Genomic DNA, 57,671 nt, shown 5'->3' on the forward strand with positions numbered 1-57,671 from the left:
GCTGATCATTGCCGATGCCGTGGATTTCAAGCATGATCCCGGAACGCTGGTGGAATTGCGCGATAGCGAGGTGCCGGCTTATTTGGGAGCGAAGAAGATGAGCCTGCACCAGGTTTCCTTTCAGGAAGTGCTGGCCTTGAGCGAACTGCTCGGCTACTCACCACGGCATTTGTATCTCGTCGGCGTTCAGCCTTGCGTGCTGGAGGATTACGGCGGCAGTCTCAGCGAGCCGGTCAAGGCCATGCTGGAACCAGCAGTCGCCCGCATCCTCCAGTATTTGGCTGAACTCGGGATCGTGGCTGAGAAACGGACTCAGGCGGAGCCGGATTCCGATCCCTTAAGTCTAGCGGCCTACGAGGCTCTGCGTCCGTCGGCAAGGGAGGCCTGTCGAGTCGGAGACGAACGGTTTCTTGCATTGCGGAGCGAGTGAAGTGTGCATAGGCATTCCCATGCAAGTCGTTCGAGCGGAATCGTTTCAGGCCTGGTGCAAGGGTGCCGAGGGCGAGGCGATGGTCGACATGCGTTTGGTGGGATCGCAGCCGGAGGGTACCTGGGTGTTGGTGTTTCTTGGGACGGCTCGTGAGGTTCTCGAACCCGAGCGCGCCGCGCAGATTGAGGCCGCATTGAAGGGGCTGCGGGATGCTATGAGCGGCAGTTACGATCCGGCCGCGGCGTTCGCCGACTTGGTGGACCGCGAGCCTCAGTTACCCGAGTTCCTGCGGGAGCCGACATGACCCTGGCGGAGATGTTCGATCGGCTTTCAGGCAATCCGGGCATTAGCCTGGTGGATAAAGAGGGTCTGGTCGAATTCGCTGCGGCGCATTCGAAATGTCTGGTCGGCTTTTTCAGCGATCCCAAGGCCCATCCGGAGAATGCCGATCTCGCTGTGGTGCTTCCTGAATTGCTGCGGGCGTTTCCGTCGCTACGGGCAGCGGTTTTGAAACCCGAGGCTGTTGTTTCCGCGGCCCGGGACTACGGCGTTGTGGTCTATCCCGCGCTGGTATTTTTGAACGACGGCCAAGCATCCAAGATCATGGCGCGGATACAAGCCTGGGCCGATTATCACAGTCAGATCCAGCAATGGTTGGACGGGGAGGGATGATGACCATGCTTGAACAGCACAGCCCAGTTGCGACCGAGAACGCCAGGCCGGTCAGTCCTTTCGACGATCCTGAATGCGGCTATCTCCAGATGCCTCGGGGCATGCAGACCTTCTCGATGCCAATTACAGGCGGGATTCCCGCCAGTCGTGCCGGTATCGCGGTCTTGCGTCAATTGGCCGAGTGCTTGACGGCCGAGCTGAACGGTATCGATTCGGACCGTATCGATCTCGATTCGTACGACGAAGAAACCGGCCGTTTTCTCGATCAGGTGCTAGGGGACGGCGAGGTCAGCGCCTTGGTCGACATACCGGACGTGCGTTGGGCGATTCGCGAGTCGGTGTTCATCGGCGTGTGGCGGCTGCGCGAATTCCGTCCGGGAGAACCCGCCCGAGACTATCTCGAAGTCGGCTCGGTTCCGGCGGTGTTGCGACAAGCCGGAAGGTATACGTCCGGGGTCGAACGGCCGCAGTCTTTCCCGGAAGGACTCATGAACGCGCCTTCGCTATTAGTGGAAGTGTTCGCGAAATCGGCCGCCTTCGAAGAAGGGCAGAGCGAGGTCATTAATCTCTCGCTGCTGCCGATGACCGAAAACGACCTCGCATATCTAGTCGACGTGCTGGGACTAGCCGGCGTCTCCATATTATCCAAGGGTTACGGCGACTGCCGCATCCGCCTGACCGGCTTGCCCAATGTGTGGTGGGTTCAGTATTTCAACGCCAGCGACCAAATGATCCTGAATACCCTGGAAATCACCCCGATTCCGCAAGCGGCGCAGGCTACCCGGGAGGATCTCGAGGATTCGCTGCAGCGGATCAGGGAACTGCTGGCTCTGCTGAAGGCAAGCTGATCATGACCGAGGCAACGCGCTTCGAATGCCGCGTCTGTTGGCACGTGTACGACCCGGACGAAGGCGATGTTCAGGCACAGATTCCGCCGGGTACTGCTTTTTCGGAACTCCCTGAGAACTGGTGCTGTCCCCGCTGCGACGGCGCGAAATCCGGTTTCCTTCCTTGCCCGGAGGGTTAGTGGATTTTCCAAAAGAATACCTGATTAGCGATGAACTTCAGCCAAGCGAAGTCGCCACTCGGCTCGAGGATGAGTCAACACCGCAGCACGCGCCAGCCGTTGAAGCAGAATTTTGAGATCGAAACGCCGATTGAAGCGGTATTGGAATTCGGCTAGATACCGCCTGGCATATTTCTCAAATTTGATCGCATGATAGGTGCCGGAAAGGGCGGTTTTCAGGTTGCTCAACAGCGTGTTAACCCAACGAAACGCCGGATGTTGGGCCGATGACCGCCCAGAGCCCAGAATCAGGCGTTGATGCCCCGCGATGACCCGGTGCAAGCTCCGAAACCCGCTCAGGCCATCGGTGAGGGCGTAGGTCGACGGGGCTAAGGCGCGTTGGGCCCAGTTCGCGATCGCCTGCTGGGTGAACGGCAGGGGATCAAGGCGCACAAACCACGGGTGCCCGTCGTCCGTGGTTTGTACCGCCATCACAAAGCTGACTTTGTTTTCGGAGCCCCGTCCGCGTTTCCCGGACCGTTCCCCGCCCAGGTAAGCATCGTCAATCTCGACCCGCCCGGTCAGTTGCCGATCCGCTTCCTGCTCCGCCATCACCTGGATCAGCTTATGCTTCACCAGCCAGGCGGTGCGATAACACACCCCGAGATGACGCATCAGTTCCAAGGCCGAGACATTGTTCTTGGCTTGGGTTAAGAGGTACATCGCCAGAAACCAGGAGGTGAGCGGCAGTTTGGTCGATTCGAAGATCGTCCCGGCCGTCAGCGTCGTTTGCTTTCGGCAGTGTCCGCATTGCCAGTATTTTCGCCCGCTCCGTTCGAACACCGTGTGGTGCGCGCCGCCGCAGGCCGGACAGCGGAAACCCTCTGGCCAGCGCAGGGCTTCCAGTGCTGCTTCGCATTGCTCTTCACGGCCGTATTGGCCCAGAAACTCGGCCAACGACAACCCCTTTTGAAATTGCACTCGGTTCATCGGCATGGGACACCTCATATTGTGATCGATGTCCCTAGTCTAAGTCCCATAGTGGCTCACTACGTGAGCCTATACTGAATTTCATCGCTAATCAGGAAAGAATAAAGTAAAGCCGCAAAGACTTTCTCCCCTACGGGGATACATCGGCAGGATTGCCGATTTGCACGCGTGAGCGCAGCTTGCGGCTCCGCATAGGGACCGTGCGGAGTGATTGGGTTTGGGGTGAGGGCGACTCGAATAATTCCAAATCGTATTCAATAAAGGATTAATTTTTGTAGGGTGGGTTAGGCCGCGAGGCCGTAACCCACCGAGCGACCTCGAATCGGTGGGTTACGCTGCGCTAACCCACCCTACGATTAATGTTCACGCGAATGCCGAATGGAATAACACGTACTCTTTTCTCACTGCGCCGTAACAATGTCAAAGCACAGCATACCCGCCGACTAAAAAGCGCTTTCCCGTTTTGGACGCTTGACCGAAGCATCTCAGTGGCCGTCTTAACCGGAATTAACTACCCTTGAGTACGACTGTTGGAACCGCGGAACTGCTGATTCGCTGCGGCATTTCCTCCGACACGATCGTGTCCGTAAACATCACGCCAAGGCCGCTTCTTCCGGTTGAGCGCCTGGCACTGGGCAAACCGCCTGAAGTGGTTCCCACCTTGTTCGGGAGGCTGTTTTCCCTCTGCCCCAAAGCACATGCCAATGCTGCGGCAACGGCACTGGAACGGGCGCTTGGCATTTCCGTATCGCCGAATCTGACCAAGCTGCGGGACTTGCAGGCGAATGTGGAGCGGATCCGCGAATTGAGCCTGAACCTGCTGCTGTCATCCGAAGCGCCGCCATCCCCTTGGCCACCCCGTTTGATCGCCCTGTGTCGACGCTTGATCGCAGCGCTCGGGGGCGATGCTGTGTACTGGCCGACTGCGCCTTTCGAACCGGATGCCGCCACATTACGTGCTGGTGTGACCGAGCTCGAGGCTCTAGTGAGTCATTTGCTGGGCACCCTGTGGCATATACCGCAGCCTGACCTGGACGCGGTCCGGCATTGGCTGGAGGACGATACCTGTGCGGCAGCGGCATGGATGCGACGCGCATTACAGCCCGGTTGGCGCGATTTCGGTCGCTGTTCCATGAAAGCGCTTCCGTTGTTCACCGATGCCATGCTGGAAGCCGCGTTGGGGCCGGGACCGGCGCGCGTGAATTCCAACTCCCCCGAATGGGCCGGTGAACCTCGCGAGACCGGCTGCTTGGCCCGCCAAAGATCCGATCCGCTAGTGCGGGAGGCTTCCGGGAGTTACGGGAACGGCTTGTTTACCCGCATGCTGGCGAGAGTCGTCGAACTGAAACATCTGGCGAAGACGCTGATCCGGGAAATCGAACACCTCGGTCCGATGGGCTCCCACTCGTCTCCACTAACTAGCCACGGCACCGGCGTGGCCCAGACGGAAGCGGCGCGCGGCCGTCTGATGCACCGCGTGGAGGTCGCCGGCGGTTTGGTCCGCGACTATCGCATCCTGGCACCCACGGAGTGGAATTTTCATCCCCGCGGCCTGGTGTATCGGGCGCTATTGGGCGCGACGGTCGGCGATGGGGAATCGGCTAGGACTCGGATCGATGCTTTTCTGCAGGTCGTCGATCCTTGCGTCGATTATCGATTGATTCTGGAACGAGCTGACAACCTCTCAGTTGAAGGATTCGCGAGGGAATGGGACGGCTGATGCGGCGCAACTCACCTTTCGGCGGTTCACATACGTTTTGGATCGAAACGGTTAAGCCCAGGCTGGCGTGTATCTTGCTGTCACTGTGTCGATCCACCCTGTTACGGATCTGTCGCGGGTGGTGGGAAAGCTCGGTGACGGTTTCGGGATTAGGGCGGGGTGTGCTCGTCCACGCCGCCGGGAAACAGGACCCCGGGTTGTTCGGTGTCCTTCCGCCGCTCTCGCGGCATCTTAGCAATAACGAGTATTCACAATCATGCAAACACAACATGCATTCGAAACTATCCGTTCCCGGTCTGCAAAACCGGCACTCCAAGGATTGATTCTTTTCGCTGCGCTGGGCCTCGCTTCCAATACTCAAGCGGCTGTTCGCTACTCGATAACCGATCTCGGCACGCTTGGCGGGAGGCTTAGCGAAGCCTACGGTATCAACAATTACGGACAGGCGGTGGGAACTTCCCTTACTGCTAGCGGTGATTTCCATGCCTTCATCTGGGAGAATGGCGTGATGACCGATCTTGGCACGCTCGGCGGGGGCTACAGCCATGCCTACGCTATCAACGATACGGGCCAAGTGGTGGGAGCGTCCCAAATCGCCGCTGCCGGCTACGACTGGCACGCATTCGTCTGGGAGAACGGCGTGCTGACCGATTTAGGAACGCTTGGCGGCCGCGACAGCGTAGCCTACGGCATCAACAATGCCGGGCAGGTGGCGGGATGGTCCGAGACGGCGAACGGTGGGATCCATGCTTTCGTCACGGCGAACGGCGCGATGAACGATCTCGGCGGGAGTTATAGCGAAGCCTACGGCATCAACGATGCCGGACAAGTGGTGGGAGGAGCCGTTCTTGCCGGCGGTGACTTCCGTGCATTCCTCTGGGAAAACGGCGAAGTAACCGATCTTGGCACGCTCGGCGGAGCTTATAGCTATGCCAACGGCATCAACAATGCTGGACAAGTGGTAGGAGGAGCCAGTATTGCCAGCGGCGACTTCCATGCATTCCTCTGGGAAAACGGCGAAATGACCGATCTCGGCACACTCGGCGGTAGTTTTAGCGAAGCCTACGGCGTCAACGATACCGCACAGGTGGTGGGATGGTCTGATACCGCCAGCGGGGAGCTACGCGCTTTTCTGTGGGAGAACGGCGTGATAGCTGATCTCAACTCACTGCTTGATCCGGCTGACGCCGCCGTCTGGACGCTGACCATTGCATACGCGATCAACGATGCCGGCCAAATCGTCGGCACCGGCTTGTTCGGGGATCAGGACCGTGCCTTTTTGCTCACACCGGTCGTAGTCCCACTCCCCGCCGCTTTCTGGCTGATGGGTAGCGCCCTGCTGGGGTTGCTTGGATTGAGCCGCGGGAAGGATGCGGCTTTGGCGTGCGGTTGACGCACGAGGCAATCCTGCGTCAACGTACCGCCCCGGTAGATCGGAATGAGTGCCGGAAACGCGGAGCCTGTCCTGAGCGAAGTCGAAGGGCTTATTCTGGCCTACATGTGTTCGATTGATTTGGAAATGGAATAAGTCCCTCGTCAACGGCACCGCCCAGGAAAGGGCGAGGTCGATTGGGACCGATGTTTCTGTCCAGTATGCCCATACGTTCCCCCTGCCAAGACATCGCCGGTCTCCCGGAGACCGAGGCAGTCCAGCGCTGACGGAACGGGATGTTCATCCGCCCGACATGGCGTATCGAGCCCTGCCGGGCGCGACGGGCGGCGGCGCGTTCGGCCCGGGCTCAGTCGTTCGGCCCTTCGAGATCGGCGTTCGGCCTGCCTAGCCCCGAGCAACTCGGATCAATGGCCGTTCGGCCCGTGTCGGCCGAAGCAATAGGGAATGGGGCGGCCGACGTGGCATTGCAGGCATTTCGGGGATTCCATTGCGTTTTTGGGTTGAACGGCACATATCTTGCTGTTACAGTTCCGAGCAGCCATGTCATGGTGCTGCCTCGGGCGTTCCTCGACCTCAGCGATGGTTTCGGGATTACGGCGGGGCGCACTACTCCACGCCGATGGGACGCATGACTTCGACTTCCTCGGCGTTCCTCCGCCGCTCTCGCGGCAGCTCTGCAATAAGGAGTATTCGCAGCCATGGACGCACAAAATCACTCGATCAGAAATGGCCGGTTCTGGTCCGGAAAGCGGTTCCTCCAGGCGTTGACCGTTTTTGTCGTTCTGGGGTTTATTTCAAACGCTCACGCGGCAATTCGTTACTCGGTTACCGATCTTGGCAGCCTTGACGTCGTCACGGGCATCAACAATCGCGGACAAATTGTGGGGTACTCCTATACGCCCAGCGGTAACGCCCGCGCTTCCGTAACGGTAGATGGCGTCATAAGCGATCTCGGCACGCTTGGCGGGGACAATAGCTATGCCTTTGGCATCAACGATGCCGGACAGGTAGTGGGATCATCCCAGACTGCCAGCGGCGAGTATCATGCCTTTGTAACGGTGAACGGTGTGATGACCGATCTCGGTACGCTTGGCGGGCGCGACAGCCGCGCTAACGCCATCAACGATGCCGGACAAGTGGTGGGATACTCCGAGACCGCCAGCGGCGAGACCCATGCTTTCGTCGTGGAGAAAGGCGTGATGATCGATCTGGGTACGCTCGGCGGGTACATCGGCGGTGCCGCCGACATCAACGATGCCGGACAGGTGGTGGGAGCCTCCTATACTGCCGACAACGTCTTCGAACATGCGTTCGTAACGGTGGATGGCGTGATGACCGATCTCGGCACGCTCGGTGGGTCCGCGAGTTGGGCCTTGGGTATCAACAATGCCGGACGAGTGGTGGGAGCATCCTATACGCGCACCGGAGGGTGGCATGCTTTCGTCACAGTGAAGGGCGTGATGAAGGATCTAGGAACGCTCGGTGGGGACTATAGCGAAGCGTTTGGCATCAACGACGCCGGACAGGTGGTGGGAGAGTCCTCTACTGTCCCCGGCGGCGAGTGGCATGCTTTCGTGACGGTGAACGGCGTGATGAAAGATCTCAACACGCTGCTCGACCCGGCAGACGCCGCGGTCTGGACGCTGATCTCTGCAATCGCGATCAACGATGCTGGCCAAATCGTGGCCCGGGCAACGATTAACGGTCAACACCGCATCGTGCTACTCACCCGACAGCCTCGCCATTTTTAAGGAAACCGTTTGCAACTCCGGGGTAATGAAAAGGAGTCAATTGTGGCGAGGTGTAATGCATTCGGCGGCTCGCGGTCGATCCAATCACACACGTCGCTTTAGCCGCCACCGTTCTGCGGTGGCCACGCCTCCGGACGCGCCGCTTCGCTCTGCGCTGCGGCACTTCGTAGGATATGGTGAACGGAGTGAACCGCCCTTCGATCAGGCTCAGGACAGGTCCTTCGGCGGAGCTCAGGACAGGCATCATTCGCGGTGCATCTGATCCTGCGCACCGCTGGTTGGAGCCGGGGCGACAGAAGGCACGTCCGTATGTCTATGCCGCCGCACGCGATCTCTCTCATGCCCCTTCGGGCAATTCCGCCCCCAGGCGGCGGCGCTCGAGCGCGCCATACGGGGGATTCAGCAACGCCGTATGTCGGATAAAAATGCTCTACTCGCGACTCGCGTGCGGTTTCCACGCCTACGTACGCTACGTAGTTCTGCACCCCGACAGGGCTCCCGCAAATGACTTTACGCCGTGTCGGTTACGTCTCCCGGTGCGATTCCCAGCCGCGGTCTGGCTGATGGGCAGCGTCTTGCTAGGTTTTGTCGGCCTGAGCCGGGGGAACGGTCATCAACGGACCGGCCGAGGGTGAGCGGCGTCGATCTGAAGGAACGTTCCCCGCTCGGCAAGACGGGAGAACTCCGAAAAAAAGACGAGCAACCTCCGTCTAAAGCGATAGCCGCTGTCAAAGCGGTCCAGTGCGAGTAGAATCTTTTCCCCACAGGCCGAAGGTTTTTTCTGGGCTTCGTTTTTGCTTCGTCGGGTTATCTTTTCCAATTCGCTGTGCACGAACTCTCCCTCTGCCAAAGCATCATCGATATCCTGGAAACCGAAGCGGGCAAGCAGCACTTTGCGCGGGTGCGGAAGGTCAGATTGTTGGTTGGTCCTCTTGCGGGAGTGGATCGTGCAGCCTTGAGCTTCGGCTTCGACGCGGTGAGCCGGGATACGATCGCCGAAGGAGCGGAACTGGAATTCGTCGATACGCCGGGTTTGGCCTGGTGTTTTGCTTGCGAGCGTACGGTGGAAATCGCGCACTATTACGATCCCTGCCCGGGTTGCAGCGGACATCGCCTGAAGGTGACCGGGGGCGAGGAATTCAGAGTTCTCGATTTGGAGGTGGAATAAGCATGTGTACCGTTTGCGGTTGCGGCGAACCCAATCAGCACCATCACCCTCACGTCCACGATTCCGGGCATGTGCACACCCACGATCACGACCATGACCATGGTCATCATCATTACGGCCGCGGTCCTGCCGGACTGAGTATCGACGGCCTCAGCCAGGAGCGCATCGTTCGCATCGAACAGGACGTCCTCGGCCGCAACGACGCCCATGCCCGAGGCAACCGGCAATTTTTCGAAAGCCACGGCATTCTGGCCGTTAACCTGCTTTCGAGCCCCGGTTCCGGCAAGACCACGCTGCTGGAGCGCAGCATCGCGGAACTCAAGGAGCGGTTCGACGTCAGCGTGATCGAAGGCGACCAGCAGACCGAGAACGATGCGGAGCGCATACGCGCCACCGGCGTTCCGGTGTTGCAGATCAATACCGGCAAGGGCTGCCACCTGGACGCGCACATGGTCGGCCATGGTGTGCAGGATCTGAAACCCGGCGATTACAGCATTTTGTTCATCGAGAACGTCGGCAATCTGGTCTGTCCGGCCATGTTCGATCTGGGCGAAGCGGTCCGCGTGGTCATGCTCTCGGTCACCGAGGGCGAGGACAAACCGTTGAAATACCCGGACATGTTCCATCGCGCCGATCTGGTCCTGATCAACAAGATCGATCTGTTGCCGTATCTGCGTTTCGACCTCGAGCGCTGCATCGGCTATTTGCATCAGGTCAATCCGGAGGTGGAGACGATCCGGGTGTCGGCTACCACGGGCGATGGGATGGACCAGTGGTACGGATGGCTGGAACGACGCCGCAAGGCGCTGTTGGCCGAACGGCTGTCAGGACTGGAGCGTCAGGCGGCGGCCATTCGGGCGCAGCTTTGAATAATGCCGTCGAGGCCGGGCGGCAACGCCGGCGGTTGATAGTGAGCGGCCTAGTGCAGGGTGTGGGCATGCGGCCTTTCGTGTATCGCCTGGCGCGGGAGCTGGACTTGGCCGGCCGGGTATCCAACGGTCCGGAAGGGGTGATCATCGAGGCGGAAGGCGACGCGCAGGCTTTGGCCGCGTTCGAAATTCGCTTGAAACGGGACTGTCCGCCGCCAGCCGATATCGTCGATTGCATCGTGCAACCTATTCCCGCTATCGGCGATCAGGGGTTCCGGGTCGAAGCGAGCCGCGCCGATGGCACCATAGCCCCGTTCGCTCTGCCGGATCTGGCCCCATGCCCGACCTGCCTTCGAGAACTGTTCGATCCCGGCAACCGCCGCTTCCGCTATCCCTTCATCAGCTGTACTCACTGCGGCCCACGCTACAGCATCCTCGATGCCTTGCCGTTCGACCGCGAACGTACGGCCATGGCGGGTTTTCCGCTCTGTGCCGAGTGCCTTGAGGAATACAGTGATCCTTCCGACCGGCGTTTTCATGCCCAGACCACCTGCTGCTCGAGCTGTGGCCCGACCTTGGCTCTATGGGACGCTGCCGGGCGCACGCTGGCGCATGGCGACGAGGCGTTGTTGCAAGCCGTTGAGCGTTTGCGGCGGGGACAGGTGTTGGCGCTGCAAGGGCTAGGCGGATTCCAGTTGCTGGTCGATGCGGCGGATGAAGAAGCGGTGCAGCGTCTGCGCGAGCGCAAACACCGGCCTCACAAGCCGCTGGCTTTGTTGGTACCTGATCTTGCGGCGGCGTGCGAGCTTTGCGATGTGACCGAAGCCGAAACGCAGCTGCTGACCTCATCGGCAGCGCCTATCGTGCTACTGGGCCGCCGAGCTGAAGCCGGCTCGATCGCCTCCGGTATTGCGCCGGGACAGAATCGCTTAGGGCTAATGCTGCCGGCCTCGCCTTTGCACCATCTATTGGCGAGGGATTTCGGCGCGCCGCTGGTCTGTACCAGCGGCAACCGGAGCGACGAACCGATTTGTATCGCGCCTGACGAGGCCCTGGGGCGTCTGGCCGGTATCGCCGACGCTTTCCTGGTGCACGATAGACCGATACGCCAGCCTTTGGACGACTCCGTGATTCGGATCGCTGATGGGAAACCCTTGATGCTGCGGCGCGCCCGCGGCTATGTGCCGCGCCCGGTAGCCCTGGATACTGACATGCCGCCGATCCTGGCCGCGGGCGGACATCTCAAGAATACGGTTGCCTATGCGGACGGTAGACGCGTGATCCTGAGCCAGCATCTCGGCGATCTCGATACGGCGGAATCTCTGGACCGCCATCGCACCACCGCCGAGTTGCTTCCGCGCCTGTTCGGCCGTCCGCCTCGGTCGGTCGTGTGCGACCGACATCCCGATTATGCCTCTACCCGCTGGGCCGAAAGCACGGGCTTGCCGCTGCGGCGCGTACCTCACCATCTTGCTCACGCCCTGGCCTGCATGGCCGAGCATGGCCTGAAGTCACCGGTTCTGGCCGTAACCTGGGACGGGCTAGGGCTAGGCGAAGACGGCACGCTGTGGGGCGGGGAATTCCTGCACATCGCCCCGGATGGCCATCGCCGCATCGCCAGCCTGATGCCGCTGCGCCTTCCCGGAGGCGAACGCGCGATCAAGGACCCGCGGCGATCGGCCTTGAGCGTGCTGCACGCGCTGTACGGCGAGGAGACGCCGGAGCGTCTGCCCACGACCTTGAAATCGCGACTAGAACCGGGCACCCTAAGCGTATTGTTGCGCTTGCTGCAAACCGGCACGCAATCCCCGGAATGTAGCAGTGCCGGGCGCTTGTTTGACGCGGCGGCGAGTCTTTTGGGACTGTGCCGAGACATCAGTTTCGAAGGGCAAGCGGCGATGGCGCTGGAGGCTGCTGCGGAGCGAGGCGGGGAGGGCGACGGGACGATTTACCCGATGCCCCTGATCGATGGCGAGCCGAAACGGCTGGATTGGTGCCCCTTATTCCACGCACTGTTGGACGACCGCGCGGCCGGCGTGCCGACGAGCGTGCTCGCCTTTCGGTTCCATTCCAGCCTCGCGGCCGCCGTAGCGGCCATTGCGGTTGCTGAGTCGATTCCCACCGTAGTTCTGGCCGGTGGCTGTTTTCAGAACCGTCTGTTGCTGGAACTGTGCGCAGAACAGCTACGCCATGCCGGCTTACGGGTCTACTGGCCGCAGCAGATTCCCCCCAACGACGGCGGCTTGGCGCTGGGCCAGATCGCCGCCGCGACATTTTCCGAGGAGTTTCTCACATGTGTTTAGCCGTACCCGGTCAGATCCTGTCCATCGAACAGGCCGACGATCCCTTGCTGCGATCCGGTCGCGTCGATTTCGGCGGCGTGGTCAAGGTGGTCAACCTGGCCTACGTTCCGGAAGCGGAAATCGGCGACTATGTCATCGTTCACGCCGGTTTCGCGATTTCGCGCCTGGACGAGGCCGAGGCGCAGGCGGTGTTAAAGGAGATTGCCGCGTTGGAGGACGTAAGCCATGAAATATCGTGACGAATACCGTGACGCCGCGTCGGTGAAAGCCCTGGCCGACGCCATCGCACGCCGGCAGACCCGGCCTTGGACGTTGATGGAAGTCTGCGGCGGGCAGACCCATTCCATCGTCAAGCACGGCCTGGACCGCTTGCTGCCGCCTTCGCTGAGCCTGATCCACGGCCCCGGCTGCCCGGTTTGCGTAACACCGGAGACGATCATCGATCACGCGCTGGAACTGGCGGCCCGTCCCGATGTCATCTTTTGTTCCTTTGGCGACATGCTGCGGGTGCCGGGTTCGAAGCACGACCTGTTGACGGTCAAGGCGCAGGGCGGTGACGTGCGCATGGTTTATTCGCCCCTCGACGCGCTGAACCTGGCCCGGGAAAATCCGGAGCGCCAGGTTGTGTTCTTCGCGGTCGGATTCGAAACCACCGCGCCGACGACCGCAATGGCCGTGTTGCAGGCGCAGCGCTTCGGCGTACGGAATTTTTCATTGCTGGTCGCCCATGTCCGGGTGCCGCCCGCCGTGGAGACCCTGCTGTCGGCGCCCGACAACCGGGTCGACGGTCTGCTGGCGGCGGGGCATGTTTGCGCGGTCATGGGCTATACCGAATACGAGCCGATAGCCGCCAGCTTTCACGCGCCCATTGTCGTGACCGGGTTCGAGCCCTTGGATATCCTGCGGGGCGTCTTGAGCTGTGTGGAACAACTGGAAGAAGGCCGCTCCGAGGTGGAAAACCGCTACGGACGCGCGGTGACTCGGGAGGGCAATCGCCCGGCGCAGGCGCTGATGAAACAGGTGTTCGAACCCATCACGCTGAGCTGGCGCGGTCTGGACGCCATCGCCGACAGCGGCCTCGGATTGCGTCCCGAGTTTGCCGATTTCGATGCGGTGAGACGCTTCAGGTTGTCCGTTCCGAAGACCGCCACGACCCGACCCTGCCGCAGCGGAGAAGTGTTGACCGGAAGGCTAAGGCCCTGTGAGTGTCCCGCTTTCGGCACGACCTGCACCCCGGAGCATCCCTTGGGCGCGACCATGGTGTCGTCGGAAGGCGCCTGCGCTGCTTATTACCGCTATCGCCGCAATGCCGCCTAATTCCAGATCGATTTCAATGAAGCATTTGTAGGGTGGGTTAGGCCGCAAGGCCGTAACCCACCGCACGACCGCGGACCTGTCCTTAGCGGAGCCGAGGGACTATCCACCATCGATGGGTTTCGCTTCGCTCTACTACGATTCATGTTCATCCGAATGCCGAATGGAATAAAACCATGAGCGACGACATCCGATTGATCTGCCCCACGCCTATAGGCCAGTACGCACAGATCGTCATGGGTCACGGCGGTGGCGGGCGGATGATGCAGCAATTGCTGGAGCGCCTGGTGCGCCCGGCCTTCGCCAATCCGCACCTCGACCAGCGCCACGACAGTGCGGTCTTGGACGTGGGCGGTAAGCGCCTGGCCTTCACCACCGACGGCTATGTGGTGAAGCCGCTGTTCTTTCCCGGAGGCGACATCGGCAAACTCGCGGTGTGCGGCACCTTGAACGATCTCGCCATGAGCGGCGCCAAACCCTTGTTCCTGAGCGCGGCGCTGGTGATCGAGGAAGGTTTCCCGGTCGACGATCTGGCGCGCGTGCTGGCCAGCATGAACGCCGCGGCGCAGGCGGCGGGAACGGCGATCGTTACCGGCGACACCAAGGTCGTCGAGAACGGCAAGGGCGATGGACTTTACATCGCCACCAGCGGCATCGGCCTGATCGAGCATGATTTACAGATCGGTCCCGCCGGTATTCGCGAAGGGGATGCGATCCTTCTGAGCGGGGACATCGGCCGCCATGGCGTCGCCATCATCGCCGAAAGGGAAGGGTTGGGCTTCGAAACCACCGTCGAAAGCGATTGCGCCGACCTGTCCGGGCTGGTAGGGGAGCTACTGAAGGCCGGCGTGGAACTACACTGCCTGCGCGATTTGACCCGCGGCGGATTGGCTGCGGCGGTGTTGGAGCTAGCCACGGACTCCGGGTTCGATATGGAGCTGAATGAGGACGCGATACCGGTAACGCCGGCGGTGCGCGGTGCCTGTGAAATCCTCGGCTTCGACCCCCTCTATGTGGCCAACGAAGGCCGCATGGTGCTGTTCATGTCGGCGAGCGTCGTCGATCTGGCGCTGGACGTGCTGCACGCCCATCCTTTAGGGCGCGATGCGGCTGTCATCGGGCAGGTCGGCGCAGCGGGCGAAGGGCGAGTCGGCCTGCGTAACGCGTACGGCATCGTGCGCGTGCTCGACCTTCCGAGTGGTGAGCAACTGCCGAGGATTTGTTGAGTGTTCGCCGGCACTCGGTAAGACGATAATATTCCCGTATTCCGCTTCGCTTCATACGGGCTACGTTTGCACCGACCTTCCTGGTGGTGACATCTCTAACCTAATGCCGCAGAGCTAGCGTTGACTGCTCCACGGCATGGTAGAAGACGTCCGTGTCCTCGATGAAATAGTTGAAAAAACCCCGTTGCACCGGGATCTCGATGGGGACGATTTCGATCTCATGAAAGCCCTGCTCCTCAAGCGGGCCTTTCAGATTCGGATTACGCAGCAGGCGGTTGACTAACTCGATGCGCGCGAGCTGTTGGGCATAGGCGCCGTTGAACCAAAGTTCCGTTTGCAGGTCCTGGAGCTCGATCAAGCTTTCCGGCAACTCGCCCACCCAGCGGTAGCGCTGCGGCCGCGGAATATAAATCACGTGGGCGGAGCTCAGTTCCGACAGAATGAATTGACGGGCGTAGGCGCCGTCAATGCGCTCCTGCGGTTTACCCTCCCGCTCGAATCCGTAGAGGCTGAGCCACAGCGCATCACGAACGCTTTCCGCCGTGATTTTCTCCGCTCGGACCGACGGCAGATCGCCATTTTTCCGCATTTCCTGCGTGTGAGGGTCGTCCGGGCGCCGTTCCTGGCGTTCCTGCTGGATAGCGCGGTACGTTTCCCACGCGGCCTCGTTCATGTGGAGGTGTTCGGTTCCCAATCGCGGACTGAAACTATTGAAGAAAATGGCGATATCGCTGGCATTGAACGTTTTCGCGATATTCTGATAAACCTCTTCCGAGCGCGTCGGTACCAGGATCTGAGCTGGAAACCAGAGATCGCACCACCGCTCGGGCGGCGTTCGATACCATCGGGTCAAGATACGGGTGAAGTACTCCGGAATCGCCGGCCGGAACACGCCCTCGCCGCCGTATAGATAAGCTAGCCAGGATCGGAGCATCGACGGCGGCAGTTGGCGCCAGACCGCGCTGATGGCGTCATTCGCCGAGTTCGTGAACTCCTGCTCGAGGTCGCAATCCTCCAACCAGCGCCATGTCCAATAAATCATTCCGGAAGTACAGGAGAGATAGGTCGGCCTTATCCCTTCCTTTGCAGCAGCATGTAGGAAACCGACGCCGTGGGCGTTCGAACCGCCTATTCCACCGAGAGCGAAAGCGATGCTCCTTTGGCCGTTTGCGGTCATGGTCCGTGCTCCTTCCAGACAAGATACATCCTGCGCATCCTCTGGTTGTCCATCCGGCGCGATGACTTCGCGCGCCCGCAAATTGCTCCAAGAGCTCATTCCGGTAGGCCGTTCGTCTTGAGCCTTTCGACGGGCCGTCCGGGATGAGCCCTAACTTCATCCAACTCTTGATTTGACAGCTCCGGCATCAAAGGATGCCGATTTTTTGTTTTCGTTGTGCCGCGGCGCTATCGGAAGACCAGGTTCGTGCGGAGAAAGCGAGTAGGATGAGCGGGGGGCCTCACGCGGTCTTCATCAGCCTCTTGTGCGATGGACCCACGCCGCTTTGCCCATTTAACAGACTCGATACCATCGATTTTTTGAGTGAGGTGTATCGATTCAAGCAGCCATAGGCTGATAATCCCTTGCTGATAAACCCATCAGCCGACTTGTGTGTGCCCGCAAGGCAGACGTGAAAACGCTCTCCCGATCAGGCAGGATCGGTAGAAATGATTCGGGCTCGACCTTACCGCTCAAAATTTCCCGATCCGATCGATCGCTTCAGCCAAGGTCGCGACGGTACGATCGAGGTTGTACAGCTTGTCGAGGCCGAACAAGCCGAGGCGGAAGGTCTTGAAATCGGGGCCTTCGCCGCATTGCAGCGGAACGCCGGCCGCGATCTGCAGACCGAGCTCAGCGAATTTTTTCCCGGTACTGATGGCGTCGTCCGTGGTGTAGCACACGACTACGCCGGGCGCGCCGAAACCATCGGCGGCGACCGACTTGATGCCGCGTTCGGCCAAGATCGCGCGTACTCGGCGGCCGAGTTCGAATTGGCGCTCGCGTGCCTTAGCGAATCCGAAGGCTTCGGTTTCGCGCATAGCTTCTCGCAACGAACGCAGGGCGTCGGTTGGTAGAGTGGCGTGATAGGCGTGCCCGCCCTGTTCATACGCTTCCATGATTTGCAACCATCGCTTGAGATCGGCTGCGAAACTGGTGCTGGAAGTCGTTTCGATGCGGTCGCGCGCGGTTGGGCTCAGCATCACGAGTCCGCAACACGCCGGGGCGCTCCAGTTTTTTTGCGGCGCGGTGATCAAAATGTCCACGCCGATGTCGCGCATGTCGACCCATGCTGCGCCCGAAGCGATGCAATCCAGCACGAATAGGCCGCCTGCCGTGTGCACTGCGTTCGCCACGGCGCGCAGATAGTCATCTGGCAGGATCATGCCGGCCGAGGTTTCGACGTGCGGCGCGAACACCAGATCCGGCTTTTCACGGCCGATAGCAGCGACGACCTCGTCGATCGGCGCCGGCGCATAGGCGGGTTGCGGCCCGGATTCGATCGGTCGGGCAGTCATGACGACGGATTCCGACGGGATGCGGCCCATCTCGAAGATTTGCGTCCAGCGGTAGCTGAACCAGCCGTTGCGGATGACCAGACACTTCTTGCCCGTAGCGAACTGGCGCGCCACGGCCTCCATACCGAAAGTGCCGGAGCCGGGCACAATAACGGCAGCATGGCCGTTGTATACGGTCTTTAAGGTCCGCGCAATGTCGCGCACGCTTTCCTGAAACACCTTCGACATGTGGTTGGTTGCTCGGTCGGTGTAGACCACCGAGTATTCGAGCAAGCCATCCGGATCGACGTTGGGGAGTAATCCAGGCACGGGTTGATCTCCTCGTAGTTTGTTCGGGGTTGATGCAAGTAGTGAGCCGGTTATGCCGGCGCCCATGCGCCGGCGTTACGCAAGCCGCGATTGGCAGGGCATACCGCGTCGAAGTCCCGCCCGGCGTGGAATATTCCGGGCCAGCGGATTGTCGGAAATATGACAAACATGATACGGCGATTGTAGGGCTGCAATCTTATCGATTTTCATCTCGTCGCCTCTAAGCTGGTTTTTTAGACCTATCGACAGCGCCGCAGGACGATCGCGAAAGCCGTTCCCGAAAGCCCTTCGGTGCCGCCCACACAGCTCAGCCCTGAACCTATCGAGGACTCGGGGGATTTTGGGCTCTACCTTCACGATATCGAATGCATCAGCTTCGACGAGCGGGATCTGAGCCGGGTTGTTCGATGGCATCGGACATTGCCGGTTGCCGCATCCCGCCCGACTCTTCTTCGCTCGTCGAGATTTTCCTCGACAGACCGATCCACAACCTTTGAATTCCCCAAAGCGCGATGCCGAGGGCCAATAGAGCGAGTGCGATCACGTAGTCGCTGGCCGGGCGCCCGGACAATACCGGCAGGGCCAGAAAAGCGCAGAGTATCGCGCCTAGGACCGGCGCTGCGGTGGGTGCCCGGAAGCGCGATCGCTTGACTTCTTTCCTGCGCAGTACGAGGCAAGCGATATTGACGATCGTAAACACCCACAGCAGCAGCAGGGCAGTGGTGCCGCCCAGCTTTCTCACCCCGTCCTCGCCGACCGTGGCCACTAACGCGATGGCGATCGCCGTGGTGAATAGGATCGACACCCAGGGGGTGCGCCGAGATGGATGTACGGTGCCGAACAGCGTGGGCAGAATCCGCTCGTTGGCCATGCCGTACAGCAAACGACTGGCCATCAGCATGTTAATCAGGGCCGAATTGATGACGGCAAGCAGACCGATGCCGGCGAAGACTTGCAGCGGAAACCCCGGTGCGCCGGTTTCAATCACTTTCAAGAGCGCGTCCGATTTTGCGGCCGAAAGAGTTGCTACTGGAAGCAGCAGCGAAGCGGTGATCGCGACTAATACGTAAATCAGGGCGGCGACGGCGAGCCCGGACAGCAGCGCGCGCGGAAAAATCCGTTCCGGGGCACGGCACTCCTCGGCCATGTTTACCGCATCCTCGAAACCGACCATGGCGAAGAAGGCCAGCGAGGTGGCTCCGGCAACCGCTTGCAACAGGCTTCGGTTCGAAGTGTCGATTTCAAGCAGCCGGCTCGGTTCTCCCTGGCCATTCGCCAAGGCGTACACGCCTACGGCGATGACGATCAAAAGGCCGGAGAGCTCGACACCGGTCAGCACCACGTTGAGCTTCACCGACTCCGCCACCCCGCGAAAGTTAATCAACCCAAGAACGACGAGAAAACCGACTGCAACCGGAAGCACAGGCCAGGCGAGGAAAGGCTGGAGGTAGGTCGCGGCGAAGGCGTGCGCTGCCGCCGAGGCGGACGTTATGCCGGAACTCATCACGGCGAAAGCGACCAAGAAAGTGAGGAACGGAATTCGAAACGCCCGCTGAGTGTACAAAGCCGCGCCGGCCGCGCGTGGGTACTTGGCGACTAATTCGAGGTAACTCAACGCGGTGAAAAGCGCGACCACGAACGCGACCAAGAAGGGCACCCAGAGCGCGCCTCCGATCCGACCGGCCACGCTGCCGACGAGTGCATAGATGCCGGTTCCGAGAATGTCGCCGAGTACAAGGAAAAACAATAGCTTGGGCCCGATCGCTCGTTTCAGCGTCGGCTCTTCGGTTCTTTGTTTTGGATCATGCATGGTGGTCATGAAATCAAACTTGGCGCCTCAGAGGAAAGGAGTGCACCGATGGCATAGGTGACGACGCCGGCGAGGCCTCCGATCAAGGTCATCCGCAAGCCGCCCAAGAGGGCGCTGCGCCCGGTGAAAAGGCTAAGCAGCGCACCGATCGTGAACAGACTGATGCCGGCCAGGGCGGCCGCCACCGGAACGGCTCTGTTCACGTCCAGCCCCAGCAGGAAAGGTATGAGCGGAACGCTCGCTCCCCCTGAGAACGCCAAGAACGAGAACAGCGCGGCTCCCCAAGGCGAGCCCAGGTCGTCCGGATTTACGCCCAGCTCCTCGCGCGCCAGAAGATCCAAGGCGTGCTCCGGATCGCTCATCATCCGCCGTGTCGCCCGGCGTGCCTGTTGCAGGCTCATGCCGCGGGCCGCATAGATTACCGCGAGCTCCTCCATTTCCTGTTCCGGGAACATCGCGAACTCGGCTCGCTCGAGATCGATCTGATATTCGAACAACTCCCGCTGCGAGCGCATCGAGACGTACTCTCCGGCGGCCATGGATAAGGCGCCTGCCAGAAGACCGGCAATGCCGGCCATCACCAAGGTCTCGGTCCCGGTACTTGCACCCGCCATGCCCAAGATCAGACTGGTGTTCGACAGCAGTCCGTCGTTGATCCCGAATACGGCCGCCCTGAGATTGCCGCCGGCGATCCCTCTATGGCGTAGCCCGACATCTTCGGCCTTGGTAGGCATCGGATGGGACGCCTCCAATCCTCGACCGGAATAGGCGGAAAGGCCGCGAATCTTCATGCTGGCAAGGACCGGACGCAGAGCCTTCGGTCCGAACATCCGCACCAGACGGCCGATCAGCCTTGCCCTCCGCGTCGGGCGGAAACTCGGCACGGGCGAGCCTTCCATTTTCAACCGATTCTCCCACAACTGAGCTTGAGCCTCGGCCTGTTCGCCCAGCTTGCGGAACAAGCGTTGCATCCGGCGATCGGCCTCGGCGTCAGCGATGACGCGATACAACCAGGCCGACTGTTTTTCCTGAAACCAACTCTTGAAAAAGGACATCGGTACAAATCATGGGAATATCGATTTTGGAAAGAGTACGATGGAGCCCGTTGTCGTTGCGCGAGCCCATGCGCATCATAACGAGTTTGCCGACGGGAAGACATCCGGGATATACCCTCGGCCACCGATCGTTCCTTGCCGACCGATTCATCATCTCGGCCGCTGCCGATCGGCGCATCGCGAAACTTGGGATTCTACAGCTTCAAAGGGAGACTAAAGCGATGAGCTTTACCGCAGACCAGATTTACGCCGGCCAGGCTGTTTATACCCGGCCGATTCTGAGAATCTACGACTTCGCCGTACTCGGGCTGTCCAACCAATTGATTTGGAAATGTCCGACCGAGCGACTCCGCGAACATTACGACAAACACGTTACGGCGAATCATTTGGATGTCGGCGTCGGCACCGGTTATTTCCTGGATAAGTGCCGTTTTCCGGTACAGGCGCCGCGCGTTGCATTAATGGACCTCAACGAAACCTCGCTCGATTTCGCTTCCCGGCGTATCGCCCGATACCAGCCCGAAATCTATGTACGCAACGTTTTGGCGCCCATCGCCATCGATGCGCCGAAATTCGATTCGGTCGGGATCAATTACCTGCTGCACTGCCTTCCGGGGGCCATCGAATCCAAAGCAGTCGCTCTCGATCATCTTAAGGCCTTGATGAATCCCGGTGCTGTCCTGTTCGGTTCGACCCTGCTCCAGGGCGGCGTTCAACGGAGTCGATTCGCGAAGCACCTTATGGACATCTACAACAAGAAGGGAATCATGTCGAACGCGCATGACAGCCTGGACGGACTGAAGACGGCGCTGCATCAGAGATTTCGCGAGGTTTCCGTCGAGGTTGTCGGGTGTGTGGCTCTTTTTTCAGGGCGATTTTGAGCGGCGCCGAAATTGCCGCTCCCGCTGTCGCGGGCGTTCACCCTAACCGCGGCTGTGTGGTACTAGGGCTGCTTTTCTTGCCGTTCCCGGGGGTTTTTAGAGAGCAAAGGCGAGCAAGTTTGACCGTAGTAGCGTAGTACGGAGTGGCCGAGGGCGATGGCGGGTTAGGCAGCGCTTTTGAAGGGTGATGGTGGTGAGATCGTCGAGCGACAGCCACCGCTTGCGGCGCAGTTTCACCGCTAGAGGTCTCTGTGTTCAACTGAGGAAGCAGTATCCAATGTCGCGTTGGGAAGCTCCTGGGAATTCTTCCGTTCTGAGCATTTGCACGGGTGGCGACGTTGAGGTCGCAATCCTGAGCCGGGGTTTTGGCCGTTACGACTCAGCCCGATGGACAGCCAAGGGGTAGGGTGGTCGTTCTCTTGTCCGTGTGGATCCGCATCGGAGTTTCGCCTGGAGGTCTACGAGGAGGATTTCCAGGGCGTCCTGGCATACCGGGTAGCGCTAGAGTCTGGGAATATGACAGATCTCTGTTTGTTGCGCTTCAAAACATTTTTCCGAACATGGGTTGGACATATTTGCTGATTGCAGGGTTATTCGAGGTGGCTTGGGCGGTGGGATTGAAATTCACCGACGGATTCACGCGCTGGTGGCCAAGCATTTGGGTAGGCACCGCCATGATCGCCAGTCTGTTTTTCCTGTCCTTGGCGTTGAGAACGATACCGCTGGGTACCGGCTATGCCGTTTGGACGGGAATAGGTGCCGTGGGAACGGCGATTCTCGGTATCGTTCTGTTTAACGAGCCCGCCAACTTGGTTCGGGTCGTGTGCATTCTGCTCATCGTTTCGGGCATCGTAGGTTTGAAACTGTCTTAATGCAGGAGCCTGACCCGCCGCGCCGGGGAAAGGATGCCTCGATGCGGCGCGAAGCCGCGTGAGTCCAAGCTGGGCGGAGGCCGTAAATAATTTACTGGCCTGGTTAGTAAGATCGGCGGCTGAATGACTGGTTTGCCGATGCGTTTTTTCCGGAATCTGCCTTCTCTTTGTAAGCGCTTTTTTCCGTCGAATGGAGGCCGGGGATGCCTACGCTTTGGATGTGCATAGCGTTGTTGCCTTCTTCGTAGCGTGGAAGCCGCCCCTCTCGGTGCCACAAGCGATAAGCCAGAGCCGCTGTCAACACCCGAATCGGGTAGTCGCGTGGAAGGTTTTGCAGATAGGGCTGGATGGTCACGAAATCGCGGGCGCCATATTGCGTCATGATCGAGCGGAGACCGCCGTTAGCTGGCCCAATGTTGTAGGCGAGAAGACCTAAAAACAGGTCGTCGTGCATCTGGGTCAGATAAAGGCGCAGGGTCGCCGCCGCCACAAACGTGTTATGGCGCTGGTTGAGCATGTCGAGGTTGTCAACCTTCAGATGCTTCTTGACCGCGCCAATCGCCGACTTCGGGGGCGCGGTGATCTGAAAAAGTCCGCGGCCGCCGTCCTTGCTGTCGCGCGGATAGAATGACGATTCCGTTGCCCCGATTCCGACCATGACCTCGGGGTCGACATCAAAGACCTTGGCGGCCTCGTGGATTGTGGGCAAATAGATCTCGGCGCGCTCGATGATGCGCTGCATCTGGGTCAGATCGGAACGTCGATAGGCCGCGAACACCTGGTGTGCGATCGTGTTTCGTTCCGCCTCCTGCATGCCCCCGACCAGGGTGCGGAGTTTGCCGAGATCGCGACCGAATTCGTCTTGGGCCGCGAACCAGCCGGCCCCCGCCGCTACGAAGACCGCCAGGAGCGCGGGAAGAACCATGCTGATGAGCGCCAGCTTAGCGCGCATGCCCAACCAGAGGCGCAACAACAAAGCATTCGCGATGCCGACGGCGAGGACCATGCCGGCGAAAGGAAGGAGATTCGACCATAGGCTAGTTCCGGCGAACCAATGCACCGAGCGTCCGAACACCGCGATGATTCCGATGAGTGCGGACGCCGCCAGGGCCAGAATTTCAACGCCGACGATCGCGGCCCATCGCAATGGGGTTGGTTTCGCTACCGACCGGCCGCCTTTTTTCGCCCGTGTCCGTTTCTTTTTGGGCTTGGCCGCGTTTTGGGTTCGTCGTTTCTTCGGCGTCGGAGAGGCAGGCGGGCTTAGGTCCAGTTCCCCTTGAACGGGCTTGGACGGCGTATTCGGCGTCGTCCCGATCAGAGCCGGCTGCGTCGAAACATTCTCTATGGAACTCGACTTGCGATCTGGCACGAATCACCTGTTGATGAACGTTCCAAGTTCGGAACGTGGACTGCCTCGCTTCCAACCTTGAGACGTCTGCCAGCGTCACTCTAAACGCCGCCCGGCAACTCGCCAGCCTATCGTCTCGCCCGCCTTCAGCGGGACCACAATATCGTCGCCGAAGGGAATGCTCTCCGGAACGGTCCACTCGATTTTCTCAAGAACGATGGTCGACCGATTTCGCGGCAAACGGTAGAAATCCGGGCCGTTGAAACTCGCGAAGGATTCTAGCCTATCTAAAGCCCCGGCCGACTCGAAAACGGTCGCATACAGTTCGAGCGCCGTTCTGGCGGTATAACAGCCGGCACAGCCGCAGGCCGATTCTTTTTGACTTCGCGGATGAGGCGCGCTATCGGTTCCCAGAAAAAACTTCGGGCTGCCGCTGGTTGCCGCCTCCACCAAGGCCACGCGATGGACTTCGCGCTTCAACACCGGCAGACAGTAAAAATGAGGATGCACTCCTCCCACCAATAAAGCGTTGCGATTATAGAACAGATGATGGGCGGTGATGGTAGCCGCGATGGTCGGCCCGCTGTCCTGCACGAACTGTACGCCGTTCCGTGTGGTGACGTGTTCCAGGACGATGCGGAGCGCCGGAAATCGGGCCGCCATAGCAGCCAAATGTTTGTCGATGAAAACTTTTTCCCGATCGAATATATCGATATCGGGGTCCGTCACTTCGCCATGGACCAGCAGGGGCACGTCGTGGCGCTCCATGGCTTCGAGCACCGGGTAGATCTTTTCGAGGGAGGTGACCCCGGCCTCGGAATGTGTCGTCGCCCCCGCAGGATAAAGCTTAAGCGCCACGACTTCTGTCGTTTCGGCAACCCGGCGAATCTCGTCCGGTGAGGTCCCATCGGTGAGATAGAGGGTCATCAAGGGATCGAAATCGAGTCCTGACGGCAGGGCGTCCAGGATACGGCGCCGATAGGCGAGGGCATCCGCCACCGTGGTGATCGGTGGTTTGAGATTGGGCATGACGATACCCCTGGCGAATTGTCGCGCGCTGTCCGGCAGCACATCGCTCATGGCGGCGCCGTCCCGAAGGTGCAGATGCCAGTCGTCGGGGCAGGTGATGGTCAGTCTTTGCATGGATGGTGGTCAGTTTTTGGGAGAGGCAATCTTACAAGATTCGTTACCGCTTGGCTTGATCGGTAACACAAGTGCCGGATGCGCCAGGACTTGCCGCCAAGCTCCGTTTCGAGCTTCTGCATCACGCGTGTGAACGAGATGAAGCGGGGCAACTGGAAAAGGCTTAAAATGACGGGCCGATACCGCGGCCAAAAGCGGCTGCTCACTGCTCCCATCGACTTTTCACCGAACAAACACTGTGAATTCCGTTTCCCACGAACGTATTCCGCTCAAAGATTTCACCGAGAAGGCGTATCTGGACTATTCCATGTACGTCATCCTCGACCGTGCCTTGCCCAATATCGCCGACGGGCTCAAGCCGGTGCAAAGGCGCATCATCTACGCCATGTCAGAGCTGGGCTTGTCGGCTCAGGCCAAGTACAAGAAGTCCGCCCGTACGGTCGGCGATGTTTTGGGTAAATACCACCCTCACGGTGATTTGGCGTGCTATGAAGCCATGGTGCTCATGGCCCAGCCGTTTTCTTATCGTTATCCCTTGATCGACGGCCAAGGCAACTGGGGTTCGCCGGACGATCCCAAGTCCTTCGCGGCCATGCGCTACACCGAGGCACGCCTGACACCTTACGCCCAAACCCTGTTGTCGGAACTGGAGCAGGGTACGGTCGATTGGGTGCCGAATTTCGACGGCACTTTGGAAGAACCGGCCCTTTTGCCGGCACGTTTGCCGAACGTGCTGCTGAACGGCGCGACCGGCATCGCGGTGGGTATGGCAACGGATATTCCGCCGCACAATCTGCGCGAAGTGGTCGATGCCTGCATTCGCTTGCTGGATGATCCGCGGCTCAGTGTTGAAGAACTGTGCGATTCTATCAAGGGACCTGATTTCACGACCGAGGCCGAGATCATCACGCCGCGACAGGATATCGTCCGCATGTATCAGACCGGGAGCGGTTCGATCCGTTTGCGGGCGCGCTGGGAACTGGAAGAAGGCAACATCGTTGTCACCGCCTTGCCCCACCAGGTGTCCGGTAATGCGATCATGGAACAGATCGCCGCCCAAATGCAGGCCAAGAAACTCCCCATGGTAGAGGATCTCCGTGACGAGTCCGATCATGAGAATCCGACCCGTTTGGTGATCATGCCGCGCGGGCGCCGTGTCGACGTGGATCAGCTGATGTCGCACCTGTTCGCGACCACCGACCTGGAAAAGACCTACCGGGTCAATCTCAACATGATCGGCCTGAACGGCAAGCCGCAGGTCAAGAATCTTAAGGAAATTCTGCTGGAATGGCTGAGTTATCGGACCGAAACCGTGCGTCGCCGGCTCCAGCACCGGTTGGACAAGGTCATCGCGCGCCTGCACATCCTGGAAGGTCTGCTGATCGCTTATCTCAATATCGACGAAGTGATTGCGATCATCCGAAACGAGGACGAACCCAAGCCCGTGCTGATGGCGCGCTTTGGATTGACCGATGCCCAAGCCGAGGCCGTCCTGGAACTGAAGCTGCGCAATTTGGCTAAGCTCGAGGAAATCAAGATCCGCGGCGAACAAGATGAACTGGAAAAGGAGCGCGCCACCTTGGAGGCCACGCTGGGATCGCAAAAAAAGCTCAACGCGCTGATCAAGAGCGAACTGAAGCAAGATGCCGATAAGTACGGCGATGCGCGGCGTTCTCCTATCGTCGCCCGCCAGGCATCCCAGGCACTGGATATCACCGCAGTGATCGGCAGCGAGCCGGTCACGCTGATTCTGTCGGAAAAAGGATGGATACGCGCCGCCAAAGGGCACGACATCGACCCAATGGCGCTGGCTTTCCGCTCCGGTGACAACTTCCTATCCGCGGCGCTCGGGCGCAGCAACCAGCCGGCTTATTTCCTGGACTCCAGCGGGCGAAGCTATGCCGTACCGGCCCATGAGTTCCCTTCGGCGAGAACCCAGGGCGAACCTCTGACCGGACGACTCAATCCGCCTCCCGGCGCGCTATTCAAGGCGGTACTTGCTGGCGCGGACGACGATTGGTATCTGCTCGCGACCGACAGCGGCTACGGTTTCATCACCCAACTCAAGGAGCTTTATACCAAGAGCCGGGCCGGCAAAGCGCTGTTAACCGTGCCGGAACACGCAAAGGTCCTGACGCCGGTCCGGGTGGAACAGCCCGAGTCCGACCTGGTTGCGATCGCAACCGCGCAGGGGCGACTGTTGGTCTTCCCTGCCAGCGAGATTCCGGTTCTGAATAAAGGGAAAGGCAATAAGCTGATCCAGATTCAACCGGCGGATCTGGCGGCGCGCCAGGACTACGTGGTGGCTATGATCGCACTGTCCCATGCGGCTGGTCTAAAGGTTCACAGCGGTAAACGGAGCCTCAGCCTGAGCGCGGAGGACCTCGCTCATTATCGGGGAACCCGGGCACGCCGCGGAAACCCGCTGCCGAAAGGATTTCAGCGGGTGAGCGGGTTGGAGAAGGTAAGCTGATTGTGTTGATACGTACGCGGCGACTTGTCATCGCCGCCGAGATCCAGGTCAGCCGAGTCAAGTACGGCCGCGAAGGTTTGGAAACCATCTCTGAATCGACCTGGACCGCCTGGCTCAGCGGTCCCGGCATACCGCTCCTGGAGATCCAAGGGTTGGAGATTGTCTTAGTTGGCCTTTCGCTCTGAGGGGAGTCGAAAGACTTTGGGGTCGACCGGATCAGGTCCGCCTCGTCGGCCCCAGACCCATGGCAGGGTGAAGCGCTTCAACGGCCGCATCGAGGAAGTGTTGCAAACCCATCACTTCGATTCAACCGCCGATCTGGACACCACCTTGCACCGCTATGTCGAGCTGTACAATCATCACATTCCCCAAAAGGCCTTAGGCCATCTCACCCCGATCCAGGCTCTCAAAAACTGGCAACTGTCCCATCCTCATCTTTTTCACAAGAAGGTTTACAATCATGCGGGACATGACAGATAAGCCGTTGGTGAATTAGCCGAATCTCGTCTTTTGAAAGAGAGGGACAAAAAGGCTATGCAATCGAGACCAAGTGGATTTAAATTCATGCTGATTATCTCGAATCAGGGGTAAAGAAAACTTCTTCGATCGGCCACCTCGCTAGAAATTCTGCCTCCTACTCGGCTGAATAACGGCACCGCATATGCTGGCGTTAAAGAATATTGAGAACCGCCTTTCAATGCCATTAAGCAGTTTAAGGTTTAGCTTGAAAGCATAGGCTGGCCCGAGCGGAGAATAACGGAAAAAACTGGATCGCAGATATATAGTTTGCTCAGGCCTTTAATAACGCTGCCAAAAAAGCGAGGAGGCTCCATGTCCTTTCCTGTCGATAACAACATCTTTCAAAAGGGCACATTCGAAGGTTTCGCCGTCCGCGGGCGAGCGCGAGTGGATCGGGATTTTCGACATGCTTGGGAAAACCGCACGGTGGTGCCCGGACTTGGTAAGTATTTCGCTATCCTCGACGATCCGAATCTTATTGATCTTTCCGACGGAACTCGCCTTCCTCCCAGCCAAATACAGTCGTCGGATCTGACCGCACCAGCCAGCCGTGAGCCACTGGACACCTCGGACATTGAGTTTATCGATGTACTGTCGCAGAAAACGCGCGTCCACGACGTTTTCGAGGACGGCACGCGCAGACTGCCCGACGGGGAAATCTCGAGCGGCACGCCGATTCCGGCGGTGGTGCCTCTCCCGAATCTGGCTATGCCACCGATGCCAGGTGCCGAAGTGACGATTGTCGACGGGCAAGTCCAGATCAAAGGCAACGGCAATCCGGGCTTTCCATTTTTTATACCCGGCGTTGCGGGACACCGTGCGCCGCAGCCGCCGCTGGACATCGTGGAAAGCGGCGGTCTTGGGCGTCACGTTGTAACCGGTGGTGTGCGGACGTACAACGGCGGACAAGAAGCCGAGGAACAGTTGGCCAACGCCGATATGACTGCACATATCACCCACGCGGATCTGATTCTGTTGCCTGAGGACGGTACCGAACTGGAAAAAGCGGCAATGGCTTTCCATGAGAACGCTGCCGGCTACCCGAGCAAGACTCCGGATGGTCGGGACGCGGTATTCCGGGTCAACGGCAAGCCGCGTCGGCCAGGTGCGCCTTTCGCCGATCCGTGCGGCGAAGATCCCGCTGCACCGATCCGGCGCTACCGCGCTTCGGTGATCGATCTCGACATTCTAACCAACGAACACGGTTGGCATGACCCGCAGTCACGCATTAACGTTCTTGACCGGGACGTTGCCCGTTACGAAGGCAAGAAAACCTCAGCGGCTGAGCCTTTCTTCTTCCGTGTGGAATCGGGCGAGTGCGTGGAGTTCCTGCACACCAACCGAGCTGGTGCTACGGTGAAGCGTGATGATTTCCAGGTCGCTACGCCTACCGACACCATCGGTCAACACATCCATCTGGTCAAATTTGATGTCCTCGCTGCGGACGGCGCCGGCAACGGCTTCAATTACGAGGATGGCACTCTAGCCTGGGAAACGATCAGAGAGCTGTCCGAAGCCAGCCGCCGCGGCGTGGTGAAGGATCATCTGGGCCAAATCAAGCCGAGACCTCGCGCCAAAACCGACAAGCATGGCCGTCCGGTGTTTCAGACCACCATCCAGCGCTGGTGGGCGGACGCCCACGACCACAAAGACGGCGATGGCACGCTGGGCACGGTATTCACGCACGATCATTTCGCGCCATCCTCGATTCAGCATCACGGGTTTTATAACGCCATGCTGATCGAACCCAAGGGTTCGGTTTGGCGTACCCCGGACGGTACCGATATGAAAACCGGCAAGCGGCGATTACCTGATGGGAGTGAGCAGAACGTCGTCGGCGCCAGCCGCGATATTCCCTGCCGCGCTCCTGTCACCGAACCGGAACGTCCCTGCGTCGAATCCTACGCAGTAGGTTCCCGTGGTATGGTGGTCAAGGCGGACGATAGAAAAAAGCATCCCGATACTCGCGAGTTTGCCCTAGCGATCGCTGATTTCGCGTTGCTTTACGATTCCGGGCAAACGCAAGGTCCTGCCCTGCCGGAAGGCATGGCGGGCAAGGTGAGTGCCTCGGTAAAGGACTATTACGCCGCCTACCGCAAGCTGCATGGCTATCCTATCGATCCGCCGGAGATGCCTGAGGCGATTTCCACCCAGCACCATAATCCTTATCTCGTCAATTACAAACATGAGCCCATCCCGCTGCGCATCGGCGAGCGCGACAGCCCTGCAAGCGGCAGACATTTTTCGAAACTGAAGCCCGGCGAATGCATGGGCCATCTGAACGATCCCGAAAGCGAACGCCCGGCGCTGTGTCGCCCCAGCGATCTGGCTTATGTCTTTAGCTCCTTGGCACCGCATGGCGATCCCTTCCTGAAGCCCTTCAGGGCATATGAGGGTGACCGAGTTCAGCTGCGCGTAATACAAGGAGCGCAGGAAGTCCAGCACAGTTTCACCGTACACGGACTGGCCTGGCGAAGGGAAGCGAAGAACCCGAGTGCGCCCTGGATCAATGCTCAGGAGATCGGAATTTCCGAGCATTTCGAAATGGATATGGTAAATCTGGCCAACATCGGGGCCGGACTCGGCACCGCCGACTACCTTTTCCACTTCGGCACTCAGGACGACTTATGGAACGGCAGTTGGGGACTATTGCGCGCTTTCGCCAGCCCTGAAGTTTTCGACCCGGCGGCGTGCGAAGACGAGCATGGCGTGCTGAAAGTCGGACAAGTCGATTTGCTCGAAGCCAGTGCACCGGATAAGGACGCGGCGCAGCGCAAGCCTTTCATCGACAAGCTCAGAAAAGCTGGCTGTGCCGCCCAACCGGTCGCGCGGCAACGCCTCGACGGGCCGAATAGTTGCCCGGACGGCGGTCGTAGCGACGATCGTTGCGCACTGGCGGTACTGGACAACAATGCCGACGGCAGGATAACCGATCCCCAAGCGGGGCAATTGATTGCCGGTGACGGTTGTCCTGCGGATGCACCGCGGTCTCAATACGCGATAGAAGCTTGGCAAGTGAAAGACCTACTGGGCGAGAGGGGAACCCGCTACGACGATGCCCACGGTCTGGATGACCCGGATGGGCTGGCTTTCATTCCCGCTGGCGACGTTGAAGCGATTCGCAACGGCAGCAAGCCTTTAACTCCTCTGGTACTGCGGGTTAAGGCAGGGCATTGCGCGGTGGTGAAGCTGACCAACCGCCTGGGGACCCGCTTGTCGGACCGCCCGGGTGACGCACTCATGCCGCGCATCACTAAAATCAATGTGGACGAGCACAACGAAGGCTTTTTTGATGCGCCGCCGTCAAATCGTGTATCCCTTCATCCACAGATGGTGGCTATGGACGTCAACGCTGGAAATGGCGCAGTGGTGGGGTTCAACGCCATCAACAGAGCGCTAGCGATTCCAGGCGAAACACGAACGTACAACTGGTATGCGGGCCGGGTGAACATCGACCGGCAGGGAAGCGCAGGGGAAAAACTCGTCATCGAGCCCTTCAAGAAACCGCTCGTGGCGGGATTGAGCTCCTACGGCGACGTTATCGGCCATGGCGCGCACGGTCTGATCGGCGCGCTCGTTATCGAACCAGCCGACGCCAGATTGTTCGACCCCAGGGATTTTTACGTCGACTCGGGAGGTCAGCCTCACGGTACTGAAATTCCTTTCGAACGAGCCTCTGGCCTCTCGGTCGTGGTTTGGGAGGATGACACCAAGAACTATGCGCGGGAGTTCGTCGTGGTCTATCAAGACGGGCTGAATCTGTACAAGGACGGAAAGCCCGTTCCCGACTGCCGCATCTGCGACGATTCCTACGATCTCGGGGAGCAAGGCATCAATTACCGTAGTGCGCCTTTCTGGGTGCGCCTGGGACTGGAGCCGAAGCCGAATAAGCATGGTCAGGAAACGCAGAACCTCAATGACTGGGTCTTCCCGAACGACTTCTTCACCGATGCTTGGCAACCCTTCCCCTTCGTCGATTTCGAAGCCAAAACGGGTGATCGCTTGCGGTTTCACGTAGTCCATCCATCCGGCCGCGCCCGGCAGCACAGCTTTCAACTGTACGGGCATTCGTTCATTGACGACATCCCAAGGTTCGGATCTCCCTGGTCGCGCCTAGCAACGCCCGGCGTGGCACTCACGGCGAAAGTCGAACGTGCTAAGCCCGGAATTTGGCTCTATCGGGATGGCCCGTCACATCTATTCGCCGGGGGGATCTGGGGGCGCCTGGTGGTCAACGACTAAGGAGTGGTCCTGGTAGTCGACGGAGTTTGACGAAATGGTCCCGGATCGCGGCAGGATTGTAATGCATTGGCATTACCCCCTGCCGCGGACTTTGAGAAACCGACCGCCTGCGGGTAGTGTACGGATGTGAATGTAAATAGCTTCAAGGAAGCGGTCATAGTATGAGGTTGATTGACGAAAATCGACCTAGTGCAGCATCAATCGTCGCTTCCTGGGTTCAAGGAATAGCGGCTCGGCTTTCATTGGCTGGAACTTAGCGTACGGAGGCGAACATGACATAAATCGCGGGTCAGCGGCATGAATGGGAATAGAGCGCCCCCGCAGCCTTCGGCCACATATCAATGTGCTTCTTAGCGTTGGCGCGGGCAGAAAACGCTTTGGGACGCGGGCTCGGCACCGCCTCCTCCGCATCGCGCTTGAGCCTGCTAGCCTCGGCAACATAGGCATGGAGTGTCCTCAGGTACAGCCTCTCGTTCGCGTACTCTTTCCTGAGCTGCGCTGCGATCTTTTTGATTAGCGCGAAGGTCTTTCCAATCCGTTCCCGTTTCTCCTCCAGCGTCACCGGCTCGACAGCCAGCATAGTGCCGATCTCTTCGGCGAATTTATCCTTATCCTTCAGCTGGCCGGAGAGCAGGTACATAATGTTGACAAGGCGTTCCTCGACATTCCCCAGCGTCCCCATATCGAGCAAGGCGTGCTGACTTTCGACAAAGCTGACGGGATAGTGATACCCGCCGATATCTTGGAAACCGAAGACCTGTGTGATTAGATCGTCGAAGACACCCGGATCGGTCGAACGGAAATAGCTGTCGACCAGTGCGGCCAGGTTTTGACTGTGGCCAAGCCAAACGCTGTTGGCACGTATCCGGGGCCAGTGGACGAGTATGGGCATCGTTCTTCCCCAGGGAATCGAACAGTAACCCGCCTTGATCCGGTCCTGCACCCAGACGTCGCCACGATTCGCGGCCACGGATTCCGCGAAGGTCTTCGAGCGCAATCCCACGTCCGCGGCCATGTGCCTTGACAACGAGCCGCTTGGAAATCTGACGGTTCCGATCGCTGCGGTAGCAGGCTTCACGGCCCACCAGGGATTTCAGTTTGCGCCGGATAGTCTTCGGGCGTCGCCCCAAGTGTTTGCTTCCAGCGGCCTGCTGAGTGCGCGCCTCAGTTCGGTCGGGCGAGCCCGACAGGCTCCCACCTCCGCCCCACTGTATCGTTTTCGGTGACTGTCGGCGGCGAGGTTGGTAACATCCAGGTCCACACCGATTAAAGCGGAGGTCGGCGGGCGCGTGCTGTTCGGCCAAGCGACCGTTACAAGCAGAAACCATTGGCCGCCTCGGCGGCACGCCTATTTCCGTCGTACGACAGTACATCGAGCAGCAGCGGATACCCGATCGAAACCCAAGGACTGTTATGCCGTCCGCACTATCCTTGCCGGTCCTCAACGGCGAGGCGTGCCGCTATCAGGCTAAAGACCTCACGCCCCAGGGTGGATCCATCTTGCCTGACCTCCGGTCCGATGGTCAGTCGGAGATTTGTCTCTCGAAGACGACATGCTCGACCTGTGTGGGTGGATTCTGTGGAAAACAGAGCGACCGCGCCGTATGGCAAGAACGGAGACGCATGCGGGGTCGGATACCGTGATACGTTCTCGCGCACAACCGATCAGCATGCTCCCGGCACTCGGCGTAGGTGCGCGCGGCAGCGTCGGCGGACAGCCGAAGGTGGATGTCGCTCGCGCACCGCGAGAGCGCGAACAGGGACAGCGTGATCCCCAAGCGGTGCAACCGTTATGGTCTCGGATTCCTGGCCACGCCGGGGCCATCCGGAGGTGGTTAAGGCGAATCCGGACATTCGACGCTCCTACTTACTCACGGCAAATTTCTTGCTTAGGAAAAAGTGGAGCGGAGAATCCGTCCGTTTGAAACGATCGCTCGCGTTGTGATCCTCGGCTCGCCCTGCAGACGATGCCAGGGAATTTCGGATCGATGCCAAGTTGTCGTGATTCCCGCATGCCGGAACGCTCGTTAGTGTGTCTTTAGAGAGGGTTCAGAAAATGCCCAAATGCAATCGGATATCTGCATTAGCACTCTTTTTGTCGTTCGCTCTGGCCCCATCGGCAAACGCCGGAACCTGGACAGAAGTCGGTGACGCCGGAGAACTCTTGTCGACCGCACAGGTTCCGACAGGCAACGGCCCCCTGACGTCGATCCACGGTACCTTAACCGATCTTTCGACTCTTCCTGGGTGGTCCACGCCTGGGGCGTTTTCAGATGACGTCGATCTCTACAAAATCGTCATCGATGACCCCCAGAATTTTTCGGTAACGGTTACGGCGACCTTATCTCAGGATAACGACGCAATGATGTGGCTGTTTGATTCGGCGGGTGATCTGGTGCTGGAGGATAATAGCAGCAAGGATGACTGGCTTCCCCAATTCAATCCAGGCAATTTTGCCGGGACGGCTGGCATCTATTATCTCGGCTTCAGTCTTTTCATTACGATCCCGGAGCCGTTCTACACCTCGGCGAATCCGACCGGTCCACTAAGCGGTTGGGCTCGTTTCCCTTACCCGTTTCAAACCGGTCCTTACACGCTTCACCTGACCGGCGTCAGTTTCGCGCAAGCGTCTGTCCCGGAGCCGTCGAGCGTGGCTCTGATGAGCGCTGGGCTCACGGGGTTCGGTCTTCGGAGGCGGTGGAACCGGGCGGCCTGACGCCTCTATCAGCACGGCAGGGTGTGCACCGCGTACCGTTTGCCGTGCAGATATCTCCAGTACACGCTAGATACCATCTTTCGGCCCCGCGATTACATCGTACCGCTCAACCCGACGATTTACCGGGTGTGCGGCAAGCCTAACCGTTCAGGCCGGGAAGGATGTCGAGGCGGTTGCATCTACCAATTCCGGGATAGATTCGGAGCTACGCGGAAGTCAAAAAAACAGGTCGGGAAATTGAGAATAGGTTAAAGTTTTCAATATCTTATTGATTCGGTCATTAAGGGATAAGTATGCCGTCTCAGAAGTATGAAGAATCGCCAAGCGAAACGGCTGAGCGATGAGACGTTGACCGAGGCCCGGAACACGGCTGTACGGATGCGCGCCGAAGGCTACACCAACAAGGCGATTGCGGCCATTTAGAGGTGAGCCCGAACACGGTGTACCGGTGGGACACTCGGGTCCTTGAAGGGGGTGAGGCAGTCCTCACGGATAAAAACCGGGACGGGGAAAAGCGAGAAGCGGCATTTGAATCTCATACAGGAACTTGCCGTGCGGGAGACGTTTGCCAGCAAACACCGAACGCGGCGCCTCGATGAGGATGGCTATCCGGAAGAGATGGGCCTAGTGACGTATGGAGGCGACAACGTGGTCTCCCTGCGCGGCCGTGCCGTGGGTGCCATGGAGCTGGTTCCGGGAAGGCGCTGCGACGAGTGCGGAAACTATGCCGTCATGCGCAAGCACGGCTGCGATTTCTGGATGGCTTGCGGCTGATGTAGGCGGAACGCCTGTTGGGTGTCCCATCCTAGCTCGAATGGCGCCGGCTTCGGTCGGCGCTTTTTCTTTGGCCTGAGCGCAAAGAGAAATCGGGTGGAGGTCGGAATTGTTTGCTCATTGAGCGAATCTTTCCCGCCTTCATCGGTTCGGCAGATAGGTATGATCACAAACCAAGGCTTTGGCGCGCCGATATTTCCGAAAGTGTCGTTTGATGCGAGGCAAATCGATCCGCGGAAAAGGTAGCGACATCAAACGGAATTTGTCAGCGTGCCCCGAGTTTAGGCGGAAGGAGGCGACGCTATGATGCACTACGCTGTTTGGCCTTATGTTCTGAACGGAACAGCACGGGCTATTATCGAAGCCAGGCAAGGCCATCATCCGGTGTTCGTGTTTACCGACCGCGGACACCCGGTAGAACGGACGAGCAGTAGCGCATGGAGGCGAACATGGCGGGAAGCCGGATTAGCCACTGGTGAAAATGTACTGTCGGGGCCTTATAAACTCCGCCATACTTTCGCCCGGAGACTGTGGCTAGCCGGCGTTCCCCTGGAAACGAGGAAAGCCCTGAGGCATCACCTCAACGGCGATATCACGGTCCATTATTCACCGGCCGAGTTGCGGGAGCTAATCGGCACCGTCCAGCACTTGCGCGAAGCTCAGCGAAAGACGGTACCCAAGTGGGTAAAATATCTAAAAAGAAAGGCCGGAAAATCCGGCCTTTTTCATTGAAGAAACTGGTAGCTACGGCTGGACTTGAACCAGCGACACCCGCATTATGAATGCGGTGCTCTAACCAACTGAGCTACGTAGCCATAGACTGGAAATAATACTTGGGTCAGTCGGCTCTGTCAATAATTGGGATTGATGATGTTAGTATCTCATTTTCTGCCCGCGTCGAAGACGGGGGCGGCGCTTTGATTTCAGAATATTGCTCAAAAACTCGGCGATGGAATTTTTCACGGATACATTCGGCCTTTGGAGTCTTTTCGGCAGCGCGTTCGTATCGGCAACCTTAGCGCCGGGCGGTTCGGAGGTTGTTCTGGCCTATCTTGTCAGCCGATCCGAGCTGTCACCCGAGGTGTTGCTGTTGACAGCAACGTCCGGAAATACGCTGGGGGCTGTGACGACCTGGCTGCTTGGCTTTCTTACCGCCATGAAGTATCCAGCAGAACGTGTCGCCGAGCCCCGCCGACAAAAGGCTATCGCGTCGGTTCGGAAATGGGGGCTTCCGATCTTGTTGTTCTCGTGGTTGCCGGTCGTCGGGGATGGATTCTGCTTCGCAGCCGGTTGGCTGCGTTTGCCATTTTGGCTGTCGGTGTTGGTCATAGCAGCCGGGAAAGCGCTGCGTTATGCCGCCATCGTTTACGCTTTCGTTTGATCGAATCAACGTTGTGATTGTTCGCCAGTCGGATCACCTATGGGTGCGGCGAAGGCGTCCGAAACGATAGCTGTTACATTGCTGCCCGTCAGGGATCGTAAGAACGCGACGAGGGCCTTGATTTCCGCCTGATCGAGGTTCAGCGGCCTGATCAAGGGATCGAGATTTTCGTTGGGAATGCCGCCTCGATTGTAGAACTCGACCACACTCTCGAGCGTTGGGAGCGAGCCGTCGTGCATGTATGGCGCGGTGAGCTCGACGTTGCGCAGCGAAGGCGTTCTGTATTTCCAACGGTCCTCAGGATTTTGGGTGATCTCGTAGAGACCGAGATCGTTCGGTTTGGGTTCAGTGACCGACGCGAGGATTTCGGCTCCAATCTTGAGAGTCACACCCGGCGCAGCTTGGACTTCCGGGGCTGCATCATCGTTTGCCATGGCTGCGCGGAAGCCGATTCCAGTGTTATGCATCTTTTGATCGGTGAATAGAGCGTGATTCTCAGCAATGGTGTGGCACTGGGAGCAACCGGCCTTGCCGGTGAACAGTTCGAACCCTCGGCGCGCTTCAGCGGATAGGGCGTTTTTCACCTTTCCGAAATACCAGCGATCGAAAGGCGAATCGGCCGAGTTCAAGGTCCTCTCGTAGCTGGCCAGCGCCATGCCTATGGTTTCCATGGACGGACCACGCTTGAAGGCCTTTTCGAAGAGACCGGCGTAGTCGGGCAGTCCTCGGATTTTTTCGATCACATAGCCGACCGAGGGAGCGCCCATTTCATTGCTGGCCAAGAGCGGTCCCCAGACTTGATGCTCCAAGCGATTTTCACGCCCGTCGTGAAATAATCGCTCCAGATAAGCGACATTGTAGATCGTGGGCGTGTTGCGTCGTACAGTGCGTCCTTCGATGCCGATGGCCGTCGCTTGTTCGTTACTGGTAAAGCCCTGCTCTGGGATGTGGCACATGGCACAGGAAACGGTGTTGTTGAGCGATAGCCGGCGATCGAAGAACAATTTTCGGCCCAATTCGACCTTGGCGGGCGTGATCGGATTGTCAGAGGGGATCGGAACAGGCGGCAGTCCAAGCGGTGGACGTCGAGCGTATTGGATCAAGTCGGTTTGCCGACCGGACCTCTCGCTGAGAGAAAGAGACTGTGTCGTAAAATCGGCGGCTTCGTAACCCGTCTTGTTATCGCCGCTACCGAGAAAGACGGTGGGGGCGGCTCGTGTGTGTTCAGTTGTAACCGCAGTTTTTTCTGCGAGTAACGTTTTTACATCGTTCAGCAGCGTATCGGGGTGCAGGAAGGACACTGTGTAAATGTTGCGTATTTGCTTTTCGCGGTCGATGAGGAACACTCGGAGAACGTGCGAAAACGTGCCGAGGAATTGCCCATCGGCATCGTAGTCTTTTTGAACGGATTGACCGTAGGCTGCCAAAATCGGTTGGATTTCCTGCTCTGAACGGGTGGTCAGAAAGCGCCAGTCCGCGCTGCTGGCAAAAGCTTGCCCGTACCGAGCCATGATCTCCGGGGTGTCTTGGGGATTAAAGCTCAAGGTGATCAGGCGCAAATGTTCGGCGATTTCGGGTTCCTGTTCCAGGCGGCGCTGAATTTTGTGAAAGACCGCGGTCGCGAGCGGGCAGCCGTTGACGTCGCTGCAAGTGGAATAGATGAAGCTTAGAAGCACCAGCTTGTCTCCGTACAGACTATGCAGACGCAGTGCCTTTCCGCTACTGTCCACGACCTGACCGTCAGCGGCTTCGCCCAGAGCGGGCAGGGCATAGGTGCCGGCTTCGGGTAATTCGAAGGCGAGGGGTTTGTAGCCGGGTGCCAAGGGCCGTTCCGGCTGTGCCGCGTAAATCGAGCCAGGCGGGATGAGGAAACAAGAGATAAGCGCCGCGCAACGGATGTTCATGAGACGTAACTTGGTCATTGTGTATAAAGAGGCGTCTTACTTTTGAAATAAATACCGCAAGCGAGCCTTTGACCGCCCGCCGTCAAGAAATTCACAGGACCGTTCGCATGCGGTCTGGTCGCCTGGATAGGATCATCCAAACTCAAGGAGCCTCGGGGAGATGACTGTAACATCAGATATCTATGAAATCTCAAATCCAAAGGATATTCCTTCGCTGCGGCGTGCCCTGGTGAACCGTTTGATTTACTCGATCGGCAAGGATCCGGTCGAGACCAACGAGCGGGATTGGTTTTTCGCGCTGGCTTATGTGGTGCGCGATCTTCTCACCTTGCGCTGGATGGAGTCCATGCGGCGCTACTATCTGCAGGATGCCAAGCGGGTTTATTACCTGTCGATGGAGTTTCTGATCGGCCGGAGCTTGGTAAACAGCCTGCTCAATATCGGATGTTACAACGAGTTCAAGCAAGTCTTGGAAGACGTCGGATTGAACTTGGACGAACTCGCCGAGGCCGAGGAAGAAGCCGCCTTGGGTAACGGTGGATTGGGCCGGCTCGCGGCATGTTACCTCGATTCTCTCGCCACGCTCCAGCTTCCGGGGTTCGGTTATGGAATACGTTACGAATTCGGTATGTTTTCGCAAAGCATAGAGGACGGCTATCAAGTCGAGCATCCGGATAACTGGCTGCGTTACGGAAATCCTTGGGAGTTTGCACGTCCAGATGTGCTGTATCGGGTGCAGTTCCGCGGACGTGTCGTCGAGTATCGAGAGAGCGACGGCGAAGTTAGGTATCGGTGGATCGACACTGAGGATGTGATGGCCATGGCCTACGACATCCCCGTTCCCGGGTATGGCGGGGAAACCGTCAATAACTTGCGGCTTTGGGCGGCAAAGGCGTCGCGCGATTTCGAGCTGAAATACTTCAACGAAGGCAATTACATCAAGGCCGTCGAACAAAAAACCCGGTCTGAGAACCTCTCCAAAGTGCTGTATCCGGACGACACCACGCAAATGGGGCGGCAGCTGAGGCTCAAGCAGGAATATTTTTTCGTCAGCGCGTCACTTCAGGATATTCTGAAGACATACTCCGCGGATCACCGTGGTTTCGCGGCGCTACCTCAGGAGGTGGCCGTCCAACTGAACGATACCCATCCCTCGATCGCCATTCCGGAATTGATGCGCATTCTGATGGACGAGTACCGGGTACCGTGGCACGAGGCTTGGAACATCACCGTTCAGACGTTTTCCTATACCAATCACACGCTGTTGCCAGAAGCCCTGGAAGTTTGGTCGGTGCGCCTGTTCGAAGAGTTGCTGCCCCGACACCTGCATATCATTTACGAAATCAATTATCGCTTTCTCAAAGAGGTCAGCGAGCGGTTTCCGGGGGACCTTGATCTGATCCGTCGCGTTTCGGTCGTGGACGAAGAGCACGGAAGCCGGCTCCGGATGTCTCATCTCGCCATCATTGGCAGCCACAAAGTCAACGGCGTGGCGGAATTGCATTCCCGGTTGATGAAAACAACCATATTTCGGGATTTCGATAGGATTTTTCCCGATCGGTTCGTCAACATCACCAACGGCATCACACCGCGGCGGTGGCTGAATCAAGCCAATCGCGATCTTGCCGCGCTGATTACAGAGTCCATCGGTTCCGGCTGGGTAACGGATTTGGAGCGGTTGAGGGAACTAGCGCCCTTGGCGGACGACGCGGCATTCCGCGAGCGATTTCGTGCGGTTAAACTTGCCAACAAAACCCGTCTCGCGGCACTTATCGATAAGCGCCTGGCTATTCGCATCGACCAGACCAGCCTGTTCGATGTACAGGTCAAACGCATACACGAATACAAGCGCCAACTGCTCAATGTCCTTCATGTCATCACCCGCTATAACCGGCTACGGTCCGGAAAATCGGGAGATATAGTGCCGCGAACGGTGATTTTCGGCGGTAAGGCCGCGCCGGGTTATCATGCGGCCAAGCTGATCATCAAGTTGATCAATGACGTGGCTAAAGCGATCGACCGGGATCCGGCAGTCGATGGCGTTCTGAAAGTTGTTTTCGTGCCTGACTACAATGTCTCCCGTGCCATGGAAATCATTCCGGCGGTGGAACTGTCCGAGCAGATTTCGACAGCAGGTATGGAAGCGTCGGGTACCGGCAACATGAAGATGGCCGTCAACGGAGCGATTACCATCGGCACTTTGGACGGCGCGAACATCGAGATTCGCGAACACGTGGGCGAAGAGAACATCTTCATTTTCGGGCATACTGCCGGGCAGCTCGAAGAACTGCGCCGCGACGGCTACGACCCGTGGCGGTACTACCGTTCGAACGACGAACTCAAGCTCGCGCTCGACATGATTGCGACAGGGTATTTTTCGCCGGACGAGCCCGACCGATTCAAGTCGTTGGTCGACTCTTTACTTCGAGATGGCGACAAATTCGCAGTGCTGGCCGACTATGGATCGTATGTCGCCTGTCAGGAAGAGGTGGATCGGCTATATCGCGATCCCGAGGCTTGGACTCGGAAGGCGATCTTGAATGTCGCTCACTGCGGTTGGTTCTCGAGCGATCGCGCCGTTCGGGAATACGCCGAACGAATCTGGGACATACCCACGTGCCGATGATGGGTAGAGCGGCATAAGGTCCCAACCTGGCAGACCATCCTCTTCTCCGGCACGATCTGCCCGCTTTCGGATGCGGCGGGATTAGGCAGGGGTCAGTCCTTCTTCGTTGGATTTTCCTGTGTGCTTGGCTTGGTGCGTACCCTCGTGTCGTCCCTGGAACGCCTTCTTCGCCGCTTCGGCTCCGTCACGTACCCCTTTCTCGATCACATTGTGCTCCGGCAGTAGGCTCGCGACCATCAAAGAGCCGAAAACTACGCTAAAGCTTAGAAAATAAACACCCGAATAAACACCTTTGTGGACTAAGCCGCCGAGGTCCGGAACGAATTCGGCAACAGCCGAGCGCGCGTGCGCGGCGCCTTCTTTGATAGCTTCGCGGAACCTGGCGCGAGGGACTTCTTCCCCTTGTTCAGCACCCATTTCCGCGACATGTTCCGGCTGTTCTTCGATCGGTTCCCCTACGCTTTCGGGCGCGGGTTTTTTCGCGGCATCTTCTCCGCGTTTTGAGGGTTGTCTTTTCGCCATGATTTTCTCCAAATTCGGACGAGGCATTGGAAGTATCGGTTGGCGCATGAACTCAATACTGATTTGAGTACAACGCGTTCACCGGTCTGTGTTCATCACAGACCAGCATTCTAAAGATTAGTTCGACCTTTTGGCCAGGGCAATTGAATGGCTTGGGAACGCTCAACCAGGCCGATCGTTGTGTAGGTGAGCGCCGCATAAGCGGCGCTCGTTGCGGTGGTCAGCGAAGGTGTCGAAACTGGCCTGGCCAGTCACGGTAATTGAACACCTGCCCGGTCTGTCGGATATGGGCGATCGAAGTGAGATCGATGTCGGCATATACCCATTGTGCTTGGTTGAGTTCGCCAATGGCGAGTATACCGTTGTCCGGATAGCCGTAATCTACCGGCGTGTAAACGGCGGCGGCGCCGATATTGACGTCCACTGCTTCCGACCACGGTGCTTGGCCCACCGTGGGCGACTGCACGACATAGCACTGGTTTTCCAGTGCGCGCGCCTGGCAGCCGATGCGGACACGGTAGTAGCCCGCGAGCGTATCGGTGCAGCTCGGCACCAGAATCAAATTCGCTCCCGCTTCGACTTGCTTGCGGGCGATCATCGGAAACTCGCTGTCGTAGCAGATATTGATGCCGATTCGCCCGAACTCGGTATCCACTGTCTTGATTTCGTCGCCGCCGGTAATCAGCCAGTGCTCGTTTTCGAAGCGGGTCATCTGGAGTTTGTCCTGGTGATCGGTCGTTCCATCCGGGCGGAATAGAAACGACCGATTCCGGTAGCTGCCGTTGGTTAGGCGAACGGGAAAGGAACCGGCCACAATATAAACGCCGTGCCGTTCGGCCATGTCGGAAAACAAGCTCACGAAATCCGGCAGCAGGGTTTGAATCTCGGCGAGTTGTTTCGACAGCGACCTATACACGTCCTCTGGAAACAGAGACGCGAGTTCCATGCTGAAATACTCGGGGAACAGGAGCATCTTGGCACCGTTACCCGCAGCTTCCTCGACCCAACGGGCGATTTTGCTCGAATAATCGTCCCAACTCTTGAGAAAACCGATGTCGTATTGCGCGGCTGCCAGACGGAACGGTCGAGATGACATCAGGCGTTTCCCTTCAAAGGTTTGAGCCAAAATACCATGGGTTTGGGCGACTCGGTTTCCTCATCCAGATCCTTCCAGGTGTAGGTCGTGGTCAGTTCCGGATGCTTGACATAGCCGAATTTGCTCCAGACCCGATCGAGCGGCACGTAATCCGCCGGACGGCGCGGGTGGTTCTCCGGACGTTGCACGCAGCAGAAGCTGCTCCAATCGAAGCGGCCGAGAGACCGTGCGTGGCCTTCTCGTTCTTCGAAGAACTTGGGATAAATCCCCCGGCCGCGATAGTCCTTCAGTAGCACGGATTCGCCGCAATAAAAAATTTTCTTGGGATCGTAACCGTGTTCCAGGAACGGCTTCTGAAACTCTTCGGTTTCATGTTCCATCGGGATACCGGTCGTTGCGCCCACCACTTTCTCGCCATCCAGTACCAGGACGATCACGCTTTCCGGTGATTGGGTGTAGGTCTTGAGATATTTTTCCTCGTACTCGTAACTTCCATCATAAAGATATGGAAAGTCGCGGAAGACTTCGATTCTAAGTCGCGCCAGGTCCGGCAGATAACGCTGCAGTTCGGGATCCTGGCCCGTGAAGCGCTTGATGGTGATCGAGTCGGTCATCGCCTTAGCCCTTTTCTACTTGGGCAATCCAATCCTGCAAATTGTAGTAATTGGTGATACGTGCCACCTTGCCGTCGCGGATTTCGAAGAAAGCGCCAGCGGGCAGCCGATACTTCTGGCCCTTGGCTGGCGGCAATCCCTCGTCGGTCTGGAGGTACTCGCCAAGAACCACAAATTCGGCAGCGGCCCGCTTGCCATCGTCGCTGGTCATGATGCACATATCCACCAGCTGTTCCTTGTAATTTCGGTTCATCCGATTCATGAACTCGCGAAAAGCCTCTTTGCCGATTTCCCGCTGTCCTTGATTGATGTCATGGATTACATCGTCGGTCAGTAGGCTTAGAAACGTATCCATGTCTCCCGCGTTGAAAGCGGCGTAGTACTTTTCGATCAGTGCTTGGCTCTCTTTGTTCATGGCAAGTTCCGAAGTAGGTTGATGTCGTTCCGGCTCAGTTCCGGATTCTTTCGAAAAAATGAGAACGTTTTAGTTTAATCGATCCCCATTCGAATATCGATGAACATTTGTCTAGCCGCACGCAAGGCTAACTTGGGCCGACCGATTGTAAGAAAAGGCTGACAGATTAATTTCCTCTTCGATGCTAAGGTTAGTGTCGCCTTTGTTCGGATAGTGGCCGGTAAGGGCGTCCGAATTTATGTTGAATGCCTATCGCGTAGGCCGTTCGTCCAGAGCCTTTCGACTTAGCTCAGGACGGGGCCGTCGACCCGCCTAAGGACACGCTTGTCGAAGGGCTGTCCGGTGTCGGGGCAAACGGTTCTGCGACCGATAAGAATCAGCGCAAGAGTCTGCATTTCCTCGAATATGGCGCGTGGCGGGCTGCGAAGCTTAAGTAAACGGATGTACACGACTCGAAAATGACAATTCACACAAGAGAATAGCCGTGCGAAATGTAGTTCTGTTCAACGCACCGGAGCATCGGTTTGTTCTTCTCCATGAAAGCGAGGCGGGCGACGAAGAAGGCATCCGCTCCAATCAATATCTCGTTCTCCACGAGGGGTGCGGCGTACTGCTGGATCCGGGTGTTTTCGGTGTGATGCCGGGGGTGCTGACGGAGTTGCTTCAGTATATCGAGCCGCGCGAGCTAAAAGCGATTGTTCTGTCTCACCAAGATCCTGACATCATGGGAGGACTTTCCACGTGGCTGGAACTTACCGGAGCGCCGGTATACGTGCCCCGCGTTTGGTTGCGATTCCTTCCTCATTATGGCATCCGGGATTTGAGCCGCTTCGTTCTGGTGCCGGATGAGGGATTGTCATGCGAGTTCTCACCGGGATTCCAGTTGAAACTGGCACCAGCCCATTTCCTCCACTCGGAGGGCCAGCTCAACGTTTATGATCCCATCGCGAAGATTCTATTTGCCGGCGATATTGGCGCAGCAACGCTGCCTGGGGGCTTGGAATACGAATTCGTAGACGATTTCGCCCGCCACCTACGGTATGTCGAAGGGTTTCACCAGCGCTACATGTGCTCGATTCGAGCCATCCGATGTTGGGTAGAAACGATCGCCGGTTTGGAGATCCACATGCTGACGCCACAGCATGGGCCAGTTTATCGGGGCCGTACCGTGCAGGACTTCATCGACTGGTTCTCCAACCTGAAGTGCGGTATCGATCTGATGGGCCCTGGAGGGCGCTTTGCCGACGGAGCGCCTTAATGAACTCGGTGGATAGAATTTACCACGATACCGCCAGTATCCAAGTCGGCAGCCCCCATCAGCTCAACGCCTTACGCAAACTGGTGGTAGAGCAGTTATCTGCATTGCTGGAAAGCCAGACTCGAACCCATCTATTCGACGCGACTATTCAAGCCATGGTCAGCCGCGTACATGCGAGCCTCATGGCGGATCTTCAGACTGACGCGGCGTGCCCTGGGAGCCATCTGCTGGATTATTGTCGGCGATTGGATCGCAACTTGAAGCTGCTGGCGGACGAACGCCAGCGGCAATGGCGCCGGAACGGAGAGCATATCCAGGAGCTGCTCACGGAATTCAATCAAACAATGGATATCCTATCTTCGACGCTGGTGGAAACTGATCTGCTCGAGCGCCAAAGCCGGATACTGGAACAAATCATTTTCTCCCCTGAGCGGGTGACTCACTGGGAAGAGTTTGTTCGAGAGATCCTTTCGAGCTTCTGCGATATTTTTCGCTTCGATTTCTTTTATATCGCTTTTCTCGAAAATCACGGTTTATCACTGTTCTTCTATTATTCCGGTGCCTGTTCCGAACGAATCAAATGTTCGGTCAAGGAGCGATTAATCGCCGAAACCATCGAGAAACTCGGGTTGCCGCCAGATGTCGCGGTCGAGGTCGAGGAATATCAAACCGGTGGCGCCGCAAGGCTGACCGATGTTAACGACATTCGGACTCTGACCGTCACGCTGCCCGATTACGCGCCGCAGCTTGCCGGACTGCTCGGAGTCGTTTACGCGTCGCCAACACCACTCGGCGCTCAGGAACTCAGCATGATCCGGTCTCTACTGTCGGTCATGGTTATGGTGGTCGGATCGAGCCGGTTGTTGGGCCATACCTTAGACGAGCTGGAATACTATGCTACACACGACCCGCTCACTGGCCTTTGCAACCGACGGCGCTTTACCGAAGCGCTGGACTACGAAATCGATCGCTCGGCGCGGCATGGACACGAATTTTCGATTTTGTTGCTCGACTTGGACGATTTCAAGAATATCAACGATTCATTCGGTCATCCGGTCGGCGACATGGCGCTGGCCCAAATCGGCGAATGCCTAAACGACCATTTACGTAAAGGAGATATCGCGTTCCGCATCGGTGGCGACGAATTTGCGGTGATTCTGCCGGAAACACCTCCAGCAGGGGCTTTCAGGGTGGCAGAGGTACTACGGGATAGGCTGCGCGGAATGCGGTTGGCAAGCCCGGACGGGCGCCAGTTCTTTATAACCGCGTCGATCGGTGTGGTCAGTTACCCGAGGGATGGGAACGATGCGGCAGATTTGGTTGCCGGTGTTGACCTCGTCCTCTACCATGCCAAAAGGATGGGCAAAGACGAAGTGTCCACGCTCGAGTCGGTGAACAATTCGCCAAAGCAGAGCCGCAATAGCCGGGTCTATGCGGAAGAGCTTAGGCTGGCCTTAAGAGAGGGTCGCATCGTCCCTTACTATCAACCGATCGTCGACAGTAGAACCGGAGGACTATTTGCGTACGAAGCGGTCGCGCGGCTCATCGAGCCGGGACGGGAAGCCGTATCGGCCGAAGTGTTCATCAATACGATAGAAAAATACGGCCTGGCCGGAGAATTGGACAAGTCTATTCTGACCGCCGCGTTTTCCGCCGCGCGTCAGATGATCAGAGCGGACGGTTCGACACCTCGCCTATTCATCAATTTGTCGGCCGAGGAGATGCGGGACCGCGGCATTCTCGGCTTTGCAAAGGATTTATGCGATCGACTCGAGTTCCCGCCGGATCGAGTCGTTTTCGAGATCGTGGAGCGTGAGGCGATCGGGTACCTGGCTCATATGCGCAAGTTCCTCGCCAAGTTTCGGCGTATAGGCTTTTCCTTCGCCCTTGACGATTTTGGGAGCGGATACAACTCTTTCCATTATTTGCGGGAATTGCACTTCGAGTATGTCAAGATCGACGGCGAGTTCGTGCGCAATATCATGAACTCCCGTATTGACCGAGCATTGGTGAGCAATCTCGCTAGCCTTTGCCGTGATCTCGGCACCAAGACCATCGCAGAGTTCGTCGAGTCCGAACAAACTTTAACGACTCTTCAGGACATGGGGATAGATTACGTCCAAGGGTTCCATATCGGGATGCCGATGCCGGAGTCGGCGCTGAAGCTTGTCGTATAAAGCGGACGCGGCTGTCGTCCCATTAGCGTTTGTGTGTCTCCTCGATGCGGCTGATCAGAATGCCGTCAGCAATTCGGGTTTCCATTCTTTCATTCGCCTGGATGTCATGAACGGAGCGGATGATTTTCCCAGTATCCGATCTGGAGGCGACAGCGTAACCTCGGGTCAGCGTTGCCAGAGGGCTCACGGCCTGAAGGTGCTCGGCTAGCCCGGAGACATGCTGCACCTGCTTTTCGAGTACCCGCTGAATCGCGCGAAAAAGTCGTTGACAAACCTGGCTTCGTCTCATCTCCAACATCCGTAGGCGCTGTTGGGGCTGGTGTCTGGCCAAGATCGCCAGCTGGGTCCGGAGTTGTACGTCTCTTTTCGATATGGCGTTTCTTATCGCATGTCCGAGTCGGAGTTCCAATTGGTCCAGTCGCTGGTTCTGGGTTTGCAGCCGCCGGCTAGGGTGCTCTTGGCGTAAGCGCTTGCCGAGAACCCGTAGCGTTTCCCTGTGGCGTTCGAGTATTGCTTTCATGCGCTGACATATCTGTTGGTCAAGCCGCTGGAAGCGAGCCAATAACACGGCGCTGTCGGGCGCCACCGCTTCGGCAGCGGCCGATGGCGTCGGCGCACGTAGATCGGCCACAAAATCGGCTATGGTGCTATCGATTTCGTGTCCGATTCCTGTTACGACGGGTGTTTCGCATTTAAAGATGGCGCGCGCCACGATTTCCTCATTGAACGCCCACAAATCCTCAAGAGAGCCGCCGCCGCGAGCCACGATGAGAACATCGCAAAGCTTGAGCCGGTCGGCCGTCGCAAGAGCGTTTACGATCTCCTGTTTCGCTTCGGTGCCCTGTACCTTGACGGGAAAAACAATGACCGGAGCCGTTGGGTAGCGGCGTTTTAACACTGTGAGAACGTCGTGGACGGCTGCCCCCGTTGGCGACGTGATTAGGCCGATACACCGCGGCAGTTCGGGAATGGGTTTCTTGTGACGAGCATCGAACAGCCCTTCGGCGGCTAAACGCTGCTTCAAGGCCTCGAAGGCGCGCAGCAGCAGGCCGTCGCCAGTCTCCTCCATATATTCGACGATCAGCTGAAAATCACCGCGCGGCTCGTAAAGACTGACTTGCGCCTTGATCAATACGTGGTCGCCGTTCTCAGGTTTGAAGTCGAGGAGCTGGCTTTGTCCGCGAAACATCGCACAACGAACCTGCGCTTCGGCATCTTTCAGGCTGAAATAAAGGTGCCCGGACGAAGGTATCGAGAGATTGGAAATTTCGCCTTCAATCCAGATGGTGCCGAAGCAGTCATTGAGCAAAAAGCGGGCCTCGCGGTTCAGACGAGAGACGGTGTAAACCGTTTCCGGGCGGGAGGCGGGCGTGGCGGACACGGTCATAGGGATGCGATCGCGACTCAGAACTTCATTAGCCGCTATTCCACACCACGCTTGAAGCGGTGAATAAGACGGCGCTCTTTCTTGTTTGGCTTAGCTTCGGGTTGGAAACCAAAGGATCGTTCTTCACGTCGTCTGGCGACCTCCGCTTGTCGTCGCGCGATGCTTTCCGGTGTCTCTTCATAGAGCAACGCGGCTTCCGGGGCCGGCCGACGCTGGGCCGACAAGGCGCGTACGGTGATGTCCCACACATATTGATCCTTAGAGATTCTGAGCTTTGCGCCTACACCGATTTCCTTTCCTGGCTTGACGCGTTGCCCGTTCAGATGAACTTTGCCCCCGTTGATGGCATCTATTGCTAACTGGCGGGTCTTAAAAAACCGGGCGGCCCACAGCCATTTGTCCAAGCGCATCCGCTCTTCGGCTGCCGGCCGGTTCTCACCATCACGAGCGCGCGCCATAAAACTTATGAAGCGGTAGGCGTTTCCACCGTTAACCCGGACTCCTGCCAGAGCTTGTATCCCCCGGCAAGGCTAACGGCCTTCTCGTAGCCCAGTTTCTTAAGCGTTTCGGTTGCCAGCGCCGAGCGGCCGCCGGTCTGACAATAGACCAAGATGTCGGCGTCGCGGCGATTTTGAAACGCCGGATGACTATCAATTTTGAACTCCAGCACGCCGCGTGGAATATTGATCGCGCCCGGCAATGCGCCGAGTACGTATTCCTCCGGTTCCCGAACGTCAAGGACTAAAACTTTGCCGATAAGGGTTTTAGCTTCGTCAGGATTGACTTCTACGATGTGCCGCTTCGCCTCGGCGACAAGATCCATAGCAGTTAAAGGCATGAAAATACTCCTCTCCAAGTCACTTTATGGTACGCCTGTGAAGATCGATTGGGTATAGGCAATCTCTGCATGAGCCTGAAACAGGAGTTCCACATTTAGTTGGTTATGTGATAAGATGCGCCTATAAACAGCGGGTTATTTTTGAGTGCGCGAATTGTCTCGTCCCGCTTTGAGAAAGTTTGCCCCATAGGGGCTTTTTTAGTTTTTGAGGAACTAACAATAGTCAAAGATGGGCCGTTGCGCCCATTTTTTGTAAGTGAAATTTACGAGGTCGCAATGAAGCCGCAGGAACGTTTGACAGGTTTGATCGAGCCGGTCGTCAGCGGCTTGGGATATGAGCTGATAAGCGTAGAATTCGATGCTCACCGGCGAGTGCTGCGAGTCTATATCGACAATGAGGCGGGTATCTCGCTCGACGATTGTAGCAAGGTTAGTTACCAATTGAGCGGCGTGCTTGATGTAGAAGATCCGATTCCCGGTCGGTATCAACTCGAAATCTCGTCGCCCGGTCTTGACCGGCCCCTCTCCAAGTTGGAGCACTTCGCACGCTTCAAAGGCTGTCAAGCGCGCTTGCAGCTTGCGTACCCAATTGGCGGGCGTCGCAAGTTCAAGGCGTACCTTGCAGGCGTAGAAGGCGATAACGTCCTCATTCAAGAAGGTGGCGAAACGCTGCGAGTTCCGTTCGAATCCATTGAGAAGGCGCGTCTCGCGCCCGAATTTAGCAGTTAAATCTGAGGACGACGCGATGGCGAATAAAGAAATCTTGTTGGTAGTGGATGTTGTATCCAATGAGAAAGACATCGATAAAGAGGTTATTTTCAGCGCTATAGAGGACGCCCTTCGCACCGCGACAATCAAGCGTCACGACAACAAGATCGATGTCCGCGTGTCGATCGACCGGAAAACCGGGGATTATGAAACCTTCCGCCGTTGGCGGGTCGTCGACTTTAACCCGGATTACGAAGCAGGCGTGGAAAATCCGAATGTCGAGATTGCCTTGGAAGAGGCACGAAAGATTCGGCCCGAAGTTCAAGTCGGGGATTATATCGAAGAGCCTATCGAGTCGATCGAGTTCGGGCGCATCGCCGCGCAAACCGCCAAGCAGGTGATCGTGCAGCGAGTACGGGATGCGGAACGCCGCAAGGTGGTCGATGCCTACAAGAGTCGGGTGGGCGAACTTGTAACAGGCGTGGTCAAGCGCGTGGAGCGGGGTAATGTTTATCTCGATCTGGGCGGGAACGTCGAGGCGTTTATTCCTAGAGACGAAATGATTCCACGCGAGGCGGTGCGAACAGGCGATCGCTTGCGAGGCTATTTGAAAGCTGTGCGTCCGGAAACGCGTGGACCTCAATTGTTTGTTAGTCGTACTGCGCCGGAGCTTTTGATCGCCTTGTTCAGATTGGAGGTTCCCGAGGTAAGCGAAGGGATTATCGAAATCAAAGGAGCGGCGCGAGATCCCGGGGTTCGCGCTAAAGTCGCGGTAAAAAGCAATGATCTGCGGCTGGATCCGGTGGGTGCATGCGTAGGCATGCGCGGTTCGCGTGTCCAAGCGGTCTCGAATGAGCTGGCTGGTGAACGCATCGATATCATTTTGTGGAACGAGAATGATGCTCAATTCGTGATCAACGCCATGTCTCCGGCGGAGATCGTTTCCATCGTTGTCGACGAAGACAAGCATTCGATGGATATCGCGGTCGCCGATGAAAATCTGTCTCAGGCGATCGGGCGTGGCGGACAGAACGTGCGTCTGGCGTCAGAGCTGACTGGATGGACACTTAACGTTATGGGGGCCTCTCAGGCGGAAGCCAAGAATGAGCTTGAAACGGCCAGGATCAAGCAGTCCTTCATCGAGCAATTGGATGTGGACGAAAGTATCGCTGAGATCTTGGTAAGGGAAGGATTCTCGACGGTCGAAGAACTGGCTTACGTTCCGGCTAAGGAGCTCCTGGAGATCGAAGAATTCGACACTGAAATCGTCGAGGAATTGCGAAATCGTGCACGCGATGCCTTGCTGATCAAGGCTATCGCTAATGAAGAGGTGTTCGAAACTTCGGAGCCGTCCAAGGAATTACTCGAGATGGAAGGAATGGACCGGGAGTTGGCTTTTCGCCTTGCCGCTCGAGGTGTGCGGACGGTCGAGGATTTGGCCGAACAATCGGTCGACGAATTGCTGGACATTGAAGGTATGGACGAAGCAAGGGCTGCGAGTTTGATCATGAAAGCCCGTTCTCCGTGGTTTGCTGAAGGTTAAGAGGATTTCGACAGGGCAGGGGCTGAAAGAATGAGCGATGTGACGGTACGGCAACTTGCCGATGTGGTCGGCATACCGGTGGATCGACTGCTGATGCAGTTGGGTGACGCCGGTCTAGAAAAGAGTGATGCGGACGATGTTCTTAGCGACACCGAAAAGCTTCGATTCTTAAGTTATCTGCGGCAAAGCCACGGCCGAGGCCAGGGAGAACTTGCCGAGCCGAAGCGGGTAACACTGCAGCGACGCACGGTCAGCGAACTGAAACAAGGCAAGATTCCCGGCAAAGGCGTCAAGACGATCAGCGTGGAAGTTCGCAAGAAGCGAACGTATGTCAAGCGAAGCGAACTTCCCGAACTGAGTGAGCGGCGTACCGAAGCTGAAAAAGCACGGCAGGCGCTTGAGGAACAACAAAGAGAGCTCGAGGCTCAAGAGGCCTTGCGGGCGCAGCAGGAAGAGGCTCGGCGCAAAGCGCTGGAGGAAGAAGAGAGGAGAAAGCGCGAGGAAGCCGAGCGAGAGGCCGAAAGGCAGCGTTTGCTCGAAGAGGCCAGACGAGCGGAAGAAGAACGGCAGCGCGAGGAAGCTCGGCGCATTGCCGAAGAGCGGGAGCGTGCGGAAAAGGCGGTTAGTCTGGACGAACGTGAAACGCCCGCGTCTGAACCAGAGGCGAAACCGCCCAAAAAAGCCCCGGCGCGTGTTCCGCCCACTGAAGGGGAAGAAATCGAGCTTCCGCGTCATCTCGAGCCCGAACCCAAGCGCGCCAAGAAGAAACCGGGATCGGAGCGTATCAAAGGGCGGGGTGAAAGTCTGCGCGAGCTTTCCGGTATCGAGGATGTAAGAAAGGATAAAAAGAAAAAGCTCAAAGTTACCAAAGGTCCGATTGCGTCTCCGGAAGTGCGGCACGGCTTCGAAAAGCCGACTGCCCCGGTGGTGCGCGAGGTTGCTGTACCGGAGTCCATTACGGTGTCGGACCTTGCTCAAAGGATGTCCGTGAAAGCGACCGAGGTCATCAAAACATTGATGGGTATGGGCGTTATGGCCACCATCAATCAGGTGCTCGATCAGGATACCGCCATGTTGGTGGTCGAAGAGCTTGGGCATAAAGCGATCCAGCAAGTCGAGAACCCCCTGGAAGCCGAGCTCATGGCAGCCATGTCGGCCGCTACGGAGGCGCCGCAATTGCCGAGAGCGCCCGTAGTTACCATCATGGGACACGTCGATCATGGCAAGACTTCGCTACTCGACTACATTCGCAAGAGCCGAGTTGCAGCCAGCGAGGCGGGTGGCATCACCCAGCATATCGGCGCATATCAGGTCAAGACCGATCATGGTGCCGTGACCTTTTTGGATACGCCCGGCCATGCTGCGTTTACGGCCATGCGCGCGCGCGGGGCAAAGGTCACGGATATCGTCGTGCTCGTGGTCGCAGCCGACGACGGCGTGATGCCGCAAACTCGCGAAGCCATCGACCATTCCCGTGCGGCAAACGTTCCCCTGGTCGTGGCGATTAACAAGATCGACAAGCCGGAAGCCGATCCCGATAGAGTGAAACAAGAGCTTACGGCACTCAATGTCGTCCCGGAAGAATGGGGTGGGGATACCCAATTCGTAAATGTCTCCGCCAAGAGCGGGGAGGGCATCGATGCCTTGCTGGATGCCATACTGGTGCAGGCCGAGGTTCTTGAACTCAAGGCGCCTATCGAGATACCGGCGAGCGGCGTGGTATTGGAATCGAAACTTGAGAAAGGCCGTGGACCGGTGGCGGACATTCTCGTGCAGCGCGGGCAACTCAAGAAGGGCGATTTCATCTTGTGCGGCATGGAATTCGGGCGCGTCCGAGCGATGTTCAACGAAAACGGCAAGCCCGTGAAGGAAGCCGGACCCTCGACACCCGTCGAGGTGCTAGGGCTGTCTGGTGCACCGAATGCGGGCGATGAGTTCATCGTCGTCGCGGATGAGCGAAAGGCGCGCGAAATCGCCTTGCACCGCGAGGAAAAACTGCGCGTCAGCAAATTGGCGGCGCAGCAGGCGACCAAACTCGAAGATGTCTTCTCCCGCATGGAAACCGGCGAAACGGTGGACCTCAATCTGATCATCAAGGCCGATGTGCAAGGTAGCCTTGAAGCCCTGAGGGCGTCGTTGACGGAGCTTTCGACCGATAAGGTCAAGGTCAAGGTCATTGCCGGTGGAGTCGGCGGTATCAACGAGTCAGACGCCAACCTCGCTCTGGCATCCAACGCCATCATCATCGGATTCAACGTCCGTGCCGATGCGGGTGCCCGGAAAATCATCGAGGAACGGGGTATCGATCTGCACTATTACAGCGTGATCTACGATGTGATCGATGAGGTCAAGAAGTCGATCAGCGGCATGCTCGAACCCGAGTTCAAGGAGCAGATCGTTGGCATTGCCGAGGTTCGGGATGTATTCCGTCACCCAAAATTCGGCGCCGTTGCCGGCTGCATGGTCGTCGACGGTCACGTAAAACGGAATCTGCCGGTCCGCGTACTGCGAGACAATGTCGTGATTTTCGAAGGCCAGTTGGATTCGCTACGCCGCTTCAAAGAGGACGTCAGTGACGTCAAGGCAGGTATGGAATGCGGTATAGGCATCAAAAACTATAACGACATCAAGGTCGGGGATCAGATCGAAGTTTTCGAAAAAGTGCAAGTGCAACGATAGACGATTTGGAATTGGGACAGTCTAAAATTGTATGCCTCGGGAATTTAAACGAAGTGACCGGGTTGCTTCGCAGCTGCAGAGGGAAATCGCCGATCTTATTCGGACGCAGGTGAAAGAACCGCGCCTCGGAATGGTTACGGTGAGCGATGCCGAAGTCAGTCGGGATCTGGCGGTGGCCAAAGTTTTCGTAACCTTTCTGGGAGCTACGGAGCCGGTCGAAACATGTCTGTCACTGCTATCGGCGAAGGCTCCGATGCTCCGTCGTGAGCTGAGTAAGCGCCTTCACATCCGTAACATGCCGGAGATCCGTTTTGTGTTCGATGATTCAATCGAACGGGGCATGCGTATTGATGCGCTGCTGAATCAGCTGCGCGCAGAGTCGAAAAGCGAGGAGTGAATAGGAGATTCATGAGCCGTCGCAGCGATTTGTACTCCATTAACGGGGTTTTGCTGTTGGACAAAACCGCAGGTATGACGTCGAATGCGGCGCTGCAAAAGGTCAAACGGCTTTTGAAGGCCCGAAAAGCCGGTCATACCGGCAGCCTGGATCCGCTCGCCAGTGGTTTGCTCCCGATTTGTCTTGGTGAAGCAACGAAATTATCAGGATTCCTCCTGAATACGGACAAACGCTATAGGGTCCGGGTGCGGCTGGGAGTAACGACGCTTACCGGTGATTCCGAGGGCGAGATTGTCGAGACTTGCCCGGTTCCGCCTTTGGACGAGAGGGTGATCGAACAGGCGCTCACGCGTTTTCGCGGTGAGATTCTTCAGATTCCGCCTATGTATTCAGCGCTGAAGCACCAAGGTCGACGCCTGTATGATTTGGCTCGTCAGGGAATCGAAGTGGAGCGAGAAGCCCGTCGTGTGACCATTTCTGAGCTGAAGCTTGTGAACTTCGATTCGACGAGTCTGGACCTGGACGTTGCATGCTCAAAAGGTACTTATATTCGCACCCTTGCCGAGGATATTGGTAAATCGCTCGGCTGCGGTGGCCATGTCGAGGTGCTGAGACGTACTGGTGTGGGCGGTTTATCGGTTGCCGACGCTTATACGCTGTCCTACATGGAATCACTGAACGCCGACGAATTGTTGAAATTGGTTCTGCCGATGGATCGTATCGTCGTCGATTTGCCAGCGGTGAGGTTAAGCGAGGAACTGGGCTTTTATGTACGGAGGGGACAAGCGGTTCTGGTTCCGAATGCCCCGCTTCAAGGATGGGTCAGATTATATGCAAAACCGTCCGTGTTCATGGGAGTGGGCGAGATTCTTGACGACGGAAGGGTAGCCCCTCGTCGTTTGGTCAAGGTGGCTCGGGACGCGTCTCGGGAGTTGATTCATTAGGAGATTTTGGGAACGTGCCTCGTGTCAAGACCGGTGGCTTTGTGATTGAAACGCATACAGGGCTACCGTTACAATTGCGTGTTTGTTGAGTTAAACGTATTTAGGAGACAAGAAGTGGCTTTTGAAGCAGCAGATAAGCGCGCTGTTATGCAGGAGTATCAGCGTGGGCCGAATGATACCGGTTCACCGGAAGTTCAAGTGGCACTCCTCACTGCTCGAATCAATCACCTCACCCCTCACTTCATCAAGCACAAGAAAGATCACCATTCACGCCGTGGCTTGTTGCGCTTGGTCAACCGACGCCGTAAGTTGTTGGATTATTTGAAAAAGAAGGATTCCGAGCGCTATCGGGCCTTGATCGAGCGATTGGGGTTGCGTAAATAGTTGTCCACCCGGTGCAGGTAGTAATGTGAATCCGATTCGGAAACAGTTTAAGTACGGCGAATATCTGGTTACCTTTGAAACCGGAGAAATTGCACGACAAACGGACGCCGCCGTATTGGTGGATATGGCAGGAACGGTGGTCCTGGTCACTGTGGTGGGCGAGAAAGAGGCGTCGCCTGAGACAGACTTCTTCCCATTGACCGTAAATTATCAGGAAAAGGCCTATGCGGCAGGCCGCATTCCCGGCGGATTTTTCAAGCGTGAAGGTCGGCCGAGCGAGAAGGAAACCCTAACCGCACGATTGATCGACCGGCCAATTCGCCCGCTTTTTCCGGAGGGATTCACCAACGAGGTTCAGGTCGTCGCCACAGTTCTTTCCTTGAATCCGGAAGTTGATCCAGACATTCCTTCCATGTTGGGCGCTTCCGCAGCCCTGGTACTTTCCGGCATGCCTTTCCGGGGACCGATTGGCGCGGCGCGCGTCGGCCACATCGATGGCCAACTCGTCCTCAGTCCTCCCGCCTCCGCTCTCAAGAAGTCCAAGCTTGATCTGGTGGTCGCCGGTACGGAGAAGGCGGTTCTGATGGTCGAATCCGAAGCTGCCATGCTTTCGGAAGACGTCATGCTCGATGCCGTGTTGTTCGGCCACGAACACATGCAGGTAGCCATCAAGGCGATCCATGAGCTGGCCGAGATCGTGGGCGTAACGCCTTGGAACTGGGAGCCGCCGGTTGCCAACGAGGTTGTGTATCAGGCCGTGAAGGATTGGGCATCGGACCAACTCGGTGAGGCTTATCAAATCGCGGAAAAGCTGACTCGCCAGCAGAGGCTGAAGGAAATTCGGAAGGCCACCGTCGAGGCTCTGACGGAAGACGGGAAATACACCGAAAGTGCGGTTCGAAGCGCTTTGGAGAAACTGGAATCCGATATCGTGCGCTGGCGGATTCTGAATGAATCCAAACGTATCGACGGACGGGATTTGACGACTATACGGCCGATTCATATACGTACGGGCGTGTTGCCGCGCACACATGGTTCCGCATTGTTCACCCGGGGCGAAACTCAGGCTTTGGTGGTCGCCACTCTGGGTACCGGACGCGATGCGCAATTGATCGATGCAATCGAAGGAGAATATAAGGAATCCTTCATGCTGCATTATAATTTCCCGCCTTTTTGCGTGGGAGAGATCGGCCCAATCGGCGCTCCTAAGCGACGCGAAATCGGGCATGGGAGATTAGCGAAGCGCGGCGTGCAGGCGGTGATGCCGAGCCCTGAGGAGTTTCCGTACGTCATTCGAGTG

At 57.8% G+C, this 57,671-nt stretch carries 49 protein-coding genes, 1 tRNA gene and 1 pseudogene (2 of these 51 only partly in view); 34 read left to right on the top strand and 17 right to left on the bottom strand.

Annotation, left to right across the window (positions count from 1 at the left end):
- The 5 genes in view from QEN43_RS01750 to QEN43_RS01770 are tightly spaced (at most 2 nt apart) and all read left to right on the top strand, a layout consistent with a single transcriptional unit that may run on beyond the window.
- Nucleotides 1–430, top strand: the 3' portion of a protein-coding gene (locus QEN43_RS01750) for a HyaD/HybD family hydrogenase maturation endopeptidase (RefSeq protein ID WP_026610559.1). 173 nt of this gene lie to the left of the window's left edge; only the last 430 of its 603 coding nucleotides appear in the window; the start codon falls outside the window, past its left edge; its stop codon occupies nt 428–430.
- A gap of 1 nt (nt 431) precedes the next feature.
- Nucleotides 432–734: a HypC/HybG/HupF family hydrogenase formation chaperone gene (locus QEN43_RS01755; protein ID WP_026610560.1), complete on the top strand. Its 303-nt coding sequence runs from the start codon at nt 432–434 to the stop codon at nt 732–734.
- A complete protein-coding gene (locus QEN43_RS01760; protein WP_051331747.1) occupies nt 731–1,102 on the top strand; it encodes a thioredoxin domain-containing protein in 372 nt (123 codons plus the stop codon). The genes QEN43_RS01755 and QEN43_RS01760 overlap by 4 nt, the downstream gene beginning before the upstream one ends.
- Nucleotides 1,099–1,950, top strand: coding sequence for a hydrogenase expression/formation protein (locus QEN43_RS01765; RefSeq protein ID WP_235726619.1), 852 nt, complete (start codon nt 1,099–1,101; stop codon nt 1,948–1,950). Before QEN43_RS01760 ends, QEN43_RS01765 begins: the two co-directional genes overlap by 4 nt.
- Before the next feature lie 2 nt (nt 1,951–1,952).
- Nucleotides 1,953–2,129, top strand: coding sequence for a rubredoxin (locus QEN43_RS01770; RefSeq protein WP_084162442.1), 177 nt, complete (start codon nt 1,953–1,955; stop codon nt 2,127–2,129).
- Nucleotides 2,130–2,153: 24 nt separating this feature from the next.
- Here the strand turns inward: QEN43_RS01770 and QEN43_RS01775 are convergent, their stop codons facing one another.
- Nucleotides 2,154–3,104 (bottom strand): IS1595 family transposase, encoded by a 951-nt coding sequence (locus QEN43_RS01775; RefSeq protein WP_317963647.1) that lies wholly within the window; start codon nt 3,102–3,104, stop codon nt 2,154–2,156.
- A gap of 511 nt (nt 3,105–3,615) precedes the next feature.
- On the opposite strand from QEN43_RS01775, the gene QEN43_RS01780 reads away from it, so the two are divergent.
- The 9 genes from QEN43_RS01780 to hypE all read left to right on the top strand — a co-directional run bounded on the left by QEN43_RS01780 (nt 3,616) and on the right by hypE (nt 14,842).
- Nucleotides 3,616–4,818 (top strand): nickel-dependent hydrogenase large subunit, encoded by a 1,203-nt coding sequence (locus QEN43_RS01780; RefSeq protein ID WP_026610563.1) that lies wholly within the window; start codon nt 3,616–3,618, stop codon nt 4,816–4,818.
- 256 nt (nt 4,819–5,074) lie between these two features.
- Nucleotides 5,075–6,211 (top strand): HAF repeat-containing protein, encoded by a 1,137-nt coding sequence (locus tag QEN43_RS01785; RefSeq protein WP_051331748.1) that lies wholly within the window; start codon nt 5,075–5,077, stop codon nt 6,209–6,211.
- A gap of 698 nt (nt 6,212–6,909) precedes the next feature.
- Entirely contained in the window at nt 6,910–7,962 is a 1,053-nt protein-coding gene (locus tag QEN43_RS01790; protein ID WP_051331749.1) for an HAF repeat-containing protein, read from the top strand.
- Between the two features lie 826 nt (nt 7,963–8,788).
- Complete coding sequence (gene hypA, locus QEN43_RS01795) at nt 8,789–9,130, top strand: hydrogenase maturation nickel metallochaperone HypA (RefSeq protein WP_026610566.1); 342 nt, start codon at nt 8,789–8,791, stop codon at nt 9,128–9,130.
- Nucleotides 9,131–9,132: 2 nt separating this feature from the next.
- The gene (gene hypB / locus QEN43_RS01800; protein WP_317963648.1) at nt 9,133–9,999 is read left to right on the top strand and encodes a hydrogenase nickel incorporation protein HypB; all 867 of its coding nucleotides are present in this window, start codon (nt 9,133–9,135) and stop codon (nt 9,997–9,999) included.
- 41 nt (nt 10,000–10,040) lie between these two features.
- Nucleotides 10,041–12,302, top strand: a complete 2,262-nt coding sequence (gene hypF, locus QEN43_RS01805) for a carbamoyltransferase HypF (RefSeq protein ID WP_202901146.1) — start codon at nt 10,041–10,043, stop codon at nt 12,300–12,302.
- Nucleotides 12,293–12,541, top strand: coding sequence for a HypC/HybG/HupF family hydrogenase formation chaperone (locus QEN43_RS01810; protein WP_026610569.1), 249 nt, complete (start codon nt 12,293–12,295; stop codon nt 12,539–12,541). The genes hypF and QEN43_RS01810 overlap by 10 nt, the downstream gene beginning before the upstream one ends.
- Nucleotides 12,528–13,619 carry a hydrogenase formation protein HypD gene (gene hypD / locus QEN43_RS01815; protein WP_026610570.1) on the top strand — a complete coding sequence of 364 codons (1,092 nt, stop codon included), beginning with the start codon at nt 12,528–12,530 and terminating at the stop codon, nt 13,617–13,619. Before QEN43_RS01810 ends, hypD begins: the two co-directional genes overlap by 14 nt.
- 173 nt (nt 13,620–13,792) lie before the next feature.
- On the top strand, nt 13,793–14,842 hold the full coding sequence (gene hypE / locus QEN43_RS01820) for a hydrogenase expression/formation protein HypE (protein WP_026610571.1): 1,050 nt from the start codon (nt 13,793–13,795) through the stop codon (nt 14,840–14,842).
- A 100-nt stretch (nt 14,843–14,942) separates the two neighbouring features.
- On the opposite strand, the gene QEN43_RS01825 is transcribed toward hypE, so the two are convergent.
- The 4 genes from QEN43_RS01825 to QEN43_RS01840 all read right to left on the bottom strand — a co-directional run bounded on the left by QEN43_RS01825 (nt 14,943) and on the right by QEN43_RS01840 (nt 20,530).
- On the bottom strand, nt 14,943–16,019 hold the full coding sequence (locus tag QEN43_RS01825) for a hypothetical protein (protein ID WP_156912782.1): 1,077 nt from the start codon (nt 16,017–16,019) through the stop codon (nt 14,943–14,945).
- Between the two features lie 512 nt (nt 16,020–16,531).
- Nucleotides 16,532–17,665 carry an aminotransferase class V-fold PLP-dependent enzyme gene (locus QEN43_RS01830; RefSeq protein ID WP_026610573.1) on the bottom strand — a complete coding sequence of 378 codons (1,134 nt, stop codon included), beginning with the start codon at nt 17,663–17,665 and terminating at the stop codon, nt 16,532–16,534.
- A gap of 370 nt (nt 17,666–18,035) precedes the next feature.
- Entirely contained in the window at nt 18,036–19,484 is a 1,449-nt protein-coding gene (locus tag QEN43_RS01835; protein WP_051331750.1) for an APC family permease, read from the bottom strand.
- Nucleotides 19,481–20,530, bottom strand: a complete 1,050-nt coding sequence (locus QEN43_RS01840; RefSeq protein WP_026610574.1) for a VIT1/CCC1 transporter family protein — start codon at nt 20,528–20,530, stop codon at nt 19,481–19,483. Before QEN43_RS01840 ends, QEN43_RS01835 begins: the two co-directional genes overlap by 4 nt.
- A 221-nt stretch (nt 20,531–20,751) precedes the next feature.
- Here QEN43_RS01840 and QEN43_RS01845 point away from each other — a divergent pair, with 221 nt between their 5' ends.
- Nucleotides 20,752–21,411: a class I SAM-dependent methyltransferase gene (locus tag QEN43_RS01845; RefSeq protein ID WP_026610575.1), complete on the top strand. Its 660-nt coding sequence runs from the start codon at nt 20,752–20,754 to the stop codon at nt 21,409–21,411.
- Between the two features lie 560 nt (nt 21,412–21,971).
- Nucleotides 21,972–22,283 (top strand): quaternary ammonium compound efflux SMR transporter SugE, encoded by a 312-nt coding sequence (gene sugE / locus QEN43_RS01850; RefSeq protein ID WP_026610576.1) that lies wholly within the window; start codon nt 21,972–21,974, stop codon nt 22,281–22,283.
- A 103-nt stretch (nt 22,284–22,386) separates the two neighbouring features.
- Here sugE and QEN43_RS01855 read toward each other — a convergent pair whose 3' ends face one another.
- Both QEN43_RS01855 and pyrC read right to left on the bottom strand, forming a co-directional pair.
- Nucleotides 22,387–23,652, bottom strand: coding sequence for a transglycosylase SLT domain-containing protein (locus QEN43_RS01855; protein ID WP_235726621.1), 1,266 nt, complete (start codon nt 23,650–23,652; stop codon nt 22,387–22,389).
- 75 nt (nt 23,653–23,727) lie between these two features.
- Nucleotides 23,728–24,774: a dihydroorotase gene (gene pyrC, locus QEN43_RS01860; protein ID WP_026610577.1), complete on the bottom strand. Its 1,047-nt coding sequence runs from the start codon at nt 24,772–24,774 to the stop codon at nt 23,728–23,730.
- Between the two features lie 238 nt (nt 24,775–25,012).
- Between pyrC and parC the strand changes: the two genes are divergently transcribed.
- The 4 genes and pseudogenes from parC (at nt 25,013) to QEN43_RS01880 (ending at nt 32,008) form a co-directional block, all read left to right on the top strand.
- Nucleotides 25,013–27,247 (top strand): DNA topoisomerase IV subunit A, encoded by a 2,235-nt coding sequence (gene parC / locus QEN43_RS01865; RefSeq protein ID WP_026610578.1) that lies wholly within the window; start codon nt 25,013–25,015, stop codon nt 27,245–27,247.
- Between the two features lie 2 nt (nt 27,248–27,249).
- Nucleotides 27,250–27,432, top strand: a complete 183-nt coding sequence (locus QEN43_RS01870) for a hypothetical protein (protein ID WP_026610579.1) — start codon at nt 27,250–27,252, stop codon at nt 27,430–27,432.
- A 37-nt stretch (nt 27,433–27,469) separates the two neighbouring features.
- A pseudogene (locus tag QEN43_RS01875) lies at nt 27,470–27,727 on the top strand (integrase core domain-containing protein); the annotation flags it as partial.
- A gap of 351 nt (nt 27,728–28,078) precedes the next feature.
- Nucleotides 28,079–32,008 (top strand): cupredoxin domain-containing protein, encoded by a 3,930-nt coding sequence (locus QEN43_RS01880; RefSeq protein WP_026610581.1) that lies wholly within the window; start codon nt 28,079–28,081, stop codon nt 32,006–32,008.
- 289 nt (nt 32,009–32,297) lie between these two features.
- Here the strand turns inward: QEN43_RS01880 and QEN43_RS01885 are convergent, their stop codons facing one another.
- Nucleotides 32,298–33,023, bottom strand: a complete 726-nt coding sequence (locus QEN43_RS01885; RefSeq protein WP_317963649.1) for a hypothetical protein — start codon at nt 33,021–33,023, stop codon at nt 32,298–32,300.
- 1,041 nt (nt 33,024–34,064) lie between these two features.
- On the opposite strand from QEN43_RS01885, the gene QEN43_RS01890 reads away from it, so the two are divergent.
- The 3 genes from QEN43_RS01890 (at nt 34,065) to QEN43_RS01900 (ending at nt 36,230) form a co-directional block, all read left to right on the top strand.
- Nucleotides 34,065–34,724, top strand: a complete 660-nt coding sequence (locus tag QEN43_RS01890; RefSeq protein WP_084162109.1) for a PEP-CTERM sorting domain-containing protein — start codon at nt 34,065–34,067, stop codon at nt 34,722–34,724.
- 528 nt (nt 34,725–35,252) lie between these two features.
- On the top strand, nt 35,253–35,498 hold the full coding sequence (locus QEN43_RS01895) for a hypothetical protein (RefSeq protein WP_026610584.1): 246 nt from the start codon (nt 35,253–35,255) through the stop codon (nt 35,496–35,498).
- Nucleotides 35,499–35,801: 303 nt separating this feature from the next.
- Nucleotides 35,802–36,230 (top strand): tyrosine-type recombinase/integrase, encoded by a 429-nt coding sequence (locus tag QEN43_RS01900; protein WP_026610585.1) that lies wholly within the window; start codon nt 35,802–35,804, stop codon nt 36,228–36,230.
- Between the two features lie 6 nt (nt 36,231–36,236).
- On the opposite strand, the gene QEN43_RS01905 is transcribed toward QEN43_RS01900, so the two are convergent.
- Nucleotides 36,237–36,313: transfer RNA gene (locus QEN43_RS01905), tRNA-Met, on the bottom strand.
- Nucleotides 36,314–36,447: 134 nt separating this feature from the next.
- Here QEN43_RS01905 and QEN43_RS01910 point away from each other — a divergent pair.
- On the top strand, nt 36,448–36,879 hold the full coding sequence (locus QEN43_RS01910) for a YqaA family protein (protein ID WP_026610586.1): 432 nt from the start codon (nt 36,448–36,450) through the stop codon (nt 36,877–36,879).
- A gap of 5 nt (nt 36,880–36,884) precedes the next feature.
- On the opposite strand, the gene QEN43_RS01915 is transcribed toward QEN43_RS01910, so the two are convergent.
- Complete coding sequence (locus QEN43_RS01915; protein ID WP_235726622.1) at nt 36,885–38,801, bottom strand: cytochrome c peroxidase; 1,917 nt, start codon at nt 38,799–38,801, stop codon at nt 36,885–36,887.
- Between the two features lie 142 nt (nt 38,802–38,943).
- On the opposite strand from QEN43_RS01915, the gene QEN43_RS01920 reads away from it, so the two are divergent.
- Nucleotides 38,944–41,409 (top strand): glycogen/starch/alpha-glucan phosphorylase, encoded by a 2,466-nt coding sequence (locus QEN43_RS01920; protein WP_026610588.1) that lies wholly within the window; start codon nt 38,944–38,946, stop codon nt 41,407–41,409.
- Nucleotides 41,410–41,490: 81 nt separating this feature from the next.
- Here the strand turns inward: QEN43_RS01920 and QEN43_RS01925 are convergent, their stop codons facing one another.
- From QEN43_RS01925 to QEN43_RS01940, 4 genes are all read right to left on the bottom strand, one after another.
- Nucleotides 41,491–41,931, bottom strand: coding sequence for a hypothetical protein (locus tag QEN43_RS01925; RefSeq protein WP_317963650.1), 441 nt, complete (start codon nt 41,929–41,931; stop codon nt 41,491–41,493).
- 220 nt (nt 41,932–42,151) lie between these two features.
- Nucleotides 42,152–43,027, bottom strand: coding sequence for a carbon-nitrogen hydrolase family protein (locus QEN43_RS01930; RefSeq protein ID WP_317963651.1), 876 nt, complete (start codon nt 43,025–43,027; stop codon nt 42,152–42,154).
- Complete coding sequence (locus tag QEN43_RS01935; RefSeq protein ID WP_026610590.1) at nt 43,027–43,641, bottom strand: hypothetical protein; 615 nt, start codon at nt 43,639–43,641, stop codon at nt 43,027–43,029. Before QEN43_RS01935 ends, QEN43_RS01930 begins: the two co-directional genes overlap by 1 nt.
- 4 nt (nt 43,642–43,645) lie before the next feature.
- Nucleotides 43,646–44,056 carry a ketosteroid isomerase-related protein gene (locus tag QEN43_RS01940; protein WP_026610591.1) on the bottom strand — a complete coding sequence of 137 codons (411 nt, stop codon included), beginning with the start codon at nt 44,054–44,056 and terminating at the stop codon, nt 43,646–43,648.
- A gap of 484 nt (nt 44,057–44,540) precedes the next feature.
- Between QEN43_RS01940 and QEN43_RS01945 the strand changes: the two genes are divergently transcribed.
- Both QEN43_RS01945 and QEN43_RS01950 read left to right on the top strand, forming a co-directional pair.
- Nucleotides 44,541–45,314, top strand: coding sequence for an oxygen-binding di-iron domain-containing protein (locus QEN43_RS01945; RefSeq protein ID WP_317963652.1), 774 nt, complete (start codon nt 44,541–44,543; stop codon nt 45,312–45,314).
- Entirely contained in the window at nt 45,314–47,491 is a 2,178-nt protein-coding gene (locus QEN43_RS01950; protein ID WP_051331751.1) for a putative bifunctional diguanylate cyclase/phosphodiesterase, read from the top strand. Before QEN43_RS01945 ends, QEN43_RS01950 begins: the two co-directional genes overlap by 1 nt.
- Before the next feature lie 22 nt (nt 47,492–47,513).
- On the opposite strand, the gene xseA is transcribed toward QEN43_RS01950, so the two are convergent.
- The 3 genes from xseA to QEN43_RS01965 are packed head-to-tail and all read right to left on the bottom strand — an operon-like array spanning nt 47,514 to nt 49,716.
- Nucleotides 47,514–48,878: an exodeoxyribonuclease VII large subunit gene (xseA, locus tag QEN43_RS01955; RefSeq protein WP_026610594.1), complete on the bottom strand. Its 1,365-nt coding sequence runs from the start codon at nt 48,876–48,878 to the stop codon at nt 47,514–47,516.
- Nucleotides 48,879–48,913: 35 nt separating this feature from the next.
- A complete protein-coding gene (locus QEN43_RS01960; protein WP_235726623.1) occupies nt 48,914–49,288 on the bottom strand; it encodes an RNA-binding S4 domain-containing protein in 375 nt (124 codons plus the stop codon).
- 53 nt (nt 49,289–49,341) lie between these two features.
- Complete coding sequence (locus QEN43_RS01965; RefSeq protein WP_026610596.1) at nt 49,342–49,716, bottom strand: rhodanese-like domain-containing protein; 375 nt, start codon at nt 49,714–49,716, stop codon at nt 49,342–49,344.
- Between the two features lie 276 nt (nt 49,717–49,992).
- On the opposite strand from QEN43_RS01965, the gene rimP reads away from it, so the two are divergent.
- From rimP to pnp, 7 genes are all read left to right on the top strand, one after another.
- Nucleotides 49,993–50,445, top strand: a complete 453-nt coding sequence (gene rimP, locus QEN43_RS01970) for a ribosome maturation factor RimP (RefSeq protein ID WP_026610597.1) — start codon at nt 49,993–49,995, stop codon at nt 50,443–50,445.
- 16 nt (nt 50,446–50,461) lie between these two features.
- On the top strand, nt 50,462–51,967 hold the full coding sequence (gene nusA / locus QEN43_RS01975; protein WP_026610598.1) for a transcription termination factor NusA: 1,506 nt from the start codon (nt 50,462–50,464) through the stop codon (nt 51,965–51,967).
- 30 nt (nt 51,968–51,997) lie between these two features.
- On the top strand, nt 51,998–54,646 hold the full coding sequence (gene infB / locus QEN43_RS01980) for a translation initiation factor IF-2 (protein ID WP_317963653.1): 2,649 nt from the start codon (nt 51,998–52,000) through the stop codon (nt 54,644–54,646).
- Between the two features lie 31 nt (nt 54,647–54,677).
- Nucleotides 54,678–55,043, top strand: a complete 366-nt coding sequence (rbfA, locus tag QEN43_RS01985) for a 30S ribosome-binding factor RbfA (protein WP_036268949.1) — start codon at nt 54,678–54,680, stop codon at nt 55,041–55,043.
- 11 nt (nt 55,044–55,054) lie between these two features.
- Nucleotides 55,055–55,987 (top strand): tRNA pseudouridine(55) synthase TruB, encoded by a 933-nt coding sequence (truB, locus tag QEN43_RS01990; protein ID WP_026610600.1) that lies wholly within the window; start codon nt 55,055–55,057, stop codon nt 55,985–55,987.
- A gap of 114 nt (nt 55,988–56,101) precedes the next feature.
- Nucleotides 56,102–56,371 carry a 30S ribosomal protein S15 gene (gene rpsO / locus QEN43_RS01995; protein ID WP_026610601.1) on the top strand — a complete coding sequence of 90 codons (270 nt, stop codon included), beginning with the start codon at nt 56,102–56,104 and terminating at the stop codon, nt 56,369–56,371.
- Between the two features lie 25 nt (nt 56,372–56,396).
- Nucleotides 56,397–57,671: the 5' portion of a polyribonucleotide nucleotidyltransferase gene (gene pnp / locus QEN43_RS02000; RefSeq protein WP_026610602.1), read on the top strand. Its footprint extends 801 nt past the window's final position; 1,275 of the gene's 2,076 nt are visible here — the first part of the coding sequence; it begins with the start codon at nt 56,397–56,399; its stop codon lies beyond the right edge, outside the window.

Source organism: Methylocaldum szegediense (genome assembly GCF_949769195.1).
Classification (GTDB): Bacteria; Pseudomonadota; Gammaproteobacteria; order Methylococcales; family Methylococcaceae; genus Methylocaldum; species Methylocaldum szegediense.

Bases quoted from the DNA above. Each gene is read 5' to 3' on its own strand.
- QEN43_RS01910 (WP_026610586.1), top strand. From the start codon at position 36,448: ATGGAATTTTTCACGGATACATTCGGCCTTTGGAGTCTTTTCGGCAGC.
- rimP (WP_026610597.1), top strand. From the start codon at position 49,993: ATGAAGCCGCAGGAACGTTTGACAGGTTTGATCGAGCCGGTCGTCAGC.
- nusA (WP_026610598.1), top strand. From the start codon at position 50,462: ATGGCGAATAAAGAAATCTTGTTGGTAGTGGATGTTGTATCCAATGAG.
- pyrC (WP_026610577.1), bottom strand. From the start codon at position 24,774: ATGCAAAGACTGACCATCACCTGCCCCGACGACTGGCATCTGCACCTT.
- QEN43_RS01785 (WP_051331748.1), top strand. From the start codon at position 5,075: ATGCAAACACAACATGCATTCGAAACTATCCGTTCCCGGTCTGCAAAA.
- QEN43_RS01890 (WP_084162109.1), top strand. From the start codon at position 34,065: ATGCCCAAATGCAATCGGATATCTGCATTAGCACTCTTTTTGTCGTTC.
- QEN43_RS01935 (WP_026610590.1), bottom strand. From the start codon at position 43,641: ATGACCGACTCGATCACCATCAAGCGCTTCACGGGCCAGGATCCCGAA.
- QEN43_RS01900 (WP_026610585.1), top strand. From the start codon at position 35,802: ATGATGCACTACGCTGTTTGGCCTTATGTTCTGAACGGAACAGCACGG.
- QEN43_RS01920 (WP_026610588.1), top strand. From the start codon at position 38,944: ATGACTGTAACATCAGATATCTATGAAATCTCAAATCCAAAGGATATT.
- QEN43_RS01835 (WP_051331750.1), bottom strand. From the start codon at position 19,484: ATGACCACCATGCATGATCCAAAACAAAGAACCGAAGAGCCGACGCTG.
- QEN43_RS01880 (WP_026610581.1), top strand. From the start codon at position 28,079: ATGTCCTTTCCTGTCGATAACAACATCTTTCAAAAGGGCACATTCGAA.
- infB (WP_317963653.1), top strand. From the start codon at position 51,998: ATGAGCGATGTGACGGTACGGCAACTTGCCGATGTGGTCGGCATACCG.
- QEN43_RS01930 (WP_317963651.1), bottom strand. From the start codon at position 43,027: ATGTCATCTCGACCGTTCCGTCTGGCAGCCGCGCAATACGACATCGGT.
- QEN43_RS01775 (WP_317963647.1), bottom strand. From the start codon at position 3,104: ATGCCGATGAACCGAGTGCAATTTCAAAAGGGGTTGTCGTTGGCCGAG.
- sugE (WP_026610576.1), top strand. From the start codon at position 21,972: ATGGGTTGGACATATTTGCTGATTGCAGGGTTATTCGAGGTGGCTTGG.
- hypB (WP_317963648.1), top strand. From the start codon at position 9,133: ATGTGTACCGTTTGCGGTTGCGGCGAACCCAATCAGCACCATCACCCT.
- xseA (WP_026610594.1), bottom strand. From the start codon at position 48,878: ATGACCGTGTCCGCCACGCCCGCCTCCCGCCCGGAAACGGTTTACACC.
- QEN43_RS01770 (WP_084162442.1), top strand. From the start codon at position 1,953: ATGACCGAGGCAACGCGCTTCGAATGCCGCGTCTGTTGGCACGTGTAC.
- QEN43_RS01915 (WP_235726622.1), bottom strand. From the start codon at position 38,801: ATGACCAAGTTACGTCTCATGAACATCCGTTGCGCGGCGCTTATCTCT.
- QEN43_RS01950 (WP_051331751.1), top strand. From the start codon at position 45,314: ATGAACTCGGTGGATAGAATTTACCACGATACCGCCAGTATCCAAGTC.
- QEN43_RS01965 (WP_026610596.1), bottom strand. From the start codon at position 49,716: ATGCCTTTAACTGCTATGGATCTTGTCGCCGAGGCGAAGCGGCACATC.
- QEN43_RS01810 (WP_026610569.1), top strand. From the start codon at position 12,293: ATGTGTTTAGCCGTACCCGGTCAGATCCTGTCCATCGAACAGGCCGAC.
- QEN43_RS01760 (WP_051331747.1), top strand. From the start codon at position 731: ATGACCCTGGCGGAGATGTTCGATCGGCTTTCAGGCAATCCGGGCATT.
- QEN43_RS01790 (WP_051331749.1), top strand. From the start codon at position 6,910: ATGGACGCACAAAATCACTCGATCAGAAATGGCCGGTTCTGGTCCGGA.
- rbfA (WP_036268949.1), top strand. From the start codon at position 54,678: ATGCCTCGGGAATTTAAACGAAGTGACCGGGTTGCTTCGCAGCTGCAG.
- hypD (WP_026610570.1), top strand. From the start codon at position 12,528: ATGAAATATCGTGACGAATACCGTGACGCCGCGTCGGTGAAAGCCCTG.
- QEN43_RS01925 (WP_317963650.1), bottom strand. From the start codon at position 41,931: ATGGCGAAAAGACAACCCTCAAAACGCGGAGAAGATGCCGCGAAAAAA.
- QEN43_RS01960 (WP_235726623.1), bottom strand. From the start codon at position 49,288: ATGCGCTTGGACAAATGGCTGTGGGCCGCCCGGTTTTTTAAGACCCGC.
- QEN43_RS01885 (WP_317963649.1), bottom strand. From the start codon at position 33,023: ATGGCCGCGGACGTGGGATTGCGCTCGAAGACCTTCGCGGAATCCGTG.
- truB (WP_026610600.1), top strand. From the start codon at position 55,055: ATGAGCCGTCGCAGCGATTTGTACTCCATTAACGGGGTTTTGCTGTTG.
- QEN43_RS01940 (WP_026610591.1), bottom strand. From the start codon at position 44,056: ATGAACAAAGAGAGCCAAGCACTGATCGAAAAGTACTACGCCGCTTTC.
- QEN43_RS01840 (WP_026610574.1), bottom strand. From the start codon at position 20,530: ATGTCCTTTTTCAAGAGTTGGTTTCAGGAAAAACAGTCGGCCTGGTTG.
- hypE (WP_026610571.1), top strand. From the start codon at position 13,793: ATGAGCGACGACATCCGATTGATCTGCCCCACGCCTATAGGCCAGTAC.
- QEN43_RS01845 (WP_026610575.1), top strand. From the start codon at position 20,752: ATGAGCTTTACCGCAGACCAGATTTACGCCGGCCAGGCTGTTTATACC.
- QEN43_RS01825 (WP_156912782.1), bottom strand. From the start codon at position 16,019: ATGACCGCAAACGGCCAAAGGAGCATCGCTTTCGCTCTCGGTGGAATA.
- QEN43_RS01765 (WP_235726619.1), top strand. From the start codon at position 1,099: ATGATGACCATGCTTGAACAGCACAGCCCAGTTGCGACCGAGAACGCC.